Source organism: Pseudomonas sp. LS-2, assembly GCF_003605735.1.
Lineage (GTDB): Bacteria > Pseudomonadota > Gammaproteobacteria > Pseudomonadales > Pseudomonadaceae > Aquipseudomonas.
Map to the genome: position 1 here is coordinate 57,672 of NZ_QXTJ01000008.1, position 52,234 is coordinate 109,905.

At 60.3% G+C, this 52,234-nt stretch carries 41 protein-coding genes and 3 pseudogenes (1 of these 44 running past the window's edge); 15 read left to right on the top strand and 29 right to left on the bottom strand.

All coding sequences use genetic code 11. From position 1 onward, the window contains the following. Positions 1-602 carry the 5' portion of a hypothetical protein gene (locus D3M70_RS31655; protein ID WP_133306433.1) on the bottom strand. The gene continues 28 nt to the left of window position 1, outside the view, so the window shows 602 of its 630 coding nt (coding positions 1-602); its start codon is at positions 600-602; its stop codon lies off the left edge, out of view. Positions 603-673: 71 nt separating this feature from the next. Between D3M70_RS31655 and D3M70_RS04610 the strand changes: the two genes are divergently transcribed. From D3M70_RS04610 to D3M70_RS04625, 4 genes are all read left to right on the top strand, one after another. Then, entirely contained in the window at positions 674-949 is a 276-nt protein-coding gene (locus tag D3M70_RS04610) for a metal/formaldehyde-sensitive transcriptional repressor (protein WP_120124716.1), read from the top strand. A 10-nt stretch (positions 950-959) separates the two neighbouring features. Further along, positions 960-1,892, top strand: a complete 933-nt coding sequence (gene dmeF / locus D3M70_RS04615) for a CDF family Co(II)/Ni(II) efflux transporter DmeF (RefSeq protein WP_120124718.1) — start codon at positions 960-962, stop codon at positions 1,890-1,892. A gap of 165 nt (positions 1,893-2,057) precedes the next feature. Then, positions 2,058-2,984 carry a type I pantothenate kinase gene (gene coaA, locus D3M70_RS04620; RefSeq protein ID WP_120124719.1) on the top strand — a complete coding sequence of 309 codons (927 nt, stop codon included), beginning with the start codon at positions 2,058-2,060 and terminating at the stop codon, positions 2,982-2,984. Between the two features lie 240 nt (positions 2,985-3,224). Next, positions 3,225-4,448: a nitrate/nitrite transporter gene (locus D3M70_RS04625; RefSeq protein ID WP_165869735.1), complete on the top strand. Its 1,224-nt coding sequence runs from the start codon at positions 3,225-3,227 to the stop codon at positions 4,446-4,448. 3 nt (positions 4,449-4,451) lie between these two features. On the opposite strand, the gene D3M70_RS04630 is transcribed toward D3M70_RS04625, so the two are convergent. The 3 genes from D3M70_RS04630 to D3M70_RS04640 all read right to left on the bottom strand — a co-directional run bounded on the left by D3M70_RS04630 (position 4,452) and on the right by D3M70_RS04640 (position 8,097). Further along, a complete protein-coding gene (locus tag D3M70_RS04630) occupies positions 4,452-5,288 on the bottom strand; it encodes a PhzF family phenazine biosynthesis protein (protein WP_120124722.1) in 837 nt (278 codons plus the stop codon). Positions 5,289-5,409: 121 nt separating this feature from the next. Beyond that, positions 5,410-7,119 (bottom strand): acid phosphatase, encoded by a 1,710-nt coding sequence (locus tag D3M70_RS04635; RefSeq protein ID WP_120124724.1) that lies wholly within the window; start codon positions 7,117-7,119, stop codon positions 5,410-5,412. 204 nt (positions 7,120-7,323) lie between these two features. Beyond that, positions 7,324-8,097, bottom strand: coding sequence for an ABC transporter substrate-binding protein (locus D3M70_RS04640; RefSeq protein ID WP_120124726.1), 774 nt, complete (start codon positions 8,095-8,097; stop codon positions 7,324-7,326). A gap of 159 nt (positions 8,098-8,256) precedes the next feature. Here D3M70_RS04640 and dnaX point away from each other — a divergent pair, with 159 nt between their 5' ends. From dnaX to recR, 4 genes are all read left to right on the top strand, one after another. Next, positions 8,257-10,395 carry a DNA polymerase III subunit gamma/tau gene (gene dnaX, locus D3M70_RS04645; protein ID WP_120124727.1) on the top strand — a complete coding sequence of 713 codons (2,139 nt, stop codon included), beginning with the start codon at positions 8,257-8,259 and terminating at the stop codon, positions 10,393-10,395. A 67-nt stretch (positions 10,396-10,462) separates the two neighbouring features. Next, entirely contained in the window at positions 10,463-10,789 is a 327-nt protein-coding gene (locus tag D3M70_RS04650) for a YbaB/EbfC family nucleoid-associated protein (protein ID WP_062385680.1), read from the top strand. A 164-nt stretch (positions 10,790-10,953) separates the two neighbouring features. Further along, entirely contained in the window at positions 10,954-11,982 is a 1,029-nt protein-coding gene (locus D3M70_RS04655; RefSeq protein WP_120124729.1) for an NADP-dependent oxidoreductase, read from the top strand. A gap of 69 nt (positions 11,983-12,051) precedes the next feature. Beyond that, entirely contained in the window at positions 12,052-12,654 is a 603-nt protein-coding gene (recR, locus tag D3M70_RS04660) for a recombination mediator RecR (protein ID WP_120124731.1), read from the top strand. Positions 12,655-13,211: 557 nt separating this feature from the next. Here recR and D3M70_RS04665 read toward each other — a convergent pair. The 12 genes from D3M70_RS04665 to ccoN all read right to left on the bottom strand — a co-directional run bounded on the left by D3M70_RS04665 (position 13,212) and on the right by ccoN (position 25,281). Beyond that, the gene (locus D3M70_RS04665; RefSeq protein ID WP_120124733.1) at positions 13,212-13,760 is read right to left on the bottom strand and encodes an adenine phosphoribosyltransferase; all 549 of its coding nucleotides are present in this window, start codon (positions 13,758-13,760) and stop codon (positions 13,212-13,214) included. Positions 13,761-13,824: 64 nt separating this feature from the next. Further along, on the bottom strand, positions 13,825-14,559 hold the full coding sequence (gene fnr, locus D3M70_RS04670) for a fumarate/nitrate reduction transcriptional regulator Fnr (protein WP_120124735.1): 735 nt from the start codon (positions 14,557-14,559) through the stop codon (positions 13,825-13,827). A 119-nt stretch (positions 14,560-14,678) separates the two neighbouring features. Continuing rightward, positions 14,679-16,061 (bottom strand): oxygen-independent coproporphyrinogen III oxidase, encoded by a 1,383-nt coding sequence (gene hemN / locus D3M70_RS04675; protein WP_120124737.1) that lies wholly within the window; start codon positions 16,059-16,061, stop codon positions 14,679-14,681. Positions 16,062-16,220: 159 nt separating this feature from the next. Further along, complete coding sequence (locus D3M70_RS04680) at positions 16,221-16,916, bottom strand: sulfite exporter TauE/SafE family protein (protein WP_120124739.1); 696 nt, start codon at positions 16,914-16,916, stop codon at positions 16,221-16,223. Positions 16,917-17,090: 174 nt separating this feature from the next. Further along, complete coding sequence (gene ccoS, locus D3M70_RS04685) at positions 17,091-17,306, bottom strand: cbb3-type cytochrome oxidase assembly protein CcoS (RefSeq protein ID WP_120124740.1); 216 nt, start codon at positions 17,304-17,306, stop codon at positions 17,091-17,093. Between the two features lie 24 nt (positions 17,307-17,330). After that, positions 17,331-19,781 (bottom strand): heavy metal translocating P-type ATPase, encoded by a 2,451-nt coding sequence (locus D3M70_RS04690; protein WP_120124742.1) that lies wholly within the window; start codon positions 19,779-19,781, stop codon positions 17,331-17,333. A 4-nt stretch (positions 19,782-19,785) separates the two neighbouring features. Further along, on the bottom strand, positions 19,786-20,319 hold the full coding sequence (locus D3M70_RS04695; RefSeq protein ID WP_120124743.1) for a FixH family protein: 534 nt from the start codon (positions 20,317-20,319) through the stop codon (positions 19,786-19,788). A 12-nt stretch (positions 20,320-20,331) separates the two neighbouring features. Beyond that, a partial coding sequence (gene ccoG, locus D3M70_RS04700) for a cytochrome c oxidase accessory protein CcoG (RefSeq protein WP_256659705.1) occupies positions 20,332-21,658 on the bottom strand: 1,327 nt, incomplete at its 5' end. Between the two features lie 395 nt (positions 21,659-22,053). Next, positions 22,054-23,034 (bottom strand): cytochrome-c oxidase, cbb3-type subunit III, encoded by a 981-nt coding sequence (gene ccoP / locus D3M70_RS04705; protein WP_120124747.1) that lies wholly within the window; start codon positions 23,032-23,034, stop codon positions 22,054-22,056. Next, a complete protein-coding gene (locus D3M70_RS04710; protein ID WP_062385661.1) occupies positions 23,031-23,222 on the bottom strand; it encodes a CcoQ/FixQ family Cbb3-type cytochrome c oxidase assembly chaperone in 192 nt (63 codons plus the stop codon). The genes ccoP and D3M70_RS04710 overlap by 4 nt, the downstream gene beginning before the upstream one ends. Before the next feature lie 5 nt (positions 23,223-23,227). Beyond that, on the bottom strand, positions 23,228-23,839 hold the full coding sequence (gene ccoO, locus D3M70_RS04715) for a cytochrome-c oxidase, cbb3-type subunit II (protein WP_120124749.1): 612 nt from the start codon (positions 23,837-23,839) through the stop codon (positions 23,228-23,230). Further along, the gene (gene ccoN, locus D3M70_RS04720; RefSeq protein ID WP_120124751.1) at positions 23,839-25,281 is read right to left on the bottom strand and encodes a cytochrome-c oxidase, cbb3-type subunit I; all 1,443 of its coding nucleotides are present in this window, start codon (positions 25,279-25,281) and stop codon (positions 23,839-23,841) included. The genes ccoO and ccoN overlap by 1 nt, the downstream gene beginning before the upstream one ends. A gap of 934 nt (positions 25,282-26,215) precedes the next feature. On the opposite strand from ccoN, the gene D3M70_RS04725 reads away from it, so the two are divergent. Next, positions 26,216-26,902 carry an alpha/beta family hydrolase gene (locus D3M70_RS04725; protein ID WP_120124752.1) on the top strand — a complete coding sequence of 229 codons (687 nt, stop codon included), beginning with the start codon at positions 26,216-26,218 and terminating at the stop codon, positions 26,900-26,902. A 113-nt stretch (positions 26,903-27,015) separates the two neighbouring features. On the opposite strand, the pseudogene D3M70_RS32640 reads toward D3M70_RS04725, so the two are convergent. From D3M70_RS32640 to D3M70_RS32645, 4 genes and pseudogenes are all read right to left on the bottom strand, one after another. Then, positions 27,016-28,050, bottom strand: a pseudogene (locus D3M70_RS32640) (hypothetical protein); the annotation flags it as partial. A gap of 1,597 nt (positions 28,051-29,647) precedes the next feature. Then, positions 29,648-31,501 (bottom strand): hypothetical protein, encoded by a 1,854-nt coding sequence (locus D3M70_RS04735; protein ID WP_120124754.1) that lies wholly within the window; start codon positions 31,499-31,501, stop codon positions 29,648-29,650. A gap of 239 nt (positions 31,502-31,740) precedes the next feature. Continuing rightward, positions 31,741-33,579, bottom strand: a complete 1,839-nt coding sequence (locus D3M70_RS04740) for a hypothetical protein (protein ID WP_133306434.1) — start codon at positions 33,577-33,579, stop codon at positions 31,741-31,743. A gap of 248 nt (positions 33,580-33,827) precedes the next feature. Then, positions 33,828-34,610, bottom strand: a complete 783-nt coding sequence (locus tag D3M70_RS32645) for a hypothetical protein (protein WP_256659706.1) — start codon at positions 34,608-34,610, stop codon at positions 33,828-33,830. Positions 34,611-34,709: 99 nt separating this feature from the next. On the opposite strand from D3M70_RS32645, the gene D3M70_RS04745 reads away from it, so the two are divergent. Continuing rightward, on the top strand, positions 34,710-36,329 hold the full coding sequence (locus tag D3M70_RS04745) for an autotransporter outer membrane beta-barrel domain-containing protein (protein ID WP_256659708.1): 1,620 nt from the start codon (positions 34,710-34,712) through the stop codon (positions 36,327-36,329). A gap of 102 nt (positions 36,330-36,431) precedes the next feature. Here the strand turns inward: D3M70_RS04745 and D3M70_RS04750 are convergent, their stop codons facing one another. The 6 genes and pseudogenes from D3M70_RS04750 to D3M70_RS32650 all read right to left on the bottom strand — a co-directional run. Continuing rightward, positions 36,432-37,091: a hypothetical protein gene (locus tag D3M70_RS04750; RefSeq protein WP_120124757.1), complete on the bottom strand. Its 660-nt coding sequence runs from the start codon at positions 37,089-37,091 to the stop codon at positions 36,432-36,434. Positions 37,092-37,518: 427 nt separating this feature from the next. Next, entirely contained in the window at positions 37,519-38,190 is a 672-nt protein-coding gene (locus tag D3M70_RS04755) for a hypothetical protein (protein WP_120124759.1), read from the bottom strand. Between the two features lie 269 nt (positions 38,191-38,459). Beyond that, entirely contained in the window at positions 38,460-40,025 is a 1,566-nt protein-coding gene (locus D3M70_RS04760; RefSeq protein ID WP_120124760.1) for a PAS domain-containing methyl-accepting chemotaxis protein, read from the bottom strand. Positions 40,026-40,130: 105 nt separating this feature from the next. Then, complete coding sequence (locus D3M70_RS04765) at positions 40,131-40,925, bottom strand: CPBP family intramembrane glutamic endopeptidase (protein WP_120124761.1); 795 nt, start codon at positions 40,923-40,925, stop codon at positions 40,131-40,133. 354 nt (positions 40,926-41,279) lie between these two features. Beyond that, on the bottom strand, positions 41,280-43,433 hold a 2,154-nt coding region (gene acnA, locus D3M70_RS04770; RefSeq protein ID WP_256659709.1), incomplete at its 5' end, for an aconitate hydratase AcnA. A gap of 1 nt (position 43,434) precedes the next feature. After that, a pseudogene (locus D3M70_RS32650) lies at positions 43,435-43,981 on the bottom strand (aconitase family protein); the annotation flags it as partial. 244 nt (positions 43,982-44,225) lie between these two features. Between D3M70_RS32650 and rlmM the strand changes: the two are divergent. The 4 genes from rlmM to D3M70_RS04790 all read left to right on the top strand — a co-directional run bounded on the left by rlmM (position 44,226) and on the right by D3M70_RS04790 (position 48,358). Further along, complete coding sequence (rlmM, locus tag D3M70_RS04775) at positions 44,226-45,293, top strand: 23S rRNA (cytidine(2498)-2'-O)-methyltransferase RlmM (RefSeq protein ID WP_120124762.1); 1,068 nt, start codon at positions 44,226-44,228, stop codon at positions 45,291-45,293. A gap of 135 nt (positions 45,294-45,428) precedes the next feature. Beyond that, positions 45,429-45,992, top strand: coding sequence for a helix-turn-helix domain-containing protein (locus D3M70_RS04780; protein WP_120124763.1), 564 nt, complete (start codon positions 45,429-45,431; stop codon positions 45,990-45,992). Positions 45,993-46,228: 236 nt separating this feature from the next. After that, positions 46,229-47,656, top strand: coding sequence for an FAD/NAD(P)-binding protein (locus D3M70_RS04785; protein ID WP_120124764.1), 1,428 nt, complete (start codon positions 46,229-46,231; stop codon positions 47,654-47,656). A 213-nt stretch (positions 47,657-47,869) separates the two neighbouring features. After that, positions 47,870-48,358, top strand: a complete 489-nt coding sequence (locus D3M70_RS04790) for a hypothetical protein (protein WP_120124765.1) — start codon at positions 47,870-47,872, stop codon at positions 48,356-48,358. 37 nt (positions 48,359-48,395) lie between these two features. On the opposite strand, the gene D3M70_RS04795 is transcribed toward D3M70_RS04790, so the two are convergent. Beyond that, positions 48,396-49,538 carry a sigma-54 interaction domain-containing protein gene (locus tag D3M70_RS04795; RefSeq protein WP_375232921.1) on the bottom strand — a complete coding sequence of 381 codons (1,143 nt, stop codon included), beginning with the start codon at positions 49,536-49,538 and terminating at the stop codon, positions 48,396-48,398. A 182-nt stretch (positions 49,539-49,720) separates the two neighbouring features. Then, on the bottom strand, positions 49,721-50,857 hold the full coding sequence (gene ssuD / locus D3M70_RS04800; RefSeq protein ID WP_120124766.1) for an FMNH2-dependent alkanesulfonate monooxygenase: 1,137 nt from the start codon (positions 50,855-50,857) through the stop codon (positions 49,721-49,723). Positions 50,858-51,112: 255 nt separating this feature from the next. On the opposite strand from ssuD, the gene D3M70_RS04805 reads away from it, so the two are divergent. After that, positions 51,113-52,027 carry a LysR substrate-binding domain-containing protein gene (locus D3M70_RS04805; RefSeq protein ID WP_120124767.1) on the top strand — a complete coding sequence of 305 codons (915 nt, stop codon included), beginning with the start codon at positions 51,113-51,115 and terminating at the stop codon, positions 52,025-52,027. Between the two features lie 24 nt (positions 52,028-52,051). On the opposite strand, the pseudogene D3M70_RS32655 reads toward D3M70_RS04805, so the two are convergent. After that, a pseudogene (locus D3M70_RS32655) lies at positions 52,052-52,234 on the bottom strand (DNA-binding transcriptional repressor DeoR); the annotation flags it as partial.

Here is a 52,234-nt window from a genome sequence, read left to right on the forward strand (position 1 = left end):
GGCAGCCGTTCCCGGTAAGCGTCGAGCCTGGATTCAAGTTCCGCCGCTGCCGCTGCCTGTTCTGCACGGGCCTGTAGGGCATGGGTCTCTTCGCAGTCGGGGCAAGGTCTGTATGACTTCTGGGGGTATTTTTTGACGGCAGAGCGGCTTTTGACTTCCATACTGGCTTCGCAGTAAGGGCATGTCAGGTTTTCATCGAACGCGCGACACAACTGCCGGACATGGCTGGCCAGGGTTCCGCTGTGGTTGATGTGGCGGAAGGGCACCAGGTCAATGACTTTCTCCAGGAACTCGCCGCTTTCGCTCATCGCCCAATAGCGCACGGCCAGTTGTTTTTCCTCGGGATCGTCGGTCATCAATTCAAGTTTTACGGTCATGGGTGAGGTCAATCCAGTGTTCATGATTGTCTGAAAAGCAGCAGGGAGACGGCGATACGCTGCGGCTCCCCCTGCTAGCGGCAGAAACACGCTGTAACTGCCGGCCCATGATGAAGGTGAGGAGCGCTTGAAGATGTAGGGGAGGGCGACGGCGGTTTGTAGGGCGCTTCTTGGAATCTGTACTGGAAAAGAATTGGCTGATGAATCGTCTTGATGCTCGCCCACGCACTGCAGGCCTTGTCCGATGGCGAAATCCAGCGCACTATCTCGGCCAATATAGGTAGGGGGGGTATGGTATGGCGCATTTGCATGCCGAAAAACACGATCTGCTCAAGCGTGTTCGGCGCATCGCGGGGCAAGTGCAAGCGATCGAACGCGGCCTGGAGTCCGATACGGATTGCGCCAAGACGCTGCATCTGGTCGCGGCAACCCGCGGCGCGATCAATGGTTTGCTGGATCAGATCATCGAGGCTCATGCCCGTGAACATGTCGCGCATCCGGGCTTGAATGACGAAGAGCGGGCGCAAGGGCTTGAAGATCTGCTCGAAGCCATTCGCCGTTATTCCAAATAAGGAGGGGTTTATGGTCCTGTCGCAGAAACACACGCATGAACATGTATTCCTCAGCGAGTCTCACGATGACAATGCGCGCCGCACGCGTTGGGTCGTGGTCCTGACCTTCGTGATGATGATCGGCGAAATTGCCGCCGGTTACATGACCGGCTCCATGGCGCTGCTGGCGGACGGTTTTCACATGGCGACTCACGCCGGGGCATTGGGGATCGCGGCGGCGGCTTATTCGTTTGCGCGGCGCAATGCCAACAATGGTCGTTTCAGTTTCGGGACGGGCAAGGTCGGCGATCTCGCCGGCTTCGCTTCGGCGTTGATCCTGATGCTTGTGGCACTGGGGATCGGGGTCGAGTCGCTGATTCGTCTGTTCCAGCCGACAAACGTTTCCTTCGGTGAGGCGACGCTGATCGCCATCGCCGGGCTGCTGGTCAATATCGTCAGTGCGCTGATGCTGTCGGGTGGTCAGCATTCCCATCACCACGATCAGCATGAGCACGGCCATCACCACGATCACGGTCACTCCCATGGCGGCGACAACAACCTGCGTTCAGCCTATGTGCATGTGCTGGCCGATGCGCTGACCTCGGTGCTGGCTATCGCAGCATTGCTGGCCGGGCGTTATCTGGGTTGGGTCTGGCTCGACCCGGTGATGGGGATCATCGGTGCAGCGGTCATCGCCAAATGGTCCGTGGGTCTGATCCGGCAGAGCGCCACGGTGCTGCTGGACGTGACGGATGAGCATGTCGCCGAAGAAATTCGGCAAGTGCTGGATGCTCATGGCGATGTGCAGATCACTGACCTGCACGTCTGGAAGGTCGGCCCCGATGCCCGCGCAGCCATTGTCAGTGTCTTGGCGAAAGTCGAGGTGACGGCCGAGGCGATCCGCGAGCGGCTTGGCGTGGTGCATGAGGTCTCGCATCTGACCATCGAGTATCGAACCGCCTGAGGGGGCCGGTTCAGAGCTCTTGCCCCCAGCGCTCTCCAAGGCGCTGGAAGCCTGACGATGCAGCCGATAATGCGTGGCAAATCAAAGAAATCTGCCCGGTTTTGGGGTCAATACGATAGTCTTCGCACCATTGTCGATACGGACACCTGGATTGGAAAGCTTTAGATGGCGCCTGATGACTATCTCGTAATGACCAGCAAGGAATGGGCGGGGCTGCGCGCCAGCACGCCACTGACTTTGTCCGAAGAAGACCTGGCGGCGTTACGAGGCGTAAACGAAGATATTTCCCTGGAAGATGTCGTCAACATCTATCTGCCCTTGTCGCGACTGATCAACCTGCACGTCAGTGCCGCGCGCAATCTGGCCAGCATCAAGGACACATTCCTTGGGCGTCCGGCGAAAAAACAGACATATGTGGTGGCGGTGGCCGGTAGCGTGGCGGTGGGTAAGAGCACGTTTGCCCGCGTGTTGCAGGCGCTGATGGCGCGCTGGCCGGATCATCCGCGGGTCGACCTGGTCACCACCGACGGCTTTCTGCACCCCAATGCCAAGCTCAACGCCGAAGGCATCATGCACCGCAAGGGCTTTCCCGAAAGCTACGATCGCAAGCGGATGGTCAAGTTTCTGTCGGACCTGAAGGCTGGAATTCCCGAAATCAGCGCGCCGGTCTATTCGCACATCAGTTACGACATCGTGCCGGACACGTTCATCAAGATCAGCCAGCCGGACATCCTGATCTTCGAAGGCCTGAACGTACTGCAGACCGAAGGCAATGACGGGCAGAAACCCGGTAGCATCGTCTCGGACTTCTTCGATTTCTCGATCTATCTGGACGCCGATGAAAGCGATATCGAACGCTGGTATGTCGAGCGCTTCCTGATGCTGCAACGCACGGCATTCCGTGCGCGTGGCGCCTATTTTCGCGAGCTGGCGGACCTGCCCCCGGAAAAGTCCCCCGACGCGGCGCGCAAGATATGGGGCGACATCAACCGGCCCAACCTTCTGGAGAACATCCTGCCGACCCGCGAGCGCGCAAGCCTGGTGGTGCGCAAGGCGTCGGATCATGCGGTGAAGGAGCTGTGGCTGCGCTAAGGGGTTGAAGTCGGCCCCCATTACGCGGTTTACACTGATGCAAACACCCTGTCTGTAGCAGCAAGGCTTGCCGGCGGTAGCGTTCTCAATTGCGTTGCCGCCGGTAAGCCGTAGTGCTATAGCGTCTTCTCCCGATTCATCCCCATTCCCATAGCCCGAGGGTTGGCCGCAGAGCTGATAGGGGCTGCCAGTCCTGCGTAATGCCTGTTCTTTTCTCTCATTCAAGAAAGGATGCTGACCATGCGTATCAACGCTCTGATCGTAATGCTGCTGACGGGGCTCGTCGCGGCGACCTTCGGTTTCGGGATTTACCTGTTCGCGCAGTTGGTACCGGACATGCGCGCCAGTCTGGGTTTCGACATCTCCTACGTCGGCACCCTCACAGCGTCCGGGCAGTTCGGCTTTCTGATCTGCGCGTTGCTGGCGGCGTGGATCACCCCCAGGATCGGCGGCGGCTGGGTGATCTTCGGTTCAGGGGTAGTGTGCGCGGTGGCGCTGTTGTTGATTCCGCTGACCCACAACATTCTCCTGATCGGCGCGCTGTTGACCATACTGGCGGGCACCGCGGCGACGGTGTTCGTGCCGATGGTCGACGTCATTTCCCGCACCGTCGCCTACAAGTATCGCGGCATGGCGATGGGGCTGGTGTCCAGTGGCACCAGTTATGGCGTGTTCATCAATAGCCTGTTGGTGCCGTTGTATGCCCCGCAGGGCGAGTGGCGCATGGTGTGGTGGATCGTTGGATTGATTACGGTCGTTCTGGCTGTCGGTGTGATGGTGGTCTTCAGTCGAGCGCGGTTGTTCGCGAGAAATATCGACTCGCCTGCGCAGGAAGAGACCCAGGTCACGGTGGGCAGGTCGGCGCTCATGCAACCTTGGGTGCTGATGGTCTGGGCAATGAATTTCCTGCTGGGTTTCTCGACCTTTCCTTTCCAGAATTACCTGTCGTCCTACCTGCGCACGGAACTGAATTTCGATGTGGCCTACGCCGCTCAGATCTGGGCGAGCATTGGGTTCGTCGGAATGTTCTCCGGGCTGATCGTGGGCTGGTTGTCCGACCGCACCGGACTGCGGGCGGCGATGTTGCTGGTATATGCGTGCGTGGCAGGCGCTGCGTTGATCTTCGTCGTACATCCGGTGGGGTACTGGCCTCTGGCGGCGGGGATCCTCTTCGCCGTGGCGTTTTACCCGATCTTCGGCCTGATTCCGGCCTATGTGTCGAAGATGGCCAGCAGCGCCGCGTTGGCCGTCACCATCTTCGGCGTGGCGAATATCCTGCAGGGCGTCGGCGGCATGATCGGCAACTTCTGCGCGGGGTTGCTGGCGAGCTTCAATGGCTCGTTCGTCGGGGTTTATGCCGTGATCGGTGTGGTGGCGTTGTTGATGGCGGGGGTGACGCTTCGGTTGCCCCGTGAGGGGCAGGGGGTGCAAAGCACCGTTGCGGTACTTTGCTCGGACGGTTGAGTGTTAAAGCATCACGCTCCCCTCAATACACTTCTGAACATCGCCACCGACCCAGATCTGTTCGCCGATCTGTTCGATGCTGACCCGTCCGCGATGCCCCAGCACCGTCCCCTGGCGGGTGGTGTACTTCGCCGGCGCCAGGCCCGCCGGGATCATCCACTGCGCCAGGCTCGCATTGAGGCTACCGGTCACCGGATCCTCGGCGTTCAGGTCCCCGGTCAACGCGCGGACTTCGAAATCCGCTTCGGCATCGGGACCCGTCCAGGGCGCGACGATGCCTACATTCAGACCTTTGAGCACGACGTAATCCGGGCGGATCGCCAGCACTTCTTCACGACTCGACAACATCACTGCAACCCAACCCGGTCCGTTGTCTGCCCACTGGCTGCCGACGATCTGTTCCGGGCGCAGGCCCAGTCCGGTGGCCAGCCGTTGCAGGAGCTCTTGCTCGACCGGGCCGCTGCGCAACAGCGGGGGCGCGGCAAATGCCAGACGGGAGCCATCGCGGCGGATGCGCACCAGACCTGCTCCGCACTCCTGCACCACTTCGTTAGCCCCGGCCTCACCGCCGTTGTCGAGCCAGACAAAGCAGGTGCCGAGCGTCGGATGCCCGGCAAACGGCAGTTCGCGGACGGTGGTGAAAATGCGTACACGGTAATCGGCGTCAGGGTGTGTAGGACGAAGCAGGAAGGTGGTTTCGCTGAGGTTGGTCCAGCGTGCGAAAGCGGCCATCTGTGCGTCGCTCAATTCATCAGCGCCGGTCACCACGGCGAGCGGATTGCCCTCGGTCGCTGTGCTTGAAAACACATCGACTTGCTGGAACTTGAACGTTTTGGGCATGGCACTCTCCTGATCGTGCTGTAGGAGGCGTCACTTTAAGGAGGCCCTGATCAGGCTGTATAGACACAGATTGCCCCGATTTCTCGGGGCATCTGTTTGCCTTTCCTGCTGCTTGAAAGGTTCAGGCGGGGAAGTGCAGCGCGTTGGTCAGATCACCCATCGGCGCCTGCCCGCGAGCAGCCATGGCAGTGTCGCGCTCGACGACGCCATCGAGTTTCTCCAGGCCGTGGACGCGGGTGATCAGGCGCAGGATCGAGGCGGTGTCGTAGACCGTGTGATCGACCGTGCCCTTGCGTGCGAACGGCGAGATGACGATGGCTGGAATACGCGTGCCCGGGCCCCAGCGGTCGCCTTTGGGCGGGGCTACGTGGTCCCACCAGCCGCCGTTTTCATCGACCGTGACGACGATCACCATGTTTTTCCATTGCGGGCTGTTGCGCAGGATCTTCACGGCGCGGTCGATGTGCCGATCACCTGCCGCGACGTCGGCGTAACCGGCGTGCATGTTGAGATTGCCCTGTGGTTTGTAAAACGTCACCGCAGGCAGCTTGCCCGCTTCGGCGTCGGCGAGGAATTTATTGGTGGCGGATTCATCGCCCAGACCGCCATCGCGCAAGCGCTTGTTACGCTCGTCAGGGTTTTCGGGACCAAGCTGTTTGAAATAGTTGAGTGGCTGATGGTGGTACTGAAAGTTCGGAATTTTGGGGATGCCTGCCGAATCCTTGTACGCGTCCAGCGTCACTTGCCACGCACCGGCGTACCAGGCCCAGTCGACGCCTTTCTTCGAGATTTTGTCGCCGATATGGTCGTGGGTCTGCGGCACCAGCACATTGGCAAGGTCGGGTTGCGAGTAGTCAGGCTTTTCCTTGTCTCGCAGCCAGGTCGGCCAGAAGGGCGGGGCCATGGTATTGACCGCGTAACCGTCCGGGGTCAGCAGGCTGGGGCCGAATTGCGGTGGGCCAGTCATGGCACTCGCCGGGGATTTGTCCAGCGGCTTGAGGCGATAATCCAGCGGGTCGCTGCTTTCCAGCACCGCGATCTGGGATTTGGCAGGGGAGTTCGCCGCGTCCGGATAGAACGGGACCTTGGCCGACACCAGATACTGGTGGTTGAGGAACGATCCGCCGAAAGCCCCCTGGAAGAAGTTGTCACAGAGTACGAACTCCTTGGCGACGTCCCACAGGCGCAGGGAATACTGGCTCTGGCTGTAGTAACCCATGGTCAGGCTGCCGGAGTCGGCCCAGGCGACGAAGCTGTCGTTCTTGCCGCCGTTGATCTGCATCTGGTTCTGATAGAAGACGTGCCAGAGGTCGCGGGTGACGACGTTCAAGGGAAGGTCTTCGCCGCCTGCTCCCTTCAACGCATAAGGAGCGTTGGGCAGGTTTTCCTGGTATTGCACGCCGGTGGCGTAGGTCACGCCGTCGACGTTTTGCGGGCCGACCTGGCAGATGCCACCCCAGCACTGCGGCAGGGTTTCCAGCACTTTGCCGTCTCGGTCGCGCTGCCGATAGTCGTCGGGGCTGACCGCAGACAAGGGTTTCTCAACGCCTGGGAAATTCGCGAACAGGTTGTTGAAACTGCGGTTTTCGCCATAGATCACCACGATGGTCTTGACGTAATCCTGCAGCGCCGCGTCCAGTTCCGGACCGCTGAGCGTGGTTTCAAGAGCGGTGGACTTGCCTTCGCCTGCCGATTCGCTGGCAGCAACGACGCTGCTTAACGTCGCGCCTGCACCCAGGACGGCAACGCCACCAAGGAAGCGCCGACGGCTGGAGTCCGTGGGGGAATCGGTGCAGTTCTCGCTGGCGGGATCTTGTTTTTTGTCGCTCATCACGGCTCCTGCTGCAGGATTTGAGGTGTTACTAATTATGTCGACGGAGCCTAATCGCGCAATGTGACATTAATGCGTCAGCCTCCAATGCCTGTTCCAGAGCCGTTCCCGGATACTTCAATCATTGCTTCTGGAGCAGTCCGGCTTGGTGGCGGAGCGGTAATGAGACGTCGCCACCGCCGGCAGGCCGGGCTGCCATTGAATTCAAGGCTTTGCGGCGGGCCCGTCCGCCGGGAGTCCTGAAACCGTGTTGTAACGACTCATGATCCGGTCGATCTCCCCGGACATGCGCATGCGCAGCAAAATCCGCATCAGGCGCTGCGCGGGGATCTGCGTGTCGTTGCGCACGATGCACCCAACCGGCTGCTCATCGATCACCGCCACCCCCCGCAGTTTCTGATCTTCAGGCAGGTTGCGATTGAACCAGTCCAGCGACCACTGATTGCCCACCGCGTAGCGATAGCGATGGATCTGGAGTTTCTGCAGCACCTGCACTTCGCTGCGAGCGTCGTCACGCCGCAGACGTTGGCTATCGAACGCCGTTTGCAGGGTAGGGTAGGCGTAGCCCAATACGGTGCCGATGGTTTCATCAACGAGGGATTCGGGCGCGCGCGGCGCAGCGTTGTCGGGTGTGCTGATCAGCAGATCGCGCTGGATCAGCAGCGGCAGACTCCAGGTGTAATCCCCGGAAAGGTTGGGCATCCACGACTGCGCGGCATAACAGCGTACGTCGATGGCACCGCGTTCCAATGTGCGTTGCACCCGCTGGATCGGCACCACACGATACTCGGCAGACAGGTTCGCCTGCGCCGCCATGCTCTGCATGATGTCGAAGATGATCCCGCCGGTGGGCTGATGGTCTTCGAGCTGCACCAGCGGCATCGCCCACGCATCGGCGATGGAAAACCGCAATGGGGCTTGCTCTGCACCGACTGCGCCACTCAATAGCAACAAAGCGCTCAGTGCCAGCAGACGCATAGAGTCCCTCAACGAGCATGCCCTGAAAAGGCGATCAAGCCGTGTTAGCAGTCTAGCGGCAGATGACTTATATGCGTGCGTGCATATTGCCCGGATGCAATTTTGCCCCCGCTCCGCTAGCATTAGCGGTCTTCCGCAACCCAGTCGCGACGGTTTTCAATGAGTTATCAGGTTCTTGCACGTAAATGGCGTCCGCGCTCGTTCCGCGAAATGGTCGGCCAGACCCATGTGCTGAAGGCCTTGATCAACGCGCTGGACAGCCAGCGCCTGCACCATGCCTATTTATTCACGGGTACACGGGGGGTCGGCAAGACCACCATCGCGCGAATCATCGCCAAATGCCTGAACTGTGAAACCGGTATCACGTCCTCGCCCTGCGGCGAATGTTCGGTGTGCCGTGAAATCGATGAAGGCCGGTTCGTCGACCTGATCGAGATCGACGCCGCGAGCCGCACCAAGGTCGAAGACACCCGCGAACTGCTGGACAACGTGCAGTACGCACCGAGCCGCGGCCGCTTCAAGGTCTACCTGATCGACGAAGTGCACATGCTGTCCAGCCACTCGTTCAACGCCTTGCTCAAGACGCTGGAAGAGCCGCCGCCCTACGTCAAATTCATTCTCGCCACCACCGACCCGCAAAAGCTGCCGGCCACGATCCTGTCGCGCTGCCTGCAGTTCTCGCTGAAGAACATGACACCGGAGCGGGTGGTCGAACACCTGACCCACGTTCTGGGCGCTGAAAACATCCCGTTCGAAGACGATGCGCTGTGGCTTCTGGGCCGCGCCGCCGACGGTTCGATGCGCGACGCCATGAGCCTCACCGATCAGGCCATTGCCTTTGGTGAAGGCAAGGTGTTGGCGACTGACGTGCGAGCGATGCTCGGCACGCTGGATCACGGGCAGGTTTACGACGTGCTGACGGCACTCATCGACGGCGATGCGCGCTCATTGCTGGAGGCGGTGCGCCATCTGGCCGAGCAGGGCCCGGACTGGAGCGGTGTGCTCTCGGAAATTCTCAACGTCTTGCATCGCGTCGCTATCGCCCAGGCCTTGCCCGAGGGCGTGGACAACGGTCACGGCGACCGCGACCGCGTGCTGGCACTGGCGCAGGCATTGCCCGCCGAAGACGTGCAGTTCTATTACCAGATGGGCCTGATCGGCCGCCGCGATCTGCCGTTGGCGCCGGATCCCCGGGGTGGGTTCGAAATGGTCCTGTTGCGCATGTTGGCGTTCCGCCCGGCCGACAGCGAAAACGCGCCGAGGCAGCCGTTAAAGTCAGTGGGGATCAACCCGGCCACGGTTGATTCCCAGACAACGGTGGCCGGCGCAGCACCCGTTGCACCGACGCCAACGCCTGCTCCGGCCGTGGCCGTCGCGCCCGCGCCCGTGATGGAAACCCGCGCACCGGTCGAGCCTGCTGCACCCGCTTATGCGCCGGCCCCTGCGGTCGTCGAGGAAGTCGATCTGCCGTGGAACGAGCCGAAGGCCGCGCAACCGGTCAGCGCGCCTGAGTCTGAGCCGGCTCCTGCGCCCGTCGCTGAAGAAATCCCTGAACCTGTGCTCGACACCGTGGCCGAGCAGCCGGACCTGACGCCAATGCCGACGCCTGCGCCCGCCAGCCCCGTGCCGGACGCGCCGGAAGTCGAGTCGCAGGAGCAAGTGCAGGCCGCCGCCGATGTGGTCACCCCTGCCATGCTCGAACACGTGCCTGACGCCGCGCCTTACGTGCCGGCGCCGATGGATCGTGACGACGAGCCGCCACCGGATGACGACTATTACGAACCGGACATCGACATCGATCCCGCCTCGTTCGCTTATCTCGACGATCTGGCCCACGAAACCGTAGAGGCTGTCGAGAAAGAGCCCGAGCTGCTGCCTGCTGCCAAGCCTGCGACGGGCCTGGCTGCCGACTGGCTGGAGCTGTTCCCGAAACTGCCGATCTCCGGCATGACCGGCAGCATTGCCGCCAATTGCACGTTGATCTCGGTGGACGGCGACAACTGGCTGCTGCACCTGGATCCGGCCCACAGCGCGCTTTTCAACGCTACGCAGCAGCGCCGCTTGAACGATGCGCTGAACCAATACCATGAACGCACCCTCAACCTGAGTATCGAGCTGATCAAGCCCGAACAGGAAACCCCGGCCCAGGCGGCGGCGCGTCGGCGCGCCGACCGTCAGCGCCAGGCCGAGGCGTCGATCCATGCCGACCCGTTCATTCAGCAGATGCTGGAGCAGTTTGGCGCGATCATTCGCGAGGACACGATTGCGCCGGTGGATGCACCGGCGCCAACCCATTAATCACCGCAAGGCGCTAAGCTGATTTGGCGCCGCGTAACGACCCCATCGACTTTCGAGGAGAACTCCCATGATGAAAGGTGGCATGGCTGGCCTGATGAAGCAGGCTCAGCAAATGCAGGAAAAAATGGCCAAGATGCAGGAAGAACTGGCCAATGCCGAAGTGACCGGCCAATCGGGCGCAGGCCTGGTCAGCGTGGTGATGACCGGTCGTCACGACGTCAAGCGTGTCAGCCTGGACGACAGCCTGATGCAGGAAGACAAGGAAATCCTCGAGGACCTCATCGCCGCCGCCGTCAATGACGCCGTGCGCAAGATCGAAGCCGCCAGCCAGGAAAAGACCGCCAGCATGACTGCCGGCATGCAGCTGCCGCCGGGCATGAAGTTGCCGTTCTGATTCAGCCGTTGTTGCAGCATCCAATGCCAGGCTCGTGCCTGGCATTTTTGTTTCTGGGGGAAGTTGATCTGCATATGGCGTATGTCATATTGCTCGCCACATCCGACCGAACGCTGCCAGACGGCTATGGTCTGCTTTCTATAGCCATTCAAGGAGCGCACCCGATGTCGCAAGAATTGATCCTCAACCAGCGTATCGTCCTCGCCTCTCGCCCTCAGGGCGCACCGACGCCGGAGAACTTTCGCCTTGAGCGCGAGGCTTTGCCCGACCTTCAAGATGGCCAGGTTCAACTGCGTACGCTGTACCTCTCCCTCGATCCCTACATGCGCGGCCGCATGAGTGACGCGCCGTCTTACGCGCCACCGGTCGAAATCGACGCCGTGATGGAAGGGGGAGCCGTGAGCGTGGTCGAGCAATCGCGCAATCCTGCGTTCAAGGAAGGCGATCTGGTGGTCGGGCAGACCGGCTGGCAGACCCACAGTATCTCCGATGGCAAGAACCTGATGTCAGTGCCCAAGGACCTGCCCAGCTCGTCGATGGCCGTGGGCGTGCTTGGCATGCCGGGGATCACCGGTTACATGGGACTGATGCACATCGGTCAGCCAAAATCCGGCGAAACCCTGGTGGTTGCGGCGGCCTCCGGTGCAGTGGGTTCAGTGGTCGGGCAGGTCGCCAAGCTTCATGGCCTGCGCGTAGTGGGCATCGCCGGCGGAGTCGATAAGTGCCGCTATGTGATGGACGAGTTGGGGTTCGACGCGTGTATCGATCACAAGAGCGAGCATTTCGCCGAGCAATTGAGCGAGGCCTGCCCAAGCGGGATCGACATTTATTTCGAACTGGTCGGTGGCAAGGTCTTTGAAGCCGTTTTGCCGCTGCTCAATGAGCGTGCCCGCGTGCCGCTGTGCGGCCTGATCGCGCAGTACAACGCCCAGCGCCTGCCCGACGGTCCGAATTACCTGCCGCTGCTGATGCGCACGCTGCTGACCAAGCGCGCAAAGATTCAGGGCTTCATCGTTTACGAGGAGTACTACCATCGTCTGGACGAATTCATGCAGGCCATGGTGCCGTTGGTGAAGGACGGCAAGGTCAAGTTCCGCGAAGACGTAGTCGAAGGCCTGGAACATGCGCCGGATGCGTTCATCGGCATGCTGGAAGGGAAGAACTTCGGCAAGCTGGTCGTCAAGGTGTCGTAAGCGTGATTTGACGCTAATGGGAGGCGCGGGTATAAACCGCGTCTCGTGTATTTGTCGGACCTTTCTCCAATGAGCTTCAGCCCTCTGATTCGCCAGTTGATCGACTCCCTGCGCATTTTGCCCGGCGTCGGTCAGAAAACCGCTCAGCGCATGGCGCTGCAGCTGCTCGAGCGCGACCGCAGCGGTGGCTCGCGTCTGGCGCAAGCATTGAGCCAGGCCATGGAAGGTGTCGGACATTGCAAACAATGCCGCACCCTCACCGAGGACGAGCTGTGTCCTCAGTGTTCCGATACCCGGCGTGACGACACATTGCTGTGCGTGGTGGAAGGACCAATGGACGTGTACGCGGTCGAGCAGACCGGCTATCGCGGCCGCTACTTTGTGCTCAAGGGGCATTTGTCGCCGCTCGATGGCCTGGGGCCAGAGGCGATCGGCATTCCGCAGTTGATGGAGCGAATCGAAGCGCAGGGGTCGTTCACTGAAGTGATCCTGGCCACCAACCCGACCGTTGAAGGGGAGGCCACCGCCCATTACATCGCGCAAATGCTCAACAACAAGGGCCTGGTGACATCACGCATCGCTCACGGCGTACCGTTGGGCGGCGAACTGGAGCTGGTGGACGGCGGAACGCTGGCGCACTCGTTTGCAGGGCGTAAGCCGATTCAGCTTTAAGCAACACTGACCGTCATCCGGATAAATCGTGGCCTGTAGCCGTCCGGCTTGCCGGCGAAGGTGCAGGTCCAGACCCCGTTAAGGTGACCGACGCGCTGCATTCGCCAGCAAGCCGGCTCCCACGGCCTTCGGCCAGAAGCGGTGCGGTGTGTCTTCCTCATCGCCAGCAATCCCGTAGTTTTTGTAGCAGCAGGCCTGGCCGGCGACGACGTCTTTGAACAGGCTTTTGATTCTGCCCGGAGGGCCTGGGAGCCCGACTTGTCGGCGATCTGCCGGGCACCGGCAGTAAGATCAGCCAGCTCGGTGCATCAGGCACACCGCATGCACAGGTTTTGCTGCCGCTGCGCGCCAGATCGCCGACAAGTCTGGCTCCCACGCCCTCCGGGCAGAAGCCGTTCGGCGTGTCCTGCAATACCGTAGTTTTATTGCCTGCCGGGCTTCTGAATTGAGCCCAAAACATCGTAGGAGCGCGCTTGCCCGCGATTACGGTGGGTCAGTCGCAGACCTTACGCATTCGCCAGCAAGCCAGCTCCCACAGAGGTGTCGGTGCTGCTGATTTACTTGTCCGTCAGTGCAAACTGCGTCAGACAGAACGTCGGGATTTCCATGTCCTGCAGACGTTGCGAGCCACCCAGTTCCGGCAAATCGATGATCGCAGCCGCTTCATTAACCTTCGCGCCCATGCGGCGGATCAGGTTCGCCGCTGCGATCAGCGTGCCGCCGGTGGCGATCAGGTCATCGAACATCACCACCGAATCCCCATCGCACAGGCTGTCGGCATGGACTTCCAGGAACGCTTCGCCGTATTCGGTCTGATAACCCTCGGCCAGTACGTGCGCAGGCAATTTGCCCTGTTTTCGGAACAGCACCAGTGGCTTGTTCAGCTCGTAGGCGATGATCGAGCCAATCAGAAAGCCTCGCGCATCCATGGCGCCAACGTGGGTGAATTCGGAGTCGATGTAACGCTGGACGAAGCTGTCGATGACCAGGCGCAGCGCCTTGGGCGACTGAAAAAGCGGGGTGATGTCACGGAAGATGACGCCGGGCTTGGGAAAGTCCACCACGGGGCGGATCAGGGATTTGAAGCTGAATTCGTCGAAAATCATAAGGATCTCGGGCAGGAGACTGGCACAAAGGCCGTAGTCTAAGCCTGCCCGGGCCTTATCGCCATCAGCTTTCCAGCGAACCACCGGCCAGCGCACACAGCTGGATCGGGTCGAGAATGTGGATTTCCTTGCCCTCGGCGGCGATCAGCTCGTTCTGCTGAAATCGGGTGAAAACCCGCGAAACGGTTTCCACTGCCAGCCCCAGGTAATTGCCGATTTCGTTGCGCGACATGCTCAGACGAAACTGGTTGGCTGAAAAGCCGCGGGCCCGGAAGCGCGCTGAAAGGTTGACGAGGAAGGTGGCGATGCGCTCATCGGCGGTCTTCTTGGAGAGCAGGAGCATCATTTGCTGATCGTCGCGGATTTCCCGGCTCATGACCCGCATCAACTGCCGACGCAACTGCGGCAGTTGCACCGACAATTCGTCCAGACGCTCGAAGGGGATTTCGCACACCGACGTGGTTTCCATCGCCTGAGCCGACACCGGGTAAGCCTCGGCGTCCATTCCTGACAGACCGACCAGTTCACTGGGCAGGTGAAACCCAGTGAGCTGTTCCTCGCCTGCATCGCTGAGGCTGAAGGTCTTCAAGGCGCCGGAACGCACGGCGTACACCGAGTCGAAAGCATCGCCCTGACGGAACAGAAACTCCCCCTTTTTCATTGGCCGGCCGCGTTTGACGATTTCGTCCAGTGCGTCCATGTCTTCCATGTTCAATGAAAGCGGAAGGCACAACGGGGCCAGGCTGCAATCCTTGCAGTGAGCCTGGGTATGAGCACGCAACTTTACTGGCTCAGACATCGGGTAATTCCTTGTAAGAAAACACACATAAGTCGTAAGGGTAACGCACGAGTATCCCTCCGACTAGCACGCGTCCTCCGTGGCGTAAAAATGATTCCCACCGCGTAACCGGGAATTCTCTAGATGACTCTGGAAAATCTCTGGCGATTTTGCAGGCTCAAATACCCATCGAAAACCATGCATATCGAGCGTACCAGCAGGCGTCCGGCCGGCGTCACACGGATGCCGTGGTGATCAAGATCGATCAAGCCGTCTTTGGCCATTGCCAGCAGTTTTGGCCAGACATCGCTGAAGTAGCCGCGAAAGTCGACGCCAAATGCGTTTTCGATTCCAACGAAATCCAGGCTGAAATGACAGATCAATTGCTGGATCACAGCGCGTCGCAGACGGTCGTCGGGGTCGCAGGTCAACCCGCGGTGGGTCGCCAGTTGATCGCTGCCGAGCAGGTTCTGATAATCGGCCAGGTCGTTGCTGTTCTGCGTGTACAGGTCGCCGACCTGACTGATGGCCGAAACGCCCAGCCCGATCAGGTCGCAATGCCCGTGGGTGGTGTAACCCTGGAAGTTGCGTTGCAGCGTGCCTTCTTCCTGCGCAATCGCCAGATCGTCGTCAGGCAGGGCGAAGTGGTCCATGCCGATGTAGCGATAGCCGGCCTCTGTCAGTTGCTCGATGGTGCGCTGGAGCATCTGCAATTTGTGTTCGGCGTCGGGCAGTTGCGCGGTGTCGATTCGGCGCTGAGGCATGAAGCGTTCGGGCAGGTGCGCATAGTTGAACACCGAGAGGCGGTCGGGTTGCAGAGCAATGACTTCATCGACGGTGCGGGCGAATCCGTCCGGCGTTTGCAGGGGCAGTCCGTAGATCAAGTCGATGTTGACGGAGCGGAATTGCAAGGTACGGGCGGCTTCGACGATGGCGCGGGTCTCGTCCAGGCTTTGCAAGCGGTTGATGGCACGCTGAACCAGCGGATCGAGATCCTGCACGCCGAGACTGACGCGATTGAAACCCAGTTCACGGAGCAGGCCCATGGTTGACCAGTCGGCCTCGCGCGGGTCGATTTCGATGCCGTAATCGCCGGAGTGATCGTCCAGCAGGGTGAAATGCTGACGAAGGTGGGCCATGAGCTGGCGCAGTTCCACATGGCTGAGGAACGTCGGGGTTCCGCCGCCGAAGTGCAACTGTTCGACCACCTGACGACCGTCGACGTGGCACGCGATCATTTGAATCTCTTGCTGCAGGCGTTGCAGATAGGCGTGGGCGCGGCCCCGGTCCTTGGTGATGACTTTGTTGCAGGCGCAGTAGTAGCAAATGTTGGCGCAGAACGGGATGTGCACGTAGAGCGACAACGGTCGCAGATGCTTGCGACTCTCGCGCAGGGCATGCAGCAGCTCGAATGCACCCACCTGATTATGAAACTGCACCGCAGTGGGGTAGGACGTATAACGCGGTCCTGTCAGATCGTAGCGGCGGATGAGTTCAGAATCCCAACGAAGGTCGTCGAGCATGCGGGCATTCCCGAAAAGGCTGGCGGTAAAGGCAGTTTAGGGAGTCCGGACATACAGATTATTGATCTGAATCAATGGAGGGTCTTCACCAGTCCTGCCCGCGATACACCTCATTCTGTGGGCGCCACGCCTTCGGGCAGATCCTGGCCAAAGTGATGCCTAATGCCCCATCAACCAATGCTGATGCGGGCCGGGTAAGGTCCACAGGCCGAACAGGATCACCAGCAGACCGCCTGCCACCCGTACGCCTCGTTTGCGTAAAAGTGCAGTGGTGCGTTCGGCGGCGAGGCCCGTGGCGATCAGGACCGGCCAGGTGCCAATGCCGAAAGCCAGCATCAGCAATGCGCTGTACAGCGCATTGCCCTGACTGGCGGACCATAACAAGGTGCTGTAGACCAGGCCGCAGGGCAGCCAGCCCCATAGTGCACCAAGCAATAAAGCGCGAGGCATGCTCGAGACTGGCAGCAGGCGGCTGGCGACGGGTTGAATGTAACGCCAGAGCCAGCGGCCAAGGCCTTCGATGCGCGTCAGCCCGCTCCACCATCCCGCCAGGTAGAACCCCATGGTGATCAGCAGCAAGGCGGCGATCACTCGCAGCACCATGGCCCCCGGACTGTTGGCGACGGCCCAGCCCGCCAGACCGATCAACAATCCGGCGCAGCTATAGCTGAAGATTCGCCCGACGTTGTAGGTCAGCAGTAGCCGAAAGCGTCGGCTGCGTTGCTCCTTGGGGATGGCCATGGTCAGGGCGCCCATCAGACCGCCGCACATGCCCAGGCAATGCCCGCCGCCGAGCAGCCCGAGGATCAGCGCCGAGAGGAGTTGGGGGAAAAGCTGCGGTAAAGATTCAGGCATGGAGTGCGCCTGATGTTTCAGCGGTGGGGCGACCGACGTCGTCGCGGGCAAGCGCGCTCCTACAGGAGAATGCTTTGGACTGCACGATCGCGCTCTTACAGGGGAATGCGCTCGAGGGTAGGAGCGCGCTTGCCCGCGATGGCGCAGGCAGGAACACCGCAGCGTCTGAAGTGCTCATTCAAGCCTCTCATCATTCGATTGCCTGACGTCCTTGCCCGACGCCTCATCCACTCCCGCTTTATGCCCCGGGTCCTGATCGTCGAACAGGATGCTGTGGGCGGGGCCATCAAGGTCATCGTACTGACCGCTGTCCACCGCCCAGAAAAACACATAGATCGCCACGGCTACGATCAGCAGGGCCACCGGAATCATGATGTACAGCGCGGGCATAAAGCCTCCGGAAATCCTTTGTGATCAAGCGGGCAACGGACGCTGGTCGCCACCGCGGACCGGCGCGCCATCGACCTTCATGCGAGTCAGGCGCAGCGCATTGAGCACCACCACCAGCGAACTGACCGACATCCCCGCTGCCGCCCACAGCGGTGTGATCCAGCCGAGTGCGGCGAAGGGCAGCATGAGGCCATTGTACAGTCCGGCCCACATTAGGTTTTCGAGGATGATGCGCCGGGTGCGTCGCGCCAGCGCGAACGCTTGAACCAGTGCCTGCAATCGATTGGACAGCAACACCGCATCCGCGGTGGTTTTCGCCAGATCCGTGGCCGACCCCATCGCGACACTGATGTCTGCGGCGGCCAGTACCGGCACATCATTGACCCCGTCGCCGAGCATCAGCACCTTGTGGCCCTGGGCCCGGAGTTGCTGGAGGATCCGGAGTTTGTCATCGGGCCGCAGGCTGCCGCGTGCGTCATCGATTTTCAGTTGCGCGGCGACCGTGGCGACCATTGGTGAGCTGTCGCCAGACAACAGTAATGTCCTCCAGCCGCGCTGCTTGCAGGCATCGATCAACGCTGGCGCGTCGTCGCGTAGCCGGTCGTCCAGCACCAGCCAGGCCAGCAGTTCGTGATCGTTTCCCAGCAGCAGCCATTGACCGTGTTCGTCCGGCATTGCCGGCACCGGGCTGGCGCTCAGCGCGCAGACGAAATCCGCCTGACCGATGCGCACCTGCTTCCCCTCGATCCTGCCTTCCAGCCCAAGCCCTGGCACATTGCTGACGTCCGTCGCCGTCAGCGGTGTGGTGCCGAATGCGCGAGCGATGGGGTGTTCCGACCGGCGTTCCAGCGCTGCCGCGAGGCACAGGCAATCGTCGCTGCTCAACGAACCCAGACTGCGCACGGCCCTGAGTGTCAGCCGGCCTTCGGTCAGTGTGCCGGTCTTATCGAAGATCACCGTGTCGATCTGATTCAGGCCTTCGAGCACATGGCCGCGGGTGAGCAACAGACCCAGCCGGTGCAATGTGCCCGTGGCGGTAGTCAATGCCGTTGGGGTGGCCAGCGACAACGCGCAAGGGCAAGTGGCAACCAACATTGCCAGCACGATCCAGAAGGCACGGTCCGCGTCCAGCTGCCACCACATCACGCCGATACCAGCGGCGAACAGCAGCGAAATCAGCAGAAACCACTGCGCGGCACGGTCGGCGATCTGTGCCACTCTCGGCTTTTCGGATTGCGCCCGGTCCAGCAGGCGCACGATGGCCGACAGTCGGGTGTCGTGCCCCAGGGCGAGAACCTGAACGGTCAGCATGCTTTCGACGTTCAAGGTGCCCGCAGTGACAGCGTCGCCCTGCGTGCGCGGCTGCGGCAGGTACTCGCCAGTCAGCAGCGACTCATCGACGCTGGACTGACCCGCCAGGATTCTGCCGTCCGCCGGGAGTACCGCGCCGGGATGCACGAGGACATGATCGTTCACGCGCAGTTCGCTGAGCAGGATACGTTCGCTTTGCCCCTCTTCGCTCAGGCGCAGGCAGGACGCGGGCAGCAGATTGACCAGTTGCGCGGTCGCGGCAGCGGTGCGTTCCCTGGCGCGACGCTCCAGATAGCGACCCGTCAGCAGGAACAGCGCGAACATGCCCACGGCGTCGAAATACAGCTCGCCCACGCCGGTGATCGCCGTCCAGATTCCCGCGAGGTAGGCCAGGCCGATGGCCAGTGAAACTGAAACGTCCATGGTCAGGTGACGGGTGCGCAGGTCTCGGAATGCGCCTTTGAAAAACGGTGCGCAACTGTAGAACACGATTGGCGTGGTCAGAAACATCGCCACCCAGCGCAGGATGGTGTGCATTTCCGGGCTCAGGTCGATGTTGAATTCCGGCCATGTCGCCATCGTCGCCATCATCGCCTGAAACCACAGAAGCCCCGCGACACCCAACTGACGCAGGCTGCGCCGGTTATCTCGGGCCAATTGCTCGGTGGCTTGATCGGCATGATAAGGGTGAGCCGCATAACCGATGGTGCGTAGCTCGTTCAATACGCGGCTCAGCGCCAGATCCGCGTCGCTCCAGCGCAGGTGAAGCCGATGACTGGACAGGTTCAGCCGGGCCTCGACGACGGCGGGCAGGGTGCGCAAATGGCGCTCGATCAGCCAGCCGCACGCCGCGCAACTGATGCCCTCGATCAGCAGCGTGGTTTCTGCCAGGTCGTTGTCGTGTCGCACGAAGGGCGCCTGCACGTCAGGACGGTCATAGAGCGCCTGTTCGTCGACCATTTGCGCCGGGAGTGCCTGGGGATTTATCGACGCTTCGCTGCGATGGTTGTAATAGCTTTGCAGTCCACCATCGACGATGGCCTGCGCCACGGCCTGACAGCCGGGGCAGCAAAACGCGCGGGTTTCACCCAGAACAACCGCTGTGAAGCGGCCGCCGGGCGGGACGGGCAGGGCGCAGTGGAAGCAAGGGGTAGGCGCGTTCACGAGATCACTTCTTTTCCGCACCCTGAATCGGCTCGTCGCCGAGAATCAGATCCTTGTCGCCGGTGATGGCTTCTTCTTCGAACAAGCGCCAGGTCTGGCTGTTCTCGACCCCCAGCAGCTCGACGAAACGCCGGCCTTCGACCCTGTCGCTCATCTGCCCGACGTAGCGTCCCGGCTGCGCGGGATTGCGAGCGAGGACAATCTTGCGATCCTTTTCCGGTTGGGTCGGTGAAATCAGGTTCAGCACCAGGGTTTCGGGCTGGCTGTCGCCGGTCAGGCGCAGATCCGCTTCCCCAGTCTCCTGGTCGAGCGTCACGGCGGCGCGCAGATTCAAGGTCTGTGCCAGCAGCTCGCGATCCAGCGAGCGGTTGATGCCCTTGCCCGCCTCGTAATAATTGTCGGTCACCAGGTTGTCCGGGTTGTTCACGGCAATGGTCACCATCGACAGGGTCAGGGTGACCGAGCAGGCCAGAATCCCGATGATGATCCACGGCCAGAGGTGCTTGTACCAAGGGCTTGGGGCAGTTGCTGCGGTCATGTCGGACTTCTCTCAACGAACTTGTGGGCCGATGAATCGGCTCTTGGCTTGTATTTCGGTGCCGCTGTTCTCGATGTCCTTGAGGATGAAGCGGACCTCGTTGGTGCTCGACGGCAGCTGTTCCGGCGAGACCGACAACTCCACGGGCAGGGTGGCGATTTCCCCGGCCGGCACCTTGATCTCGCGGCGGCCTTGCAGCTTGAGATCCGGCAGGCCGGTGGCGTCGAGCACGTAGGTGTGGTCGACCTGATCCTTGTTCATCACTTTCAGGCTGTAGACGTTTTCGATTCGGCCTTCAGCGTTTTCGCGATACAGCACCCGGTCCTTGCTGACGTCGAATCCCACGAGCGAGCGCATGAAGAACGCCCCGGTCAGCACGCCGATCATGACCAGCAGCACCACCGCGTAACCGATCAGCCGGGGCCGCAGCTTGTGGGTTTTCTGCCCGGAAAGGTTATGTTCGGTGGTGTAGCTGATCAGCCCGCGAGGGTAGCTCATCTTGTCCATGATGGTGTCACAGGCGTCGATGCAGGCCGCACAGCCGATGCACTCGATTTGCAGACCGTCGCGAATGTCGATGCCGGTGGGGCAGACCTGGACGCACATGGTGCAGTCGATGCAGTCGCCAAGGCCTTGGGCCTTGTAGTCCAGGTCCTTTTTGCGCGGGCCACGTTTCTCGCCACGGCGGGGGTCGTAGGACACGATCAGGGTGTCCTTGTCGAACATCACGCTTTGAAAGCGAGCGTAGGGGCACATATAGATGCACACCTGCTCGCGCAGCCAGCCAGCGTTGCCATAGGTGGCGAGGGTGAAGAAGCCAACCCAGAAATACGACCAGCCATCGGCCTGGCCGGTGAAGAAGTCGACGGTCAGTTCGCGGATTGGCGAGAAGTAACCGACGAAGGTCAGGCCGGTGACCAGTCCGATCAGCAGCCATAAACTGTGTTTGGCGAGTTTGCGGGTGAACTTGTTGGCGCTCATTGGCGCCTTGTCCAGTTTAATGCGCTGGTTACGGTCGCCTTCGGTGACCTTTTCGCACCACATGAAAATCCACGTCCACACGCTCTGCGGGCAGGTGTAGCCGCACCAGACGCGACCGGCAAACACGGTGATGAAGAACAGTCCGAAGGCGCTGACGATCAGAATGCCGGACAGAAGAATGAAGTCCTGAGGCCAGAATGTCGCGCCGAAGATGTAGAACTTGCGCTCCGGAAGGTTCCACCACACCGCCTGATGACCGCCCCAGTCGAGCCAGACCGTGCCGAAATACAAGAGGAACAGCACGACGCCGCCGCCGATGCGCAGGTTGCGGAAAATGCCGGTGAACGCCCGGGTGTAGNGGCGGAGTGACGTTGTGCACCGGTATTTGCTCGCTCATTGCGGCGTGCTCATCGAACCATCACGTGGCGGTGGAAAATGCCTTGGCCAGTACGTGCCGGCGCAGGTCGTTGTCTTGGGTGTCGCAAACTATCATACCCCTGTGATCACGCGGTCTGCTTCTGCCCGTAGGGCGTAGGAGTCCAGCTTGCTGACGATCTGGCGCGTAGCGGCAGCAAATCCTGCCAGCGAGATGTGCCTGAAACGTCGCGGTGCCAATGTTTACGACTGCTTCGCAGCCGATCGCAGGCAAGCCAGCTCCCACGCCCTCCGGGCAGAATCACAAGCGTCGAGCAGTGTTCGATCCGTTCGTCCGGGCAAGATCAAACGCGAAGACCGCGTCCGATTCCTTTCACGTCACTCCTGCGCGTCCGCCGCTTTATCCCCATGGGAGAGGCTGTAGACGTAGGCCGCCAGCAGGTGCACTTTGTCATTGCCTTGCAGCAGTTCCTGCGCTGGCATCTGACCCTGACGTCCATACCGGATGGTCTGTTGCAGTTGCGCGAAGCTCGAGCCGTAGATGAAGGCACCAGGGTGCGTCAGGTCGGGCGCGCCCATGGCGGGAGTGCCTTTGCCTTGCGGGCCGTGGCAGGCCACGCAGTTGGCGGCGAAGATTTTCTGTCCGGCCGTCGGGTCAGCCTTGGCGTCGTCCGGCAGTTTGCGGCCGTCCAGTTGCGTCAGCACGAAGGCCGCCACGTCGCGAACGCCTTGATCACCCACCACTTCACCCCAGGCCGGCATCACGGCGTGACGTCCGCCCATGATCGTGGTCTTGATGGTCTGCGGCTCGCCACCCCAGCGCCAGTCGGCGTCGGTCAGATTGGGAAAGCCATACGCACCTTTGGCATCGGAGCCGTGGCAGACCGAGCAGTTGGACGCGAACAGGCGACCGCCCATTTTCAGCGCCTGCGGATCCTTGGCCACATCTTCGATGGGCATGGCTGCGAATTTGGCGAAGATCGGCCCGAAACGTGCGTCGGAGCGGGCCATTTCCTTCTCCCATTCATGGACGCCCGTCCAGCCTGTCTGGCCGTTGGAGAAGGCGATTTTCTTGTCGGTGTCAGCGTACTCGTAACCGGGCAACAGGCCTTTCCAGTTACCCAGACCCGGATACAGCGCCAGATAACCCAAGGCAAAAATGATGGTGCCGACAAACAGCATGAACCACCATTTGGGCAACGGGTTGTCGTACTCCTCGATGCCATCGAAGGAGTGGCCGACGGTTTCTTCGGTGGTGTCGGCGCGCTGGCCCTTGCGGGTGGCCAGCAACAGCCAGGTCAGGCAGAAAATCGTGCCCAGCGACAGTACAGTGACGTACAGGCTCCAAAACGTAGTCATTCTTTGTTGCTCCTGGAAGCTTTCGCTTGCTCGAGGTGCTTGATGGCCTCGGGATCATCGGCAAAGGGCAGCAGGGTCGCGTCGTCGAATTCGGCTTTGCGGCGGGGGCTGAACACCCACAGCGCCAGACCGATGAAAGCGACCATCACCACGACGGTGCCCAGGCCTCGAATCATTCCGATATCCATGGCGATCACCGTTTGCTTTTGATGAGGGTGCCCAGGCCTTGCAGGTAGGCCACGAGCGCGTCCATTTCGGTCTTGCCTTTGACGGCTGCGCCGGCGCCGGCGATGTCTTCGTCGGTGTACGGCACCCCTAGGCTGCGCAGCACTTCCATCTTGCGACCGGTGAGCTTGCCGTCGAGCTTGTTCTCCACCAGGAACGGATACGCGGGCATGATCGACTCCGGCACCACGTTGCGCGGGTTGTACAGGTGCGCACGATGCCAGTCATCGGAGTAGCGGTTGCCAACGCGGGCCAGGTCCGGCCCGGTGCGTTTGGAGCCCCACAGGAACGGGTGATCCCAGACGCTTTCGCCGGCCACCGAGTAGTGCCCGTAGCGTTCGGTCTCGGCGCGGAACGGCCGGATCATCTGCGAGTGGCAGCCGACGCAGCCGTTGGCGATGAACACGTCGCGGCCTTCCAGCTCCAGGGCCGGGCGCGGCTTCATGCCTTCCACCGGTTTGTTGGTGACGTCCTGAAAGAACAGCGGAACGATTTGGGTCAGGCCACCCACGGCAACGGCGATGACCATGAAGATCGACAGCAGGCCGATGTTCTTTTCGAGCATTTCATGTCGGATCATCAGTGCGCTCCCACGACAGCGATCTGGGCGGCTTCTTCAGCTTCTTCGGTGTTCGACGCACGCACCGTGCGGAACACGTTATAGGCCATGAACAGCATGCCGCTGGCGAAAAACGCACCGCCCAGGGCGCGCACGATGTAACCCGGATGGCTGGCTTGCAACGCTTCGACGAACGAGTAAGTGAGCGTGCCGTCATCGTTGATCGCACGCCACATCAGGCCTTGTGTGATGCCGTTGACCCACATCGAGGCGATGTACAGCACGGTGCCGATGGTCGCGAGCCAGAAATGCGTGTTGATCAGGCCGATGCTGTGCATCTGCGGACGGCCGTAGAGGCGCGGGATCATGTGGTAGACCGCGCCGATGGAGATCATCGCCACCCAGCCCAGCGCGCCGGCGTGTACGTGGCCGATGGTCCAGTCGGTGTAGTGGGAGAGCGAGTTGACGGTCTTGATTGCCATCATCGGCCCTTCGAAGGTCGACATGCCGTAGAACGCCAGCGACACCACGAGGAAGCGCAGGATCGGGTCGGTGCGCAACTTATGCCAGGCGCCGGAGAGGGTCATCATGCCGTTGATCATGCCGCCCCAGCTCGGGGCCAGCAGGATGATCGACATCACCATCCCCAGCGACTGCGCCCAGTCGGGCAGGGCGGTGTAGTGCAGGTGGTGCGGACCGGCCCAGATATACAGGGTGATCAGCGCCCAGAAGTGCACGATGGACAGGCGATAGGAGTAGATCGGGCGCTCGGCCTGTTTCGGCACGAAGTAATACATCATCCCGAGAAAGCCCGTGGTCAGGAAAAAGCCCACGGCGTTGTGGCCATACCACCACTGGATCATCGCGTCGGTGGCGCCCGAGTAGGCCGAGTAGGACTTGAACAGGCTTACCGGCAGGGAAATGTGGTTGACGATGTGCAGCATCGCGGTGACCACGATGAACGCACCATAGAACCAGTTACCGACATAGATGTGCTTGGTCTTGCGTTTGACGATGGTACCGAAGAACACCGCCGCGTAAGTGACCCAGACGATGGCCAGCAGGATCGCGATCGGCCATTCGAGTTCGGCGTATTCCTTGGTGGTCGTGTAGCCCATCGGCAGGGTGACGATGGCGCCGATGATCACCGCCTGCCATCCCCAGAAGTGGAAGGCGGCCATGCCGTCGGAGATCAATCGCGTCTGGCAGGTTCGCTGCACCACGTAATAGGAGGTGCCGAACAGCGCGCAGCCGCCGAAGGCGAAAATCACGAGGTTGGTGTGCAGCGGCCGCAGGCGTCCGAAGGTGGTCCACGGGAGACCGAAGTTCAGGTCGGGCCATACGAGTTGTGAGGCGATGAAGACACCGAGCCCCATGCCAAGTATCCCCCAGACCACCGTCATGATGGCGAACTGGCGGACTACCTTATAGTTATAAGCAGTCGGACTGATTACTGTGCTCATTCTAAGGTTCCACGGTTTGGTATTTTATTAGTGTGGTAACAGCCGCAACATCGAAATAAGCGTAGACCGTTTGCCAATAAGGGGCGTGCGACACGGACGACTGAACGACGGATGCGATATTTCGGCAACCCGCTGCGCAACGGCGCGCAGGATCGGGTTGCCCGAGTGGGCCGCCAGAACGGGAAGACAGGACAAGTGAGGCAGCGCGCGTGAATGCCGGAAACTGGATACAACCCTGCGGGTGACGAACAGATCGGTGCTGTCTGTCTGCAAGAGGGAAGGAGGGTCGTGCACAATCCTTTCACTGGACCTGTGGCCAGCTGTCGCCGGACCACCATGACGGCAAGCTTAGACGTGATTGGCCGGCGATGGAAGCCGTAAGAACAACTGCGACACTTGGCCGCGTGGGGATGTCGAGCCGCCGTATCCCGTTGCGGGATACGGCGCTGGACAATTTTCGGAGACCGCTGAAACGTTACTCCTTCCACGTTCCCTGTGCTTTGGAAGGATGTTTCTACACCTAAAGTTGTATACAAAAGCCGTCGACGATTGCACTTTTTAACTGCCCAAAAATTTGGCCCGAGCTGGCAGGAAAGGCCGGCGATCGTCGCGGTTGATCGACCGGAACCGGATGAAAAAGCCTGTACCGATGATGAAACCGCCCGGTTGTGTGTGGTTTGGGGCGCTCAGGGCGTCGGAGCTTTTTTCCGAAGTGCCATGGCAGGGTAAATATTTGAAGCTGAACCGTGGCTGTCGTGTCCGGGCATCTTCATGGTCGCCATCTTTCAACGCTCGACCTTGGCGCCGGCAGTTGATTCTGTACCTGTCTGGAAGATTGCAAGCGGCGGAACGTCTTCCTCGTGCGGCATTCGGAGAATCCGACAACTGCGGCATAATGCCGCCGTGCAATTCAGCTCACCGAATCGAGGCAAGCATGAGCAAAGGACATCCGGCGAGTACTGATGCCGATCAATGCGCGCAGCTGGCGAAAGAGCATGGCTGGTTATGGAATGCGCCGATTTCCGGGAGTGACAAGTCCGCGACGCTGGTTCTCGCCCATGGCGCAGGGGCGCCGATGGACAGCGAATTCATGAACGACATGGCCCGGCGTCTGGCCGCATTGGGGGTTGGTGTGTTGCGTTTCGAATTTCCGTACATGGCTCAGCGCCGGGTCGACGGAGGCAGACGCCCACCCAACCCCCAGGCGAAATTGCTGGAGTGCTGGCGGGACGTCTATTCAGCCGTGCGCTCCGTGGTCGGCGGTCGTCTGGCCATCGGCGGCAAATCCATGGGCGGGCGCATGGCCAGCCTGATCGCCGATGAACTGGGTGTCGAGGCCCTGGTCTGCCTGGGCTACCCGTTTTACGCCGTCGGCAAACCTGAAAAGCCCCGCGTGGCGCACCTCGCCCAATTGCGCACGCCGACCCTGATCATTCAAGGGGAGCGCGATGCGCTGGGCAACCGCGACGCAGTCGAGGGCTACACGCTCTCGAGTCACATCGATGTGCACTGGCTGCCGACCGCCAATCATGATCTGAAACCGCTAAAGGCAGCGGGCCTCAGTTATGAGGCGTGCCTTCAGGACGCAGCCGAGCGCATCGGCAAGCACCTGCTCCGTTGATTGCCATCGAGTCGAGCGTTGAATGGCGCTTCGATGACGGACAAACCCGAAGGCCGCAAGCCTTCGGGTATTTTCATCAGTGCGTCAGTGAAAGCCCGGCTGCCGGCAGCGGGTCAGCGCACGGCAACGCAGAGACTGGAATTGGTGTGCAGCAACATGAAATCCTTTCCGCTGTTCAGGTTCTTCACGTAGTACCACTTCGCCCCGAACACATCCTTGGCCACGGTTGACGACCAGTAATTGCCGTTGCCCATCGGCCAGCGATTGCCATAAGCGTTCTGGATCTCCCCCAGTTCCTGAATACTTGGTACCCGGCCACCTATCGCGCCCGCCGCATTGGACATCTGCGTCAGATTGCCTGCGCCTACGCCATGGCATTCGACGACGCCCGTCACCGTCACTTCATAACCCAGGGTCTGTCCGGCAGCGTCCGACACGGAAATCCTCGCAGTCCCCTTGCCACGCACGGACGCGAGACCCGACTCGTCGACATGCGCGACCGCCGGATTGCTCGAACGATAGCTATAAGGAGGCGTTCCTCCGCTGGCCACGCGCTCCACCGTCGTACCCGCCGGAAAGCTCGGCAGCAGATCCGGGTAACCCGGCAACAGATAAACCTTGCCCGCAAGCGTCACCGCAGCCGTATTGAAATTAAGCCCGCTACGCACTGTCAGCGTTCGACGATCAGACGTCTGCTCGACGCCCGAACGGCTCACCTGATAACTCAGCTGCGCCTGTGCGTTTTCGCTCGCCGTGATCAACGACTTCGGCAATGTGAATACCAGTTCAGTGCCGCTGCCCGCAGTCTGCTCGGCCGTTTCATATCGGGACGCCCCGGCCCAGATCACCTTGACCCGATCACCGGCACGCATTTCATAGCGCACACGAACCGTTGCGCCCGATGCCGGAATCAGACCGGGGTTGACGACGTCGTCGGCCTGGACCGTGTCCATGGTCGGGACAGGCAACGTCGACCAACGGCTTGAGACCTGAACCGAATAGTGTTCGGACCGCTGCATCCAGCCGTTCACCCGCGTAACGTTGTAATACACCGTCACCTGCTTGCCTTCGTTGACATTGACCAGCGCGCTGGAAAACACCACTGACAGGTCCTTGCCCGCATCGGCTGCGCCGATGGCCTTCTGCTTNCGAAATCGCCGTCGCGCAGATTGGCCGAGGCGCCGATGACCACGGTCGCGCCGTTGGAGGTGTTGGCGGGGTCGAGGGTGTTGTTTTCGGCTTCGAGGATTGTGGGGAGCGGGAGGGGGGTGCTGTAGTCGTTGCTGACCAACACGAGCAGTGAAGGCGATTTAAAGAAAGCTCGCCCAAAGGTGTTCACGGTGTAGTAGAGCTCAACTGACCCGCCCGCAAGTACGCTGATTTTTTCGTCCGGGATGATGAAGTTGATCGGATTACCCACATCACCACGGGCCACCGTTTTCAATTCTTCGTGCATGACGTTTGCTCCGCTTGCGGTCCTGCCCATCCAGTACAGGTGAACGTCGTTGCCTTCGGACATGAAGTAATAAGCGGGCACTTGCGCCTGGACGTCATGAGCCGCTGGATCTAACACGCCACCACTTTGCTCGGCGACCGGGACTCGTGGGGGGGCTAATTCCATGGGCTGGCCGATGATCTTGAGCGACAAGCTTTTAGAGCGAAGCGCGGTACCCGCTGATTTGTTGACGCGATAGCGCAGTCGTGCACGACCTTGCGTGATGGGGTTGAACTGCGTGTTGGGCACTTGAAACTCGTAGAAGCTGCTTTGCCCTCGGACTATCTGGCTCTCGATGTAGGTTTCCAGCGACATCCCCTCTGCGGTATTGCGCTCCATCAGCAGCACCAGCTCATCGCCGCTTTGAATATCCGCGTGAGCGATGATCAGAACCTTCACATCTGCCCCGGACAATTGATCGAGGTTCAGCTCCATTCCCGGGGCCTGCGGTGTAATGGGCGCGGGTAGGGTCGAATTGCCTGCCTCGACTTCGACATAGCTAGGCAGGGACCAGCGTGACCAGTTGTTCACGACGTCCCGGATTTCGTACCGCACCTCCAGCATGTCTGAATCACCAGCGAGTTCGATGATCTCTTTGCTGATGGGAATGATCACCGGTTGGTTGACCTGCGCTTCTGTGATCTCGATGCGAATCAGTTCGCCATGCCATGAAAGCGTCAATCGGTCGCCCGCGAACATGTTCACATACGGCGCGACTTCAACCGTCACGCCTTCAGGGGAGGTGATGACACCTTCGGGTAGCACCTTCGCTTTGATGAGGCGCTCGTTTTCCCAAGGCGTCGCAGGGTTGGTGTCAGTGCCGCCCGGCAAGGTCAGCTTCACCGGGATATTGGCAACAGCCGACTGGTTTTTCTGCCCGCCGATGGGCTTGGTGATTTCGTAGTAGAGGCTGATCTCAGGCGGGTGAATGAATCTTTGATCAAGCGCGAGAACGACAAAGTTGACGCTGCCTGGTGTCAGATCCTCCTCTCTGACCGTGTAGTTGGACGCCAGTTGGTTGTCACAATAAAGGTCAATGACATCGCCAGCCGTGATCTCGATATAGGGTCCGACGCGCACTGATAGCCAGACCTGAGGGTCAAGGGTATCGGCATGACCGATGCCGCTCGGGTCGTGAAGATTCTGCATCGCGGGTGCGGGCAATAGAGCGTTGGTTGCAATATTCATGAGTTATCCATCCTGTTTCTTGTTTTAGGGTGAGCGAGCCCGAAGGCCCGCCCTTTAAGCGATCAGCAGCCTTGACCCGGAATGGCCATGGTGATGATCACTTCAGTGGTGGGGGAGTTGACCATCAGGCCGTCCGGGCCCTCGACGCGGTAGTAGGCCTCGCCGCGACCTTCACAGATCAGGCTCAGTTGCTGGGCCGTCACGCGGAAGCTGTAGCCGTCGACTTGTTCGAATTCGTCCAGCACGTGGGTGAATTCGACGCTACCCCCCGGCACCGGCGTATCACCGTTGGCCCGGTTGTAGCCGTGGAACACCACGCTTACCCGCGGGTATTTGTCGGCGTTGATGTAGGCAGGGATAAAGATCGGCGTGCCGTCGGGGCTGTTTACCGGACTGATCGCGTTGTACTGGTTGGCGTTGGTGAACACCGGACGCAGCAGGCCATCCGGGCCGCCCGGCAATTCACCTTGCGAACGCACGATGACGTTCTGCGCGGCAGACCTCGAAGTGTTCGGATTACCCGCGTGGGTCACGGTGTAGGCCACCTTGATCGCGTCGCCGGTACCTTCTGCGGCCATGAGCTCGTTGGGGATGGTCAGCAGCAGGTCGCGGTCGATATCCGAAGAACGCAGGGTGTACACCACTGGCATGGTCTGCGAACCCCAGTACAGGCTGATGCGGTCGCTGATCGCGAACTCATCCTTCCAGCCGATCACCGCCGTGGCCTCCAGCAGGAAGTCGTCTTCGTCGATGACGTTGTCTTCGTTGTTGGGGTTGCCGCTGGTGCCGCGAATGATCGGCAGGTCCAGTGCCTCGTTTTCCGGGGTCTCCGGATCCGGGTCCTGAGGACCCGCCAGGGTCAGGTTGACGTTGACCGACAAGCGCAGAGAACTGCCCACCGCCAGCTCGTTGCGGCGCACCTCATAATGCAGGTCGACATCGCCATCGCCCGACAACGTAATGGCCGCATAGGGCACATTGAGGGTGAACACCGGGTCGGAGGTTTCGTCACCTGCCTGAAGCGTGACTTCCGGCAGTGGGTTGCTGCCCCAGTACAAGGTGACCTTGTCGCCCACCTGGGCATTCGGGTACTGAGGAATGTCCACTGCCACCGTGGCGCGCGCGTCGGCATCGTCGATCACGCCATCGTCCGCTTGGACGCATACAGGCGCTGGATAGTCCTGCGGGATTTCCTGCAGGAACAGTTTGAAGGTCTTGGAGAGCGAATTGATCGACACGTTGCCGGCACGGTCGGTGACGGTGAAATACGCCGGCTCCTCGACGTCGCCCAGGCTTTCCAGAAAGGCGCGGGTGAAGTTCAGCATCACCAGGTCCTCGTTCACCTCCGACGTGGTCACGGTGTGTTCCGGCCCGACCACGTCGCCCCAGAAGGTACGAATCCGGTCGCCCCACGCCATGCCGGTGTAACCCGGCACTTCGGTGGTGAGCACATCGCCCAGAGCGGTCAGCTCTGCGGAAGTGAGAACGCCATCGTGGGTTTCAATCGGGAAGACCATCGCTGCGAGGAGGGTGCCGCCGGGGGCGGTGCGGTCGACGATCAGCGGGATTTCCGGGGAGTAGGCGATTTGCCCACCCACTTCGTTGATAGCCACGTAGCCAGCGTCGTAGTTGCCGTCGCTGGCGAGCAGACCTGGCGGAATGTCCAGCGTCAAGGCATCCCCAGGTTGTTCAGTGGTGATGTACTTTTTCTCGCCGGTGAGAACGCTGTTCCATGTCAGTTGGTAGGAGTGACCGACAGCGGCTTCGGGCCAGACGACGAGGTTCAGCACCACTGGCTGTTGCAAATCTTCCAGCGTCAGCAGGCCATCGATAGGGTCTGCAACCGGTACGTTTGGAATGGGCAGGGCCTTGTTCGAACGGCGTGTGACCAAAGGCGGTTGATGTGAGTTGCACATGTTAGTTCTCCATTTAAAAGGCAGCCGGGATCCTTGTCGAGAATGACTGCCTGAACTTCAATTAATTACCCGGGGACGAAAAGTGTCGAGCGGGCTGTAGCAATTGGGTTAATCCATATATAGAAAAACGTGGTTCCCTATATAGGATGTATTTCAACTAATAGCAGTTGTGGCTGGGTGTCAAGACACGGGGTGGTAAATATTTATTTTTTTAAATTCTCTTGTTGTGATGCAATCGATCACGCACAAGCCTCTTGTGGCGTGCGGCGATCCACATACACATCGCTTTTCAGCGACCAGGCAATGCCGTAGTCGTTTTCAATACGGTACTTGGCTTCCAGACGTCCGGTGGAAAAGTGTTCCAGTAATGCTTTAGGCACATTAAATACAATGCCGTTGAGGATCTGGAAGTCATCCACGGTGTTGGTTAAAACCAACGAAGCGGCTTCCATGGGTTGTCCATCGATCCACCGGTCGAATCCGGAAAGTGTCAGCAACAAACGATCGCCAGTGCTCATGTTTCGATAGGGCTTTATCGATACTGTAGTGCCCTCTGCAACAGCGGGCAGCCGGAGCGTATGTGTGTCGTCAGCCTGATTGAATATCGCGCCCGTTAATCCACATTCACCGCCGGGCAATTGCGCCCGCCGCACTACCCGGACCAGTTGAGTGGAGGAGCGCGAAGTGTTTGGATTGCCCGCGTGGGTCACCGTGTAATGCACGGGAATGGCGCGCCCGACGCCTTCGCCCGCGATCAGCGCATTGGGGATGCAGATCACAAGATCGGCTGCGGCGTCGATATGGTTTTGGTCAAGAGAGCGCACCACCGGCAGCGGCCATGATCCCCAATAAAGGTGAATCTGGTCGCAGGCCTTGAAGCCGTCTTGCCATGGGATGACTGCATCGGCGTTGAGCAGGTAGTCGTCTTCATCGAGGAAGTTTTGCAGCCGGTTGGTATTGTCGCTTTTGCCACGGATTTGCGGCGGCGCCAATTGTTCGTTGATTAACGTGGCGGGCATCGGGTCCTGGGGCCCGGGCAGCGTGACAAACACGTTTACCACGCAAACGGGTGACGCGCCTCGCAACTGATTGTCGCGGTGGACCTCGTACAGAACCTTTGTTGCGCCGTCTCCGGCCGATTGCACGGTGTCGAACGGCACGATGATCGACAGGGCTACCGGCTGAAGGGTTGCCGCTTCGGTCAATACCTGGCCGGCAAGTGCCACGCCGCCCCAGTTCAGCACGATGACATCGCCCGCTTGAGCGTTGCCGTACTGAGGAATCTGCACCTGTACACCATGGCGCGCGTCGTTGTGTTCGATCATCCCATCATTGGCCTGCGGCACCTCCGGCGCCAGCAGGCCTTGGGGGTCATTGCGCAATTTCAGACGCAACAGCGCCGGTTCGGAGACGATCGACAGATTGCCCGCGCGGTCGGTCACGGTGTAAGTCACCGGAATATCGCCATCGACGAGCTGCTCCAGAAAGCTGCGCTCGAAGGTGAAGACGATGTTGCTGCCGCCCAGTTCTTCTGCAGTCAGGGTGCGTTCAGGGCCGGGCTGATCGCCCCAGTACGTGCGCACCACATCCCCCCATTTGGCATCGAAGTAGCTGGGGAGGCGTGCGGTCAGGACGTTGTTGGCGGCTGCAAGTGATTCTTCGGTTAGAGGGAGCTGGTTGGGGTCCAAGAGCAAAGGGGCGAGGAGTCCGCCGCCAGGTGGGGTGCGGTCGACGGTGAGAGGGGTTGTACGTGAGTAGGTAGTCTGACCCCCCGTCTCGTTAATAGCGACGAAGCCTACTTGATAGGTCCCGTCGTTCAGCAGAAGTTCTGATGGGATTATCGAACTCAACGGGTCGCCGGGTTTTTCGGTGGTAATGAACTTTTTTTCAGAAGGTTGTAGATCGCCCCATGTTAATTGGTATGAATGTCCTATGACCGAATTATTCCATGCGGGGAAAAATATTTCGATCGTCTGGGTAAGGCTTTCGAGCGTTAATAGGCCGTCGATTGGATCTGATTGAGGGATCGATACAACATTAAAGAAGTTTCGAACCGTGCGTATTTTCATATTTTCCATGATTGCTCTCTTTTGGGTTGGCTGATTGTGATTTAGCAGGTCATGCTTCAAGTGTGCTACATCTTCGTTGAGCTTATAGGTTGGCCTCCGATCTGTTTGGATGGCGTTACGCTGCTTAATCGCATGCTAAGCAAGTGTTGACTCATCTCGTCTGTCGGTGATCTTTCAAATGTTGGTGGTAGATATTTATATTTTTTATCCACTTAATTCCATCTGTTTTTATACGGGCAGAAACGTCCTACAAAAGTTTAGGAAGCTGGCATTGACTCCGAACGTGCCGGGTAGGCTTCAAACCTCCGCTTTTCTGAGTTAATAGTTCCAATGGATTTTTCACTGAAACAACAATGAGGATATCTCTGTAGGAATTGGACGACATTCAATTGGGAATTTGCAGCGCAAAACGATCTCCATTTGGATTTATAAAAATATCCCGCTGGCCTCAGGCTGTCCTTTCTTTTTAAGGGAGGACACTCGGTGTGATCAAAGGTAAAAAACGCAGGGGCGCAGGGAGCCATTGGCAAATGATCGGTGTGGTATGCGGTGTTTCGCTGGCTGCATCCGCCGTCGGGGATGAGCACACAGGCCGATTGCTGCCAGGTGCCATCGTGGTGCGCAGTGGAGAAGTAAAAAACGTCGCTGAAGCCACAGGCTTGGAATATCAACTCGAGGAGAAAGCAACCCTCAATTTGTTCAGTGGCAGCGAGATCAACAATATCAAGGCTATGAGCCCTGAAGCTGTTGTCACAATCACTGACGGTCTGGTTGAACAGCGGATTGACGGGGCGAGCGTCGACGCGGCGATACGCCTCGGCGGCGGACGATTGGAGGTTGAAAACTCGTTGATCGTCAGCACGTTCAAGCCCGGCATGCTTCTCAATAACGCTAAATCTGTACGCACGGATGCGACGATTACCGGCAGCTCGATCCTTGGTGCAGGTGATGGAGTGAGAATAGGTAACAGCGACCTCATCTTGACTGACACACAGGTGGTAGGGTTGCTGGCTCAAAATGGAAGAGGCAACGGCCTTCACTCTGCCTCCGCAAACGTTGAAATTCGCGATAACAGCGTCATTGAAGGTGAGATGGTGGGGCTTGCTGTAAGCAGTTCTGGACTTATGCCAGGCACTGGAATGTCTCCCCCGGCCGGTGTCATTGTTGTCGACCATTCCAGAATCGAAGGCCATTCGGGTCCAGCAATTAAGGTCCTTGAAGGCGACCGAGATACCGCCAAAGCCACCATCACCCTCCAAAACAACGCCGAGCTTCGCTCCGGCAACGGCAATCTGGTCGAGGTCCACGACAAGAGCGAGCTCGATCTGATCGTCGACGACAGCCGTCTCAAGGGCGACTTGTACGCTGCCGAGGAGGCGCGGCTGGATGCGGTGTTGCAGAACGATGCGCGGTTGAGCGGCAATGTGCAGAACGTCGACAGCTTCACCATCAACTCCGATGCGCGCTGGCAGATGCTGGGGGATAACAGCCTGCCGGTGCTGAAGCTGGGGGCCGGGCGGGTGAGTTTTCGTGGAGAAGGGTTCAATACCCTGACCGTGGGTGAGCTGTCCGGGCGTGGTGTGTTCGACATGCGCATCAACTTGGACAACGCCACCGGCGACTTGCTGAACGTCACCGGCCAGGCCAGCGGTTTCCATCACGTCAACGTCGCGAACACCGGTGCACAAGTGGTGCCCGCGGAGTTCGATGCCCTGCGCATCATCCATACTGAAGGTGGCGACGCCGAGTTCGAACTGGTCGGCAGCCAGAACCGCGCCGACCTCGGCGTCTATTCCTACGCCCTGGAGCAACAAGGCACGGACTGGTTCATTGTCGGTTCCGGCAAGATCATCAGCCCGTCGACCCAGAGCGCCTTGGCGCTGTTCAACGTCGGGCCGACGATCTGGAACAGCGAGCTGAGCACCTTGCGCAGTCGTATGGGCGAGGTCCGTGGGCAGGTGTCGGGCGGTGGCTGGATTCGCACTTATGGCAACCGCTTCAATGCGTCGCTCGATTCGGGAGTGGATTATCAGCAGAAGCAGCACGGGCTGTCGTTCGGTGCCGATGCGCCGGTGCCGGTGGGTGACGGGCAGTTGCTGGTGGGGTTGATGGGCGGTTACAGCAAGTCGGATCTGGACCTGAGCCGTGGCACCTCCGGTCAGGTCGACAGCTATTACGTCGGCGCTTACGGGACCTGGCTGTCGGAGGAGGGGTATTACCTGGACGGCGTGGTGAAGCTGAACAAGTTTCACAACGAGTCGAAGGTGGCGATGAGCGACGGCGCGAAGGCCAAGGGCGATTACAGCAACATGGCCGTGGGCGGATCGGTGGAGTTCGGCAAGCACATCAAACTGCCTGACGACTACTTCGTCGAGCCGTACGCGCAGTTGTCGAGCGTGTGGATCGATGGCAGCGACTACACGCTGGACAATGGCTTGCAGGCCAAGACCCGCCAGACCCAGTCGGTATTGGGCAAGGTCGGTGCCACCGTCGGGCGGCAGTTCGCGCTCAAGGATGGCGGTGTTGTGCAGCCTTATGTTCGTGTCGCAGGGGCGCATGAGTTCTCCCGTAGCAATGACGTCAAGGTCAATGATCAGCGCTTCGACAATGACCTGTTCGGCTCTCGGGCCGAGCTGGGCGCCGGGGTATCGGTATCGTTGTCCGAGCGTCTGCAGGTGCATGCCGACTTCGATTACATGAAGGGCGAGCATGTCGAGCAGCCGTGGGGCGCGAATCTCGGTCTGCGTCTGGCGTTTTAAGCGCGCGGGCGAATGATCGCCTGTTGTAACGATGTAGAAACGGCCCCGGTTGCAGCGATGCAACCGGGGCTTTTTCAGCGGTTTATGTTCACGGCTCCCCGGTCATGGACGCAGCTTGCGGCGGCGAATCGCGCGGGTTCGGCTGGGAGGCCGAGGCGGCGTCTTGCCCACGCCTTGCAGCTCGACTCTGAGGGTTTCGGACACGCCGACCAGTTTCGAGCGACGAACCACTTCATACAGAACCTCCACAATACCGTCCTTGTAGTCGCCCAACCGTTCGCTGTTCAGGTACTGGACCAGGCGAGGTCCGGTACGCCCCCTGGACTCGGTGACGGTGGTGTAGAAAGTGTTGTAGCCCCAGCGCAACCGGAGTTGGTCACCAGCCCATAGTTTCGGTGAGCGCGGGATGTTGATGTACACGCCGACAATGAGTTGCTCCTGAGTCACTCGGTCGGGCGTGTCGCCGCTGAGGTAGGGCGCCGGAAATATCGGGTTTGCTCTGAGGTTCTCTTCGTTGTCCTGCCACGGGAATCCGGGGGCATGCAACACCAGGAACGAATAATCGATGGCAGCCTCCTTCGACGGTGAATCTGTCACCGGGACGGCGTGCAGTTCTTCATAGAAAGGCACGGATGCACCCGATATCGAATCGTTGGCTACTTCACTGTTATTCATTAACGGATCTTGGGTGGTTTCCTCGTCCACCACGGTGGGCTTTTTCTGCATATCGATGGGAGGCTGGATGTCCTTTTCGTCTTCCATGGGAACTCCTTGATCAGAGGGTAATGCGGCGTTTAAAAAGCTCAGGCGATTACAATGAAAGTTGTAGGGCTGGGCGTTTCGGATGCATATGGTCGATTCGAAAAATGTTCCTGTCAAATGCACTCGGTACATAGGTTTGCCGGGGTTGTGTTGTCGAAATATTGACTCTTGAATATTGTCCTTGTTTATGGGTTGCTGCAAAAATCCCCGTGTTTTGGGGGTCGTGTAAGTGTCTGCTCTTCTCCTCAGTTGTGGTCATTTTTTCATGTTGTTAGGACCCTTCCCACGTTCGTGTAGGAAGTGGGGAAATAAGCACAAAAAAATAATTAAAAATAATTCATGGTAGATGGTTGTTCTCATATCCCCCCCATGCGACTGCATGGAGGATATGCCGAGCGATATTCAAATGAATACTGAAATATCGCAGTTACAATTTAATTGAGAGCAGGACGGGCAACGACATGATCGATGGATTGCCTGCTCGATCGGTGACCTGGTATTCGATGGACAGATTCTCCATTGCAAGGCCTCGAATCACCTCGCGTTTAAAGTCGATCTCGATCGGGCGAAGGGTGAGTTCCTCAGGCTGCACTGTGTGCGTGGGACCTGCGGCGCCATTGCACAAGGTCTGGATGACGTCACCTTGCTCCATCCCGGCGTAGCCGGGGACCAGGCCGGTGAGCACATCGCCGAAGCTGGCTTCAGGGAAGATCATCGGGGCTAGAAGGGCGGCACCGGGCCGGGAACGGTCGACCTTCAAAACGGTTGCGGGAGATAGATCACTGACATCTGTGTTAGGACTGGTTGTTTGATAGCGAAGTTGATAAGCACCGTTTTCAACCAGCAGATGTTCGCTGAGAAAAACCGTGAGCAAGTCATAAGCATTGTCACTTTCGCCAATGACTTTACGTTCACCGACGGGGTCTCCGTTCAACATCAACTGGAAATAATAGCCGGGCTCGGCCGCCGGCCAGACCATCACCTGGACCGGGATCGGGGAGTTCAAATCAACCGTTTTCAACAGCCCGTCTTCTGGATCTGCCAAGGCGACAATAGGTGGGTCAAGAGGAATAGGTGCCTTCATATCTGTGTGGGTCATAACTTTCTCCAGGGCGCACGCGCATCCACTCATTTTCAGGATTAATGTGCGTTTAACTAAGGGTTGTGGATCAGCGAAAATACCACCGTGGTGTTAATTATTTATCGCTAATCTGTTTTTCAACTAATAGCGATTCGCTCTCTCTGTCAACCCTGTAAAACCCTGTTATTACAATCTCTATGCAACTTGGGAAACGTCCTACTTTTCACTCGCCCATAAAAAAGCCCCGACAGTTGGGCTGTCGGGGCTTTGGTTGTTGCGGACTGCTCTTAGCGGTTGAAGCGCTCGACCAGCGAATACTGAGTGTGGGCGGTATGGGTCAGTTCGGCGCTCAGGCTGGCGGAGCGGCGAGCTTCGTCGGAGGTCTGGTCGGCCAGTTGCGCGATGGTGCTGATGTTGCGGCTGACTTCTTCGGCGACCGAGCTTTGCTCTTCGGTGGCGGCGGCAATCTGGGTCGCCATGTCGGTAATGTTCGCCACCGCATCGCTGATGCCCACCAGCGCCTTGTCCGCTTCCATGACTTGCTCGACGCCTTGTTCGGCCTGGCGTCGACCGGTTTCCATGGTCTGCACCGCGTTGTTGGCGGTGCTCTGCAGTTTGGCGATCAGCGAGTGGATCTGCCCGGTGGATTCAGTGGTGCGTTGCGCCAGTTGGCGAACTTCGTCAGCGACCACGGCGAAGCCACGGCCCATTTCGCCGGCGCGGGCAGCCTCAATGGCAGCATTGAGCGCCAGCAGGTTGGTCTGGTCGGCGATGCCCTTGATGACGTCGACCACGCCGCCGATTTCGTCGCTGTCCTTGGCCAGTTGTGTCACGGTCAGGCCGGTTTCTCCGACGGAGGCCGACAGACGCTGAATGGCTTCACGGGTTTCGCTGGCGATGTCCCGGCCACGGCGGGTGAGTTCATTCGCTTGCTGGGTGGCGTCTGCGGTGCGTTGAACGTGGCTGGCGACTTCCTGGGTGGTCGACGCCATCTGGTTGATGGCGGTGGCGACCTGCTCGGTTTCCACGCGCTGACGTTCCAGGCCGTTGGAACTGGCCTGAGCCAGGCTGTCGGACTGTCTGGCCTGTGAGTTGAGGTGTTCGGCGGTGTCCTGCAGACGGGTGAGGCAGGTTTTCAGACGCGCCTCCTGACTGAGAATGGACATTTCCAGACGAGCCTGAGGGCCGCGGCTGTCGGTGTACATCTGAGCGATCAGCGGGTCCGAAGTGGTCTGTTCGGCCAGGCGCAGCAGGCGCTTGATGCCGCGCTGCTGCCAACTCAGCCCCAACAGGCCCAGTGGCACGGACAATGCCGCCGCCATAGCGAAGCCCCAATAGGAGTTGAGCCACACGCCGATCAGGAAACTGAGCTGGCTGACCAGAATGAACGGCAGCCAGTCCTGCAAAACCGGCAGCCACTTGTCGCGGCCGGGCACGGCGGTCTTTCCGGCATTGAGACGCTGGTACAGCGCTTCGGCGCGACGGATCTGTTCGGCGGTCGGTTTGATCCGCACCGACTCAAAGCCGACAACCTGCTTGTTTTCGAAGATCGGCGTGACGTAGGCGTTGACCCAGTAATGGTCGCCATTCTTGCAGCGGTTCTTGACGATGCCCATCCACGGCAAACCCTGTTTGAGCGTGCTCCACATGTGTTCGAACACGGCCGATGGCACGTCAGGGTGACGCACGGTGTTGTGTGGCGCCTTGATCAGTTCATCGTGAGAGAAACCGCTGATGTCGACGAACGCCTCGTTGCAGTAAGTGATCACGCCACGGGCGTCGGTGGTCGAAATCAACCGTTGATGCGCCGGGAAGGTCCGCTCGCGTTGGGTGATGGGCTGGTTATTGCGCATAAGCTGTTCAATCCGGGAAAGGCTTTGATGGGTTATCGGCGCAGCGCTCTGGAAATTAAGCGTTTTGTGAACTGCGTCATGGGACGGTTTGCCGCAGATCACCCCTCAGCGGTTGAACATGGGGTAGGTGAAGAGGCTGAAATGCGCGAGATTGAGCCCGAAATGGGTGACGACCGCTGCTGGCAGTCCGCCGAACCGGTAGGCGACGCCGTAACCGATGCCCGCCATTGCGGCCAGTAGCATCCATTGCCAGCCCGCCCCGAGATGGGAGAGCCCGAACACCACGGATGAGAGCACGATCGCCAGAGTCTGGTGGTAAGGCACTTTGTTATTGAGTAGACGTGCCAGCCCGCCCTGAATGTAGCCGCGAAACACCAACTCCTCGGTCAGCGTCACCAGCAGCAGGTTGTTGGCGGCCCAGATGAGACCCTGCTCCGGCCATTTGGGGGACCAGCCCGTCAGCCCCAGCGCCATGGCGGTCGTCAGGCAGATGGCGGTGGTGATCGGCAGGGTAAAGGCGGTGGTGAGCGATGCGCGACGCAGCGTCAGCGCGGAAAACACCCAGGGACAGGCGAGGACGATCCAGAAGCCGATCAGTGGTTTATCAAGATTGAGGTACATCGAAAAGGGTGCGGCTTCAGGGCTGAATCGCGTGCCGGCGATGGCCCGGGCACTGAAGAACCCCGGAAGCCAGTGACTGGCAAGCCCCGCTGCCAGCGCCATGAAGAGCACGTGGCCAAATAGACGCACGGCCCAGTGGGCAAACTGAGTGACACAGATTCCTGCCATGATCAGCAGGCCGACCGTCACCACCACGGGGATGCTCAGTTGCCCGTAGACCAGCGCGATGCCGTAACCAAGGGTAAGCAGCGTGAGCGCGGTCCAGCGAAGCGCCGGCATGATGTCGTCCTTGAGCGTGGGATAAGGCCGGCGATTTTAGCGTTGATTAAACGCGCGCGCATGTGGGATGGGGATGAAAGTTGTCCGAGAATTTCGTGGAGATTTCGGTGGGTGGTGTAGGGCGTTTCTGAGGAGGGCATCCACAGTTCTGCGTCTGGCCGCAGGCCGTGGGAGCTGTGCTTGCCAGCGATCTGTCGGAGACCGGCAGTAAAACCAGACACATTCGCCGGGTCAGGCAAAGAGTATGCTCCGGATTTGCTGCCGGTTCCCCGCAGATATCGCAAGCAAGCTGGCTCCCACGGCCTGCGGCCAGAATCAACAGCCGACTGTGTGGCCTGGTGGGGTCAGATCGGCTTATGAAGCAATCAACTGCCGCAGCACGTAATGCAGAATCCCGCCCGCCTTGAAGTATTCGACTTCGTTCAGGGTATCGATCCTGCACAGCACTTCGACATTTTCCTGCGTGCCGTTCTCGCGGGTGATCTGCAGGGTCAGGCTCATGCCCGGTTGCAGGGTCGCGCCGGTAAGGCCGGTGATGTCGAGCACTTCCGTCCCGGTCAGTTGCAGGGTCTTGCGACTCTGGCCGTTCTTGAACTGCAGCGGCAGCACGCCCATGCCCACCAGGTTCGAGCGGTGGATGCGTTCGAAGCTTTCCGCGATCACCGCCTTAATGCCCAGCAGGTTGGTCCCCTTGGCTGCCCAGTCGCGGCTCGAACCGGTGCCGTACTCTTGACCGGCGATGACCACCAGCGGGGTGCCTTCCTGTTGGTAACGCATGGCGGCATCGTAGATCGGCAGCTTCTCGTCGCTCGGCACGTGCAGGGTATAGCCGCCTTCTTCATTGCCCAGCATTTCGTTGCGAATGCGGATGTTGGCGAAGGTGCCGCGCATCATGACTTCGTGGTTGCCGCGACGCGAGCCGTAGGAATTGAAATCCTTGGGTTCCACACCCTTGCTGCGCAGATAGCGCCCCGCAGGGCTGTCGGCCTTGATGTTGCCGGCCGGGGAGATGTGGTCGGTGGTCACGGAGTCCCCGAGAATCGCCAGCACACGCGCCTTCTGCACATCGGCGATCACCGGCAAGGGACCTGCCACGTCGTCGAAGAAGGGTGGATGCTGAATGTAAGTGGAGTCGTCCTGCCAGACATAGGTCGGGTCCTTGGAGACCTGAATCGCCTGCCATTGCTCGTCACCGGCGAACACTTCGGCGTACTCCTTATGGAACATGCTGGTGCTGACGCTCATCACCGCGTCGGCGATCTCCTGTTGTGACGGCCAGATGTCGCGCAGGTAAACCGGCTTGCCGTCGCTGCCCTCACCCAGCGGTTCGCTGCTCAGATCGACCCGCACACTGCCCGCCAGCGCGTAGGCAACGACCAGCGGCGGTGAGGCCAGCCAGTTGGTTTTCACCAGCGGATGCACGCGTCCTTCGAAGTTGCGGTTGCCCGACAGCACCGAGGCCACGGTCAGGTCCGATTGCTGAATGGCTTTTTCGATAGGGTCGGGCAGGGGTCCGGAGTTGCCGATACAGGTGGTGCAACCGTAACCCACCAGATCGAACCCGAGGGTGTCGAGGTATTGGGTGAGCCCTGCAGCGTTGTAGTAGTCAGTGACCACTTTGGAGCCAGGCGCCAGCGAGCTTTTCACCCAGGGCTTGCGTTGCAGGCCTTTTTCCACGGCTTTTTTCGCCAGCAGACCGGCCGCCATCATCACGCTGGGGTTGGAGGTGTTGGTGCAAGAGGTAATGGCTGCGATCACCACCGCGCCGTTTTTCAGGCGATAGGTGTGACCCAGGTATTCATACTCGGCCTCACCGACCTGTTCGGCGTTGCCCACCGCCACGCCACCGCCGCCTTCGCTTTCCAGACGGCCTTCTTCCTGTTTGGTCGGTTTCAGGGCCAGACCCAGGAAGTCAGAGAACGCCTGGGAGACGTCAGGCAACGCGACGCGATCCTGCGGGCGTTTTGGTCCGGCGAGGCTGGCCACTACCGACCCCATGTCCAGCTCCAGGGCATCGGTGAACACCGGTTCCTGACCGGGCAGACGCCACAGGCCCTGCGCCTTGCAATAGGCCTCGACCAGTTTGACCGTATCGTCCGGGCGGCCCGACAGGCGCAGGTAATCCAGCGTCACGTCATCGACCGGGAAGAAGCCGCAGGTGGCGCCGTATTCCGGGGCCATGTTGGCAATGGTGGCGCGATCCGCCAGCGGCAGGTCGGCCAGGCCGTCGCCGTAGAACTCGACGAATTTACCCACCACGCCTTTCTTGCGCAGCATCTGGGTCACGGTCAGCACCAGGTCGGTGGCGGTGATGCCTTCTTTAAGCTTGCCGGTGAGTTTGAAACCGATCACTTCGGGAATCAGCATTGACACTGGCTGGCCAAGCATCGCCGCTTCGGCCTCGATACCGCCCACACCCCAGCCCAGTACGCCGAGGCCGTTGATCATCGTGGTGTGGGAATCGGTGCCGACCAGTGTGTCCGGGAAGGCGTAAGTGCGGCCGTCTTCNCCTGATGGCAGATACCGGTGCCCGGCGGCACCACGCTGAAGTTGTCGAACGCGCTTTGGCCCCAGCGCAGGAACGCATAGCGCTCGCCGTTGCGCTGCATCTCGATGTCGACGTTTTCGCCAAAGGCCTTGTTGTCGCCGAACTTGTCGACCATCACCGAGTGGTCGATCACCAGATCCACTGGCGACAGCGGATTAATCCGCTGCGGGTCGCCCCCGGCCTTGGCCACGGCGGCGCGCATGGCGGCAAGATCGACCACCGCAGGCACGCCGGTGAAGTCCTGCATCAGTACACGAGCCGGACGGTACTGGATTTCCCGGTCGGATTTACGCTCGGTGAGCCACGCGGCGATGGATTTGAGGTCTGCGCCGGTGACGGTCTTGTCGTCTTCCCAGCGCAGCAGGTTTTCCAGCAGCACTTTGAGGGACATCGGCAGCCTGTCCAGATCGCCCAGGGTTTTCGCGGCATCGGGCAGGCTGAAGTAATGGTAGGTCTTGTCGTTGACGTCGAGTGTCTTGAGGCTTTTCAGGCTATCGAGGGAGGGCATGAACTAACTCCTTGACGAGTCCGCACGGTACGGACGGGCGAATCACACTATTCAATCGGGTCGGTAAGACGATATTCGTCGAGCGCTCTGCGTGGCGCGTTTTGTGATCAATGAGTAGTACTGGACCTTTGGCGTGCGCCAGTGGTTCCTGATTCGGCTATCATGCGCCGCTTTCGAGTCATTGAGGTTAATCCTCAAGTATAGGTTGCGCGGGATCAGCATCCGGCGCACGAGGAGACCATCCGTGAACACCCTTTTCATGCATTGCCGTCCAGGCTTCGAAGGCGAGGTCTGCTCGGAAATCAGCGAGCACGCTGCGCTGATCGGTGTGTCCGGTTACGCCAAAGCCAAGCCCAACGCGGCTTGCGCCGAATTCGTCTGCACCGAAGAAGTGGGCGCCGAACGCCTGATGAACGGCGTGCGCTTCACCGATCTGATCTTTCCTCGCCAATGGGCTCGCGGGGTTTTCGTTGATTTACCGGAAACCGACCGCATCAGTGTGATCCTGGAGCGCATGGCCGACTTTTCCACCTGCGGCAGCCTGTGGCTGGAAGTGGTCGATACCAACGACGGCAAGGAGCTGTCGACCTTCTGCCGCAAGTTCGAAGCCCCGCTGCGCAAGGCGCTGGAAAAGGCCGGAAAGCTGGTGGACAACCCGAGCCTGCCGCGCTTGCTGCTGACCTTCAAAAGCGGTCGCGAGGTGTTTTTGGGTCTGGCCGACGCTCGCAATTCGGCGATGTGGCCCATGGGCATTCCGCGCCTGAAATTCCCTCGCGAAGCCCCGAGCCGCTCGACCCTGAAACTCGAAGAGGCCTGGCATCACTTCATCCCGCGCGATCAATGGGATGAGCGCCTGTCCGGCGACATGACCGGCGTTGACCTCGGCGCGGCGCCAGGTGGCTGGACGTATCAGCTGGTCAGACGCGGCATGCTGGTCACTGCCATCGACAACGGTCCGATGGCCGAGAGCCTCATGGACACCGGCCTGGTGCAGCATCTCATGGCGGACGGTTTCACCTACAAACCGCGCCAGCCGGTGGACTGGATGGTCTGCGATATCGTCGAAAAGCCTGCGCGCAACGCGGCGCTGCTGGAAACCTGGTTGGGGGAGGGCCTGTGTCGCGAGGCCGTGGTCAACCTCAAACTGCCGATGAAACAGCGTTATGCCGAAGTGCGGCGTCTGCTCGATCGCATCGAGGAAGGTTTCAAGGCGCGGGGCGTCAAGGTGTCGATCGGCTGCAAACAGCTGTACCACGACCGTGAGGAAGTGACCTGCCATCTGCGTCGGCTGGATATGAAGCGTAAGGTATAGGCGGCGCAGGTCCTGTAGCAGTCCGGCTTGTTGGCGGTAGCGGCGTCAAGCGTTCAGGAAATGGCGAATGAAACGCTGTTCGGTCCCGAGCCACAAGGATGCACCGCGTCAAGCTGCCAAGGGGGAAGTGAACGAGTGCAAAAGGAAATCTCACCACGCGCGTCTGTCCTGCAACATGTCAGCCTCAATGTGCGGCGCCTGCGCCATGCGGCGGACATGAGCCAGACCGCGCTGTCGGAAAAGTCCGGTGTCAGTCGACGGATGCTGGTGGCCATCGAAGCGGGGGAAAAGAACGTCAGTCTGGCGACCCTTGACCGGGTGGCCGAGGCGCTGGAGGTGGCATTCAGCGATCTGATTCAGGCCCCGGACGAGCGTGATTCGAGCCGCATCAACGAAGTCGCCTGGGCCGGTTCATCCCCCGAGAGCAAAGCGGTGTTGCTGGCCAAGGCCGTTGCGCGGCGCGAGGTGGAACTGTGGGAGTTCAGCCTGGCGCCGGGGGAGGCGTATGTCTCCGAGGCTGACCCCGACGGTTGGAGCGAGCAGGTCTTCGTCATCGAAGGCACGCTGACCGTGGCCTTGCCGGAAGACGTACGGCACCTCGCCACCGGCGAGTTTTTCATGTTCGCCAGCAATCGGCGCCATGCGTATCGCAATGATGGTCAGACGCTGGTCCGGTTCGTCAGGAACGTGGTGTTGTAAGCCAGCCCTTTGAAGATGGGCACTGATCCACGCCTGCTGCGCCAGCAACACCGGATCAACAGTTTGCCCGTTTTGTGCCCACGTAAATCCGCCAAATGCCGGCACGTGCCGTGCCCTGCATCCTTCTACCGAAAAGGACCGACCAACGTCCTGTTTGAATCCATTGGCACGCTGTCCATAATCAGGCGTGCGCGCTCCCGCCCGGGATCAGAACACGAAGAACAAGGCGAAGACTCATGACCTCAGACAACAACCGACCTGACGCAGACATCCTCATCATCGGAGGCGGGCTGAGCGGCACGATGCTGGCGGTGCAACTGCTCCGTCTGCCGGGACGGCGTCGGATCGTGATCATCGAATCACGCAGTGAGGTGGGACGCGGCGAGGCCTACAGCGCCACCGAGCTGGGTCATACGCTCAATGGCAACGCGGCGCGCATGAGTGTCGACCCCGACGACGCCAACGACCTCACCCAATGGCTGACCGATTACATCGCCGGTGGCGGCTGGCCCGCGTCGGACGAACAGCATGTGCCGATCCCCGAGCTGTTTCCACCGCGGGGAATTTTCGGTCTGTACGTGCAACAGCGTCTGGCTGAGGCTCAAGCTGTCGGCGCGGTTCATGGCTCGACCGTCGAGCATGTGCGGGCAGAAGTCATCGACCTGAACAGCGACGCCGAGGGCGTACGCATTACGTTGTCTGACGAGACTCAGTTGTACGGACACTTTGCCGTCCTCGCCACCGGCATGTTCGCCGCCGCCCGCACGCCCCAGCGTGACGCCAACGACCTGAATGCCGCTGCTGTCGACCCATGGGATGTCCAGGCCATGAGGCAGCTCGATCCGCAGGGGCGGGTGTTGATCATCGGTTCCGGGCTGACCATGGTCGACGCCGTGGTCTCGCTGGAGCAGGCCGGGCATCGCGGCCCCATCGATGTGTTTTCCCGTCATGGCCTGTTGCCCCACGTTCGACGCCAGCCCCCGGCCTGGCCTGATTTTCTCGGTGCCGACCACGGCATTCGCAGTACTCGGCAACTGGTCCGCGCCCTGCGTGAACAGTGCGAACAGGCCATCGAGCAAGGTATCGACTGGCAAGCGCCGCTGGACACCGTACGCGTGCATATCCCTCGGTTGTGGAGTCAAGCGACTGACCTTCAGCGTCGCCAGTTCGTACGTCACGTGCGGCCCTGGTGGGAAAGTCATCACCACCGCTCGCCACCGCCCAGCGCGAAACTCCTGGATCGCCTGGTGAGGGAGGGGCGCCTGCAGATTCACGCGGCGTCCTTGCAAGGCGTCGAAGCACCGCAGGCCGGGCACGTGCGGATCAGCGTGCGCTATCGCGGCGAAGATCAACCGAAAATTGAAACCGGTACGGCCTTGATCAATTCGACAGGCATTCAGTACGACTGGCGTCGCGTTGATCGCGCTTTGCCCCGGCAATTGCTCAAGCGCGGCCTGATTCAACCAGGACCGCTGGCGTTGGGCATTGCAGCTGACCCCGGTGGCGCGGTGCTGGACGCGCACGGCCAGGTCTCGGATCGACTGTTTGCCATGGGGCCGCCATTGCGCGGGTTGTGGTGGGAGAGCACCGCCGTCACCGACGTGGCGCTACAGGCCAAGGCATTGGCTGCGCGTCTGGCGGGGACTCAACGGCAATCGCGGTAAGGTGGCGCTTCTGATAGGCGCTTGCTATGACCTACAGCCGTTTACCCCACGGGCATCCCCCTTGGCTTTAATTGTGTCGACCCCGACACAGTTATGGCCACTTGCCCTAAAGCGCTATCCGAACGAGCCGACAGCCCTGTATCGCCCCGGTAAATCTGTCTGAGTCTGCCGGGCGGACCGACGCGATTATTTGGGCTATGGAGGCATTCATTCATGATGAGCTTGAGTTTCAGAAACCCGGCCGAGGCCGCGACGTTGTTGCAGCAGACCCTGGCGAAAAACCAGCAGAGCACCGAAGACATCACGGCGCCGCCGACTGCGGCCGAGCAGATGCGTCAAAGCGTTGAAGTGCTGCTCTCACCTGAAGCGCAGAAAGCGGCGAAAACCGGCGACAAGAACGCCGACATCGACGCCTCTCACCTGCCGGATCGCATCAAGGATCAGTTAAAGATGATCCGCTCGATTCAAGAGCGCATCGCCAAACGCATGCAGGACATGCAGGCGTTCATGAGCGACCGTTCGCTGTCGCCCAGAGTGCGCGAAGGCAAGATGCGCCAGTTGCAGATGGAAATCATGGCCATGACCAACTCACTCATTCAGGCCACCAACGAGCTGAATCAGGCCATGCAGCAGATGAAGCTGTCGCTCGCTGACCGGGCCCTGGCGGGCACGCTGGTCAGCCCGCAGAACCTTCAGTCCTGATCCCGCCAGTACGGACCGGATTTTCCGGTGCACCGGATCAAACCGACAGTTGCATCATCCGGTCGCCCTGAAGCTGTTCGCCGGGGCGGCGTTTGTTCACCGCCAGTTCACCGATCTTGATCAGCCGCGCCCGAATCACATTGCGGCTCAGGCCCAGTAATTGGGCGGTGTGCACCTGGTTGTAATGGCTGAAGCGATACGCGGCCCGCAGCAGCGTGTCTTCGACTTTCTCGTGCAACGCGCCGGCCTGCTCCTCGAACAGCTTCTGAAACGCCCGCCCCAGCAAGGCTTCAGTGGAGTCGTCGACTGCCGCCGCGGACTCGTCCTGACGTTCCAGACGCAGGTTGGACAGGCGCAGATCGCTGGACTGAATCACGCCGTTTCGGCAAATCAACAGCGTGTGGTGAATGACGTTTTCCAGCTCGCGAATGTTGCCCGGCCAGCTGTAAGTGCGCAGCTTGTGCTCGGCCTCGCTGCTGATGCGAATCGGCCCGCAGCCCAGGCGCTGGCTGTAGACCTCGATGAAGTGTCGGGTCAGCGGCATGATGTCGCCGCGGCGCTCGCGCAGGGTGCTCAACTCGAGATTGACCACGTTCAGGCGATAGAACAGGTCCTCGCGAAAATGCCCCGCGTTGATAGCGCGCTCCAGTTGCACGTTGGTAGCGGCCAGAACGCGGACGTTGATTGGTGTGCTTTTGCGCGAGCCCAGACGCACCACTTCGCGCTCCTGTAACACGCGCAGCAGCTTGACCTGAATCGCCATGGGCAGGTCGCCGATTTCGTCGAGAAACAGGGTGCCGCCGTTGGCTTCCTCGAACCAGCCAGCCTTGGCGGTCAGGGCGCCGGTGAAGGCGCCTTTCTCGTGGCCGAACAGTTCGGCCTCAACCAGAGACTCCGAGAACGCGCCGCAGTTGACTGCCACGAACGGCTGATGATGACGGCTGCTCAGGTTATGAATGTGACGCGCCACCAGTTCCTTGCCGGTGCCGGTTTCACCGATGATCAACACGCTGGCATCGCTGGGCGCGACCTGTTGTATGTGGGCCAGCAACGCCTGGGATTTGGGGTCTTCGAACACTTGCGCCGTGGCGCGAATCGAAGTGGCCAAAGCGGGTGAGGGCGGTAGGGTCAGTAGTTGCATTGGGATCACTTGGGGTTGAAGCGGTACGCTGGCGTTCATGGGGGGACTCCTTGTCGTGAGAGCAGGGAACGGCTCTCCCGTACGCCACGCTGAACTCTGTAGCAGTCCGGCTTGCCGGCGGTGACGTCATTGAGGGCGCTACCGCCGGCAAGCCGGACTGCTACAGGTGGGGAGCCCGCAACGTGGCTGTCTGGTTAACGATCAACAGGGTTTCTGTAAGGTTACTTCTGCGGCGGCAAATCGTTGGCGATCATCTCGCCGAACGGACCGGTCAGGTTGGTGATGCCGCGACCGGCCAGGCTGCGGTACGGCTCGGGCAGAAGCGGGAAGACCAGCTCGGCGAAGCGATAGGCCTCTTCCAGGTGCGGGTAGCCGGAGAAGATGAAGCTTTCAATGCCAAGATCGGCGTACTCCTTGATCCGTGCGGCGACCTCTTCAGGGTTGCCCACCAGCGCAGTGCCAGCTCCGCCACGCACCAGGCCGACACCGGCCCACAGGTTCGGGGCGATTTCCAGATTGTCCCGGCGACCGTCGTGCAGCGCGGCCATGCGCCGCTGGCCTTCGGAATCAAAGCGCGAGAAGGACTTCTGCGCAGCGGCAATCGTTTCGTCGCTGATGTGCTCGATCAGCGTGTCGGCGGCTTTCCACGCCTCTTCGCTGGTCTCGCGCACGATCACATGCAGACGGATCCCGAACTTCACGGTCCGGCCATTGCGCGCGGCTCGTTCGCGGATGTCGGCCAGCTTCTCGGCGACGGCGGCAGGGGGCTCGCCCCAGGTCAGGTACACATCGACCTGCTCGGCGGCCAGCTCATGGGCGGCTTGGGAGGATCCACCGAAATACAGCGGCGGGTAGGGTTTCTGGATCGGTGGATACAGTGCCTTGGCGTTCTGCACCTTCAGGTGCTTGCCTTCGAAATCCACGGCTTCGCCCTGTAACACCCGACGCCAGATCTTGAGGAATTCGTCGGTGACTTCGTAGCGCTCGCTGTGGTCCAGGAAACTGCCGTCACCCCGGTTTTCATCTGGATCGCCACCGGTGACGACGTTGATCAACAGCCGCCCGCCGGAGAGACGATCCAGCGTCGCGGCCATGCGCGCCGAAACGGTGGGCGAGATGATCCCCGGACGAATCGCCACCAGATAGCGCAGGCGCTCGGTCAGTGGCACCAGTGCCGAGGCGATTACCCAGGAGTCTTCGCACGAGCGACCAGTGGGAATCAGCACACCGTGGTAGCCCAGATCGTCGGCGGCCTGGGCCACTTGCTTCAGGTAGTTGAGGGTGACCGGGCGTGCGCCCTTGGTGGTGCCGAGAAAGTGGCCGTCGCCGTGTGTCGGTAGAAACCAGAAAACATCCATGAGAAGTCCTTCGAGCAGAATCGGGGGCGTGAAAAATACTGAGCTGCCGTTGAGCAAGTGGGGCTATTTATAGAGCTTGAGATTTATTCCGTAAAAGAACTGAATTCCATATTTTTAGAACTTTTGGAGATATGCTGCTGTTCATGTTCCGAAATGGTTGTCAGGGCAGCAGTGGTATCGTGGCGGGATTCGACATGTGGGAGCCGCCTTGCTGGCTCCGACACGTGATTTCTTCATTTAGCTGACAGAAGCCGCATGACCTCAAAAAAAGAAGTGGCGCCACTCCCCGAAGACCTGCGGGTGTTTCTCACCGTGATCCGCAAGGCCGGCTTTGCAGCCGCGGCCGACGAACTCGGCCTGTCCCCGGCCTACGTCAGCAAGCGCATCCAGATTCTCGAATCGACCCTGTCGACGCGTCTGCTGCATCGCACCAGCCGCAAAGTCGCGCTGACCGAAGACGGCGAGCGGGTGCAGCGCTGGGCGGTGCGAATCCTCGAAGACTTTCAGCTGCTGCATGACGAACTGTCCGACGCGCATTCCGCTCCAAGGGGCAGGCTGCACCTGTGCAGTTCATTTGGTTTCGGCCGCAATCATGTGGCCCCGGCGATCTCGAAACTGGCCGAGGTCTACCCGGAGCTGGAGGTACGACTGGATCTGTTCGACCGCGTGGTGGACATCGTCAGCGAAGGGTTCGACCTGGAAATCCGCGTCGGCGACGACATCCCCGGACAGCACATCGGCCGTCAACTGGTCAGCAATCGGCGGGTGCTGTGCGCCGCACCGGATTACCTTTCACGTCGCGGCACGCCCCGCGAACTGGCGGATTTGCAGCAGCATGATTGTCTGGTGATCAAGGAGCGCGACAACGCCTTCGGCATCTGGCATGTCGAACGCGACGGGGTGCCGGAGAGCGTCCGGGTCAGCGGACCGTTGTCGTCCAACAGCGGCGAGATCGTCTTGCAGTGGGCGCTGGACGGAAGAGGGGTGTTGCAACGTTCGCTATGGGACGTCAAACCGTTGCTCGATGAAGGGCGCCTGGTGCAGGTCCTGCCGCAGTACACCGAAAGCGCCAACGTCTGGGCGGTGTACCCCACACGTCTGGCGAACTCGGGAAAACTGCGGGTGTGCGTGGAGTTTCTGCAGGCGCATTTCCAGGGGCTGTCGTTGTAGGTCCGGCCCGGTCTTCACGCCCGCTTAGATGACCAGTTGCGCCCCGTAGCCCTGAATCAGGTCGCGGTAGGCCTTGGGCAGTTTCTTGTCGCTGACCACCACATGGAACTGCTCCAGGGCCGCGAAATGCGCAGTGCGCACGGCATCGAATTTGGAGTGGTCGGCCAGCAACATGCAGTGACGGGCCTGGCGCAGGACCTTCTGCTT

Excerpts from the sequence above, each read along its gene's own strand:
- D3M70_RS04610 (WP_120124716.1), top strand. The coding sequence starts at position 674 with ATGGCGCATTTGCATGCCGAAAAACACGATCTGCTCAAGCGTGTTCGG.
- dmeF (WP_120124718.1), top strand. The coding sequence starts at position 960 with ATGGTCCTGTCGCAGAAACACACGCATGAACATGTATTCCTCAGCGAG.
- coaA (WP_120124719.1), top strand. The coding sequence starts at position 2,058 with ATGGCGCCTGATGACTATCTCGTAATGACCAGCAAGGAATGGGCGGGG.
- D3M70_RS04625 (WP_165869735.1), top strand. The coding sequence starts at position 3,225 with ATGCGTATCAACGCTCTGATCGTAATGCTGCTGACGGGGCTCGTCGCG.
- D3M70_RS04630 (WP_120124722.1), bottom strand. The coding sequence starts at position 5,288 with ATGCCCAAAACGTTCAAGTTCCAGCAAGTCGATGTGTTTTCAAGCACA.
- D3M70_RS04635 (WP_120124724.1), bottom strand. The coding sequence starts at position 7,119 with ATGAGCGACAAAAAACAAGATCCCGCCAGCGAGAACTGCACCGATTCC.
- D3M70_RS04640 (WP_120124726.1), bottom strand. The coding sequence starts at position 8,097 with ATGCGTCTGCTGGCACTGAGCGCTTTGTTGCTATTGAGTGGCGCAGTC.
- dnaX (WP_120124727.1), top strand. The coding sequence starts at position 8,257 with ATGAGTTATCAGGTTCTTGCACGTAAATGGCGTCCGCGCTCGTTCCGC.
- D3M70_RS04650 (WP_062385680.1), top strand. The coding sequence starts at position 10,463 with ATGATGAAAGGTGGCATGGCTGGCCTGATGAAGCAGGCTCAGCAAATG.
- D3M70_RS04655 (WP_120124729.1), top strand. The coding sequence starts at position 10,954 with ATGTCGCAAGAATTGATCCTCAACCAGCGTATCGTCCTCGCCTCTCGC.
- recR (WP_120124731.1), top strand. The coding sequence starts at position 12,052 with ATGAGCTTCAGCCCTCTGATTCGCCAGTTGATCGACTCCCTGCGCATT.
- D3M70_RS04665 (WP_120124733.1), bottom strand. The coding sequence starts at position 13,760 with ATGATTTTCGACGAATTCAGCTTCAAATCCCTGATCCGCCCCGTGGTG.
- fnr (WP_120124735.1), bottom strand. The coding sequence starts at position 14,559 with ATGTCTGAGCCAGTAAAGTTGCGTGCTCATACCCAGGCTCACTGCAAG.
- hemN (WP_120124737.1), bottom strand. The coding sequence starts at position 16,061 with ATGCTCGACGACCTTCGTTGGGATTCTGAACTCATCCGCCGCTACGAT.
- D3M70_RS04680 (WP_120124739.1), bottom strand. The coding sequence starts at position 16,916 with ATGCCTGAATCTTTACCGCAGCTTTTCCCCCAACTCCTCTCGGCGCTG.
- ccoS (WP_120124740.1), bottom strand. The coding sequence starts at position 17,306 with ATGCCCGCGCTGTACATCATGATTCCGGTGGCCCTGCTGATCGTAGCC.
- D3M70_RS04695 (WP_120124743.1), bottom strand. The coding sequence starts at position 20,319 with ATGACCGCAGCAACTGCCCCAAGCCCTTGGTACAAGCACCTCTGGCCG.
- ccoP (WP_120124747.1), bottom strand. The coding sequence starts at position 23,034 with ATGACTACGTTTTGGAGCCTGTACGTCACTGTACTGTCGCTGGGCACG.
- D3M70_RS04710 (WP_062385661.1), bottom strand. The coding sequence starts at position 23,222 with ATGGATATCGGAATGATTCGAGGCCTGGGCACCGTCGTGGTGATGGTC.
- ccoO (WP_120124749.1), bottom strand. The coding sequence starts at position 23,839 with ATGATCCGACATGAAATGCTCGAAAAGAACATCGGCCTGCTGTCGATC.
- ccoN (WP_120124751.1), bottom strand. The coding sequence starts at position 25,281 with ATGAGCACAGTAATCAGTCCGACTGCTTATAACTATAAGGTAGTCCGC.
- D3M70_RS04725 (WP_120124752.1), top strand. The coding sequence starts at position 26,216 with ATGAGCAAAGGACATCCGGCGAGTACTGATGCCGATCAATGCGCGCAG.
- D3M70_RS04735 (WP_120124754.1), bottom strand. The coding sequence starts at position 31,501 with ATGTGCAACTCACATCAACCGCCTTTGGTCACACGCCGTTCGAACAAG.
- D3M70_RS04740 (WP_133306434.1), bottom strand. The coding sequence starts at position 33,579 with ATGGAAAATATGAAAATACGCACGGTTCGAAACTTCTTTAATGTTGTA.
- D3M70_RS04745 (WP_256659708.1), top strand. The coding sequence starts at position 34,710 with ATGTCTCCCCCGGCCGGTGTCATTGTTGTCGACCATTCCAGAATCGAA.
- D3M70_RS04750 (WP_120124757.1), bottom strand. The coding sequence starts at position 37,091 with ATGGAAGACGAAAAGGACATCCAGCCTCCCATCGATATGCAGAAAAAG.
- D3M70_RS04755 (WP_120124759.1), bottom strand. The coding sequence starts at position 38,190 with ATGACCCACACAGATATGAAGGCACCTATTCCTCTTGACCCACCTATT.
- D3M70_RS04760 (WP_120124760.1), bottom strand. The coding sequence starts at position 40,025 with ATGCGCAATAACCAGCCCATCACCCAACGCGAGCGGACCTTCCCGGCG.
- D3M70_RS04765 (WP_120124761.1), bottom strand. The coding sequence starts at position 40,925 with ATGCCGGCGCTTCGCTGGACCGCGCTCACGCTGCTTACCCTTGGTTAC.
- D3M70_RS04785 (WP_120124764.1), top strand. The coding sequence starts at position 46,229 with ATGACCTCAGACAACAACCGACCTGACGCAGACATCCTCATCATCGGA.
- D3M70_RS04790 (WP_120124765.1), top strand. The coding sequence starts at position 47,870 with ATGATGAGCTTGAGTTTCAGAAACCCGGCCGAGGCCGCGACGTTGTTG.
- D3M70_RS04795 (WP_375232921.1), bottom strand. The coding sequence starts at position 49,538 with ATGAACGCCAGCGTACCGCTTCAACCCCAAGTGATCCCAATGCAACTA.
- ssuD (WP_120124766.1), bottom strand. The coding sequence starts at position 50,857 with ATGGATGTTTTCTGGTTTCTACCGACACACGGCGACGGCCACTTTCTC.
- D3M70_RS04805 (WP_120124767.1), top strand. The coding sequence starts at position 51,113 with ATGACCTCAAAAAAAGAAGTGGCGCCACTCCCCGAAGACCTGCGGGTG.